The sequence below is a fragment of the Chromatiaceae bacterium genome, from assembly GCA_024235395.1.
In the GTDB taxonomy this organism is placed as follows: domain Bacteria; phylum Pseudomonadota; class Gammaproteobacteria; order Chromatiales; family Chromatiaceae; genus Thiosocius.
Genome location: JACKMK010000003.1, coordinates 461,372 through 519,042, shown reverse-complemented (window position 1 = coordinate 519,042; position 57,671 = coordinate 461,372). Strand labels below are relative to the sequence as shown.

Genomic DNA, 57,671 nt, shown 5'->3' with positions numbered 1-57,671 from the left:
GGCTTCAAATACCGGACCGTCGGCCTGGCCGCAGACCTGTTGCAGAAAATGGGTATGAGTGTCGCGCAGCTGCCCGGCGGCGAGATCGTGCCGGCGATGGAGCGCGGTGTTATCGATGCGTTCGAGTTCAACAACCCATCGTCCGACATGCGATTCGGCGCCCAGGACGTCGCGAAGTACTATTATCTCTCGTCGTATCATCAGGCGAGTGAGAGCTTCGAGTTCCTGTTCAACAAGGATTCCTTCGACGACCTCGATGACGACCTGAAGGCGATCCTGCAGTACGGCGTCGAGTCTGCCAGTACTGCGAACACCGCAATGGCAATGGACAACTACTCCAAAGACCTGAAAGCACTTCAGGAAAAGCACGGCGTCAATGTAGAACGCACCTCGAAGGACATCTTGGACGCTCAGCTCAAAGCCTGGGACCAGTTGATTCCCGACCTGGAAAAAGATCCGTTCATCAAGAAGGTGCTCGACAGTCAGCGCGCCTGGGTCGAACGCGTCGTGTTCTACGAGTTGATGAACGCGCCGGACTATGCACTGGCCTACAACCACTACTTCCCCGGCAAGCTGAAGCTCTGACCCTACCGGGCATCCCGAAACGCTGCGGCGGCATCGCACAGGTGTCGCCGCGGTTTCCCGGGTTAAGATCACCCGACGCAAACGGGGGAGATGCAGATGCTCGGCTACATCGCGTTCGCCGATCGATTGTCCGCTTGGTTCGGCAAGGCCTTCGCATGGCTGATCCTGGTGATGACTTTCGGGGTGAGTTACGAGGTGCTGGTGCGCTACGGATTCAATGCACCGACCAGCTGGGCGTTCGATCTCTCGTACATCACCTATGGCACGCTGTTCATGATGGGCGGTGCCTACACCCTGTCGCGCGGTGGTCATGTGCGCGGCGATTTTCTGTACCGCCTTTGGAAGCCACGCACCCAGGCACGCGTGGAACTGACGCTGTATTTCCTGTTTTTCTTTCCCGGCATCATCGCGCTGATCATCGCGGGCTGGAAATACGCCGAACGCTCGTGGCGCTACATGGAGGTGAGCGTCAATAGCCCGGCCGGCATCCCGATCTTCCCGTTCAAGACGGTGATCGTCGCTGCCGGAGCACTGCTGTTTGTACAGGGCATAGCCCAGGTGTTCCGCTGCATCCTCTGCATCCGCACCGGCGAATGGTTGATCGCGGCCGAGGACGTCGAAGAGACCGAGATCCAGCTGGCACGCGAGTCCGGCGTCCAACCGGGCCATTTCGCGTCCTCGGCGGCCCGCGAGGATGGCGTCGGACTGCGCGAAGAGTACAAGAACGAAATCGACGACCAGGAGCGCAGCTGAACCATGTCTGACCCAATCGTTGCGCTGGCGATGCTCGGGATCTTCCTGTTCATCATCCTGCTAGGTTTCCCGATTGCGTTCACGCTGATGGCGATGGGCATCGGGTTCGGTTACTACGCCTATTTCGATCCCGACCGGATGTGGCGCGCCTACAACCGGGCGATCGATCAGGGCGACCCCGGCCAGTGGGACCGTATTCAGCTCTGGATCGATGGCCTGTTCAACAATCGCATCTTCGACCTGTTCGTCAACCAGACGTATTCGGTCATGTCCAACGACGTGCTCACGGCGGTGCCGTTGTTCCTGTTCATGGGTTACATCGTCGAACGCGCCAACATCGTCGCAAGGCTGTTCCACACCCTGAACATCGCTGCACGCCGTATTCCCGGATCCATGGCGGTGGCCGCACTGATCACGTGCACCCTTTTCGCCACTGCGACCGGCATCGTCGGCGCAGTCGTCACGCTGATGGGCCTGCTGGCGTTCCCGGCGATGCTCAAGGCACGCTACGACACCAGCCTTGCGGCCGGTGTCATCTGCGCGGGAGGCACCCTCGGGATCCTGATCCCGCCGTCGATCATGTTGATCGTGTACGCGGCGGCATCCGGCGTCTCGATCGTAAAACTGTATGCCGGCGCGCTGTTTCCCGGGCTGCTGCTGGCTGGTCTGTACATGATCTACGTCGTCACGCGATCAATGATGCAGCCGAGCCTGGCTCCGAAGCCGACCCGGGAAGAGATCGGCGACATCACCACCGCGCAGATCGTCGTTCAGCTGCTGACGTCATTCTTCCCCCTCGCGTTCCTGATCCTGGCGGTTCTTGGCGCCATCCTGTTCGGCCTCGCCACGCCGTCCGAAGCGGCCGCGGTCGGCGCCCTTGGCGGCCTGCTTCTGACCTTCATCTACCGCGCCTTTACCTGGCAGCGCCTCCGCGAATCCGTGTACCTGACCGTACGCACGACCGCGATGGTGTGCTGGTTGTTCGTCGGCTCCTGGACCTTTTCGTCGGTATTCTCCTATCTCGGCGGCGAGCAGATCATCTCGGAGTTCGTGACCGGGTTGGATATCTCGCCGGTAATGTTCCTGATCATGGCGCAGATCATCATCTTCCTGCTCGGCTGGCCGCTGGAATGGTCGGAGATCATCATCATCTTCGTGCCGATCTTCCTGCCCCTGCTGCCGCACTTCGGTATCGATCCGCTGTTCTTCGGTATCCTCGTCGCGCTCAACCTGCAGACCTCGTTCCTGACGCCGCCGATGGCGATGTCGGCCTACTACCTGAAAGGCATCGCGCCGCCGCACGTGCAGCTCAACCAGATCTTCAAGGGCAACTATCCCTACCTGGCAATGGTGCTGTTCGCGATGGTGATCCTTTACAACTTCCCAGCGATCACCTTCTGGCTGCCGGACCAGGTCTATGGCCGTTGAACCCTACATCACCGGGAACATGTCACGCGATGCCGCCGACCTGAGTGCATTGGAGGCGCGCGAGCACATCGCTGCAGGCACCCTCAGCGCAGTCGACCTGACCACCGCCTGCCTGCAGCGGATTGCCGCACAGGAAGAGCGCATCGGTGCCTGGTCCTCGCTCGACCGACAGTTTGCACTGGCACAGGCGCGTGCGCTGGACGCCCACCGGCAGTCCGGACGTCCGCTGGGTCCGTTGCACGGCCTGCCGATCGGCATCAAGGACATTGTCGATACGCGCGACCTGCCCACCGAGAACGGCAATGCTCTCGACAGCGGGCGGCGGCCGGAGACCGATGCGGCGGTGGTCGCACGCCTGCGGGCCGCCGGTGCGGTGATCCTCGGCAAGACCGCCACCACCGAGTGCGCCTACCTGGCGCCCACGAAGACACGCAACCCACACAACCCCGACCATACGCCGGGCGGCTCGTCTTCGGGCTCGGCCGCGGCGGTCGCAGCCGGCATGGTGCCCCTCGCTCTGGGCACCCAGACCGGCGGGTCGGTGATCCGCCCGGCCTCGTTCTGCGGTGTCGTCGGCTTCAAGCCGACGTTCGGCCTGATCCCGCGCACCGGCGTGCTGCGGACCTCACGCCGGCTCGACACGCTGGGGACCTTCGGTCGAACGATCGAGGACGCGACCCTGCTCGCCGACGTGTTGACCGGCCACGACGCCGGCGACCCCGATACCCGACCTGCGGCGGCGCCGCGGCTCCTCGACACGGCGCTCAGCAAACCGCCGGTCACGCCGCAGCTCGCGTTCTTGAAGACGCCGGCCTGGCCGTCCATCGATGCCGACTGTGCCGAGGGTTTTGGCGAACTGGTCGCCGCCCTGGGCGACCGCTGCGACGAGGTCGAACTACCACGCATCTTCGCCGAGGGCGCCAGCGCGCACCGGCGTGTGATGCTCGCCGAGATGGCACACAACCTGCGGCCCTACTACGATCGGGGCCACGACCGGCTGGCCGAGCAGACGCGCAGCGCCATCGAGGAAGGACGCGCGATCAGCGCCACCGACTACCTGGCCGCGCTGGATTGGCGCGATACGCTGTACGCCGGCCTCGGGGAGATCTTCGAACGCTACGACGCGATCGTCACACCGGCGGCCCGCGGCGAGGCGCCGGCCGGGCTGCACAGTACCGGAGACGCGGCATTCAACGTGCTCTGGTCCTTCACCGGCGTCCCGGCCGTGACGCTGCCGTTGCTGACCGGCGCAAACGGGCTGCCAATCGGCGTGCAACTGGTCGGCCCGCGCCACGACGATGGGCGCCTGCTGCGCACCGCGCGTTGGCTGGTAGAGACGATTGCCGCCGGCGACTGACGCGATAAGACAAGCGAGGACGAACGATGACCGACAAGATCATGGCGATAGCGGCGCTGGCGACGATGATCGCGTTCCTCGGCGTGGTCGCGTGGTTCGTGCCCGAACCCGATCTGATCGGGGTGATCGTGTTCGTTTCGCTGCTCGCGGTGTACGATTTCTGGCACACACTGCGTGACCCGGGCCGCAAGGGCCGCCCGAACGCCTGACTGCCGGCGGTCAGTTCAGGCGGTCGCGTGGTTCGCGACCGGCCATGATCGCATCGAGATTGTCCAACGCCCGAAATCCCATTGCATCACGCGTCTCGCGGGTCGCGCTGCCGATGTGCGGCAACAGAAAGGCGTTGTCGAGGGTACGGTAACGCGGATCGATATGCGGCTCGTCGTTGAACACGTCGAGGCCGGCCGCGAACAGCTTGCCTGACTGCAATGCAGCGATCAGCGCGTCGTCATCGACGACAGCACCGCGGGCGGTGTTGACCACGACGGCATCATCCGGCAGCAGCGCGATCGTCTGTGCATTCAGCAGATGGCGTGTCTCGGGTGTCGCGGGACAGTGGATCGAAAGAACCTCGCTGTTTGCCAGCAGGTCTTTCAACTCGGCGTGAAACAGCGCACCCTGCTCGAGATCGGGACTGATCCGGTGCCGGTTGTAATAGTGGATCTGCATGTCGAAACCGCGCGCGCGCCGCGCCACGACCTGGCCCACTCTGCCCATGCCGATGATGCCCAGGCGTTTGCCGCTGATCTCGATACCGAGCTGGCCGATCGCGCTCCAGTCGCGCCAGGTGTCGTCACGCAGCATGCGTGCGCCTTCGTGGGCACGACGGGCGGCCGCAAGCATCAGAAGGACAGCGATCTCGGCAGTGGCGCTGCTCAACACATCGGGCGTATTGGTGACCACGATGCCGCGAGCACGCGCCGCCGCCAGATCGATGTGGTCATAGCCGACCGAGAAGCTGCATATCGCCCGCACGCTGGGCGGCAGCTCCGCAATCAGCCGCGCGTCCAGTCTTTCGGTGTGGCACGGAATGATCGCGTCCATCCCGCCTGCCAGTTCGAGCAGGCGCGCCCCTGAATAGACCTCATCGTCGATATTCAACAGGGCGTCGTAGTCGCGCCGCAGCCTGTCTTCTACGGCCTGTGGCAGGCGGCGGGTCACCAGGACCCTTGGCTTGTCTGACATCGTTGCGTTCCAGTCTGTCACAGACCCTTGGCCGGCCCGACGCTAGGGCCGTGAACCGACCTCGCGCTGAACCAGGGCCTGCATCGATTCGATCTCGTCGAGCGCCACATACACGGTGAACTTGCCGCCGTGTACGCTCTGTTCCACCTCTGCCGAACCCTCGGTGATGCGCTTCAACACGCCCTCGCGCTCCGGTTGGCCGCGCGGCTTGATCACCACAGGGTAGTTGACATAACGCGCAATGTCCCCCGGAGGTACCGGTTCGAACTCGCGTCGGACGATGATCCGCTGCGGTCGCGCGGTGGTCTCGGTCTCGCCCTCCGCAGGCCCGGCGCCGAAGAGCGCCGCCAGGCCCGCTGCATCCGGACGCTGCCAGGTGAAGCGGGTGTCGGTGATCAGTTCGCCGTTGACGGTCAGGCGCATCCCGAGTGCGTCGACCCACTGGTCGGGTGGCAGGAACAGCAGACTGAGCATGCCGACCGGCTCACTGGGCGCGGCGACCAGTTCGAACTCGCCCCAGTCGCGATAGAAGCGTCGCAGCGCGGCCTCCAGCCCGGAGCCGAGTTCTACGCCGAATAGCTCGAATTCACGCAACGCCCGGTCGGCGAGGCGCTCACTCCACGCCTCGATGGTGGCATCGGTGCCGATCGCACAGGTTTTCAACAGCTGACGACCGAACTCCGGTGCCACCCGCATGGCCATGTTCAGCCGGGCGAAGCTTGGCGGCGGCCCGTTCGGACTGCCGAGGTACTCGGCATCGACATCGGCCAGGGTCGCACCGAGTCGCACTGACTCGATGTCGTGGATGTCGAAGTTCATCGCCACGTCCAGCGAACGGTCGGCCTCGTTCAACCTGTAACTGCCGTCGAAATCCATGCTCAGTTGGCTGAACCCGATCTGGCGCAACAACTGCGGGTCCACCTGCAGGCCGTTTTCACAGGGCTGGGCACCCGTCGGAGCGGCAGCCGCAAACAGGTCGGCATCCAGCGGGACACTCAATCCAAAGACCGCGAACGACATGCTCGGCGGCGGTGCGTTCTCGCCGGGCTGCCAACGGGCGCCCTGCACGAAAAACATCGGGTCGTCGCTCGAAACACGCACCGCTTCGACGGCGATCCGGTCCTCGTAGCCCACGGGCTGCACGGTGATGCCGCTCACCGTCACGATTCCCCGTAGATCCGTACTGATGTCCGTGTAGTGAATCTCGGCCTGATCGGCGGCCGCAACGATGGCGTCGTCGACCGTGGTCTTGGCCTTGTAGTAGACGAATCCCTTCAGCGCGGCGTAGATCAGCGCAGGGACAATGACAATCCAAATCAGTCTGGTTGGGCGCATCGACATGGGTGACTATCCTCCGGGTCGCATCAGCGGCTCTTCGACCTGTTGTCGTTTAGCGGCACCCAGCAGGTGTTCTATAAGGGTCAGGGCAAAATCCATCGCCGTGCCCGGTCCGCGCGAGGTCACGACCTTGCCGTCGGTGACCACCGAATCGGCCAGCAAGCGGGAGCTTGGCGCCAGCCTGCCGTCGATCGCGCCGGGATAGGCGGTCGCACGCCGGCCGTCGAGCAGTCCGGCGCTCAGCAACACCTTGGGAGCGGCGCAGATCGCGGCCGTGTAGCGGTCCTGCTCGGCCATCCGCTGCAGCAGGGCATGGATGCGCGGGTCGGCATCGAGGTGGTCCGCGCCGGGCTGGCCACCAGGCAAGACCACCATGTCGAATTCCTGGTCTAGCACCTCGTCGAGGCTGCAATCGGGGAGCAGTACCACGCCGCGGCTCGCGGTCACCACACCGTCGCCGAGGCCGGCGGTAACCACCTCGATACCGGCGCGGCGCAACAGGTCGATGACGGTTACTGCCTCGAGTTCTTCGCAACCGTTGGCAAGGGGGACGAGGACGCGTGCCATAGCTTTGGGCTCCTGTTGAGTTCGACCAGCTGCGAAGCGGGCACCAGTTCAACGCCTTGGGCGGCCAGCGTCGGCAACTCCTCGGCGAGCGCCGCCAGGGTCTCGGGGTAGGGGTGACCGATGCCGATCGCGCTGCCGCGCTGTTTCGCCAGCGACAGCAACCGTCGGAACTGGCCCCGCACGTACTCGGTATCGGGCTCGTTGTCGAGAAACACGTCGCGCTGCGCGTGCGCCAGGCCGGCCTCCCGTGCGCTGTGCCGCGCGACGGTGCGCACGTCGGTACGGCTGTCGACGAAATACAGCCGGTTGTAACAGCTGAGGTCTTCCATCAACCAGTGCATCGCCGCCGGGTGCCGGGTCAGCAGGCTGCCCATATGATTGTTGACCCCGGCGGCATATGGCACCGTGGCCAACGCCGCGCGTACCGTGTAGCCGAAATCCTCGCGCGTCATTCCCAGCCTGAGCGCTCCCGGACCCAGCGGTCGGCCGTCGGAAGACTGCATCGGCAGGTGCAGCATCACCTCTTTGCCGGCCGCGTGCGCCGCGTGTGCCAGACGCTCGCTGTAGGGGAGCTGCGGCAGAATCGAGTAGGTCAAGGCGCCGGGCAATGCCACCGCCTGCAGACCCAGCATCCGGTTGTTGCCAAGGTCGTCGATGATGATCGCGATGCGCGCCGGCGGTTGCGCGAACACCGGCATCGCGAACAGGACGAACAGCGCCGCGATCAGGCGGCGCAGCCTGGCCGACGTGGCGTCAGGCACTGCCATCCGGGCGCAGAATCACCAGGCCCTTCAGCAGGTTGAGGGCCTCGGTCAGCGCATAGTCGGTAGCATCCTCGCCGTCCTTGTCGGCAGCGGCCTTCTTGTCGGACTTGCCGTTGTCCTGCCCATTGCCGTTCTCGCCCGGATTCACGAGGTGCCGCGCCAGATCGGCCTCCTTGATCATCGTCCGCTCTTCGCCCTTGGTCAGGCGCACGTTCTCCAGGGTGATGTCGGGGACTATCCCCTCCGCCTGGATCGAGCGCCCGTTGGGTGTGAAATAGCGCGCCGTGGTCAGCTTCACCGCGGTGCGTTCATTCACGGGGACTATGGTCTGCACCGAGCCCTTGCCAAACGTCTGCTGGCCCATGATCACCGCCCGTTTATGATCCTGCAGCGCACCCGCGACGATCTCCGATGCGGATGCGGAGCCGCCGTTGACCAGTACCACGATCGGCGCGCCGTCGAGCACGTCATCGGGTGCGGCGCGGAACTTCAGTTGCGAATCACGCACACGTCCCTCGGTGTAGACGATGGTCCCTGCGGGCAGGAACGCGTCGCTGATCGCAACCGCGGCATTCAGAATGCCGCCCGGGTTGTTACGCAAGTCGAGGACCAGGCCTTTCAGGTTCCCGCCGGCATTGCGCTTCAAGGCGCCGATCGCGGTCAGCATGTCTTCAGGCGTGCGCGCCTGGAACTGCGAGATGCGTACGTAACCGAAACCCGGCTCGAGCATCCGGTTCTTCACGCTGACCGTCTTGATCACGTCGCGCACCACGGTGATCTCGATCGGCTTGTCCTCGCCTTCTCGCACGATGGTCAGGCGGATCTTGGTGCCGGCCTTGCCGCGCATGCGCTTGACGGCGTCGTCCAGGGTCATGCCTTTGACCGGTTGATCGTCGAGCCGGATGATCAAGTCGCCGGACCGCACGCCCGCGCGCTGCGCCGGCGTATCGTCGATCGGCGCGATCACCTTGACGAAACCGTTTTCCATACCGACCTCGATGCCCAGACCACCGAACTCGCCACTGGTGCCGACCCGGATGTCCCTGTAGTCCTCTTCGTCCAGGTAGGCCGAATGCGGATCCAGGCCGCTCAGCATGCCCTCGATCGCGTACTTGAGCAGCTTGCGGTCATCGACCGGTTCCACGTAGTCGTTCTTGATGCGACCGAACACTTCGGCGAACACCCGCAGTTCGTCGAGCGGCAGGCCCGAACTGGCCTCCTTTTCCGCGGCTTCCGCCGCCTCCGCACGCAGCTGCGCACTGCAGACCACCAGACAGATCGCCGCCGAAACCGCGGCCAGGCTGTGCTTCATACTCACCTCGAGATGCGTCTCTGCCAGTGCACGACGCGTTCATCCCACCTTGCCGCCAGAGGCCCGTCGGCACCATTTCGCCGGATCGATCGGGCGCCCCTGATAGCGGATACCGAAATACACACCGGCCTGTTCACGACCACCACTGCTGCCAACCAGCGCGATCGGCTCGTTGACCTCCACCCAGTCGCCGGCCTCTTTGAACAGACTCTGGTTGTGGCCGTACAGGGTCATGTACCCGTCGCCGTGATCGACGATCAACAGCAATCCGAATCCGCGCAACCAATCCGCGAACGCGACCCGTCCGTGATGCACGGCGCGCACCTCACGCCCTTCGGGCGCAGAGATCATAACACCGTCCCATACCAGGGCCCCGAGCTTCGGTGCACCGAAGCGTTTGACGATCCGGCCGCTCGACGGCCACGGCAGCGAACCCCGCAGACCGGCGAAATCGACCTGTTCCGGATTCTCCACCGGGATGTCGACCAACGCCTGTTCAATCCCGCTGAGCAGTGTCTCCAGTTCGCGTTCGTCGGACTGCAGACGGTCGAGCTGACGGCTCTGATCGTTCAACTCCCGGGTCAGCACCGCGACCACGTCCTGGCGCTGTGCCTGGCTCTGCCGCATCGCGGCCAATTCAGAGACCTGCTCGGCGTGCAGCCGGGCGAGCTTGCGCTCTTCGTCGCCGATCGCGGCCTCGGTGGCTGCGAGCTGGGCAATCTGATCGCGGATGGCGCGCATCTTCGCCGCCCGCGCCCTGCTCAGATAATCGTAGTAGACCATGACCCGGCTTACCGTGGCCGGGTCCTGCTGATTGAGAAGAATCTTCAGCCGTTCCTGGCGCCCCATCACGTAGGCGGCCCGCACCTGACGAGCCAGCGCGGTGCGCTGTTGCTCGAGCGACCGCACCTGCTGCTGGCGTTCGGCCCGCAACTCGTCGAGGCGCCCGCGTTGGCGTTCGAGCCGGCCGTCGAGGACGCGCAGCCGGCGGGCGAGCCGCCCGATCTGCTCTTCGGTCTCCTGCAGTTGCACGGACAGCTTGGTCTTCTCGCCGCTCTTTTCCTGCATCTGCTCGCGCAGGCCGGCGATCCGTGAACGCAGCGCCTCGAGCTGCTGGCGTTGGTGCTCGCCTTCCTCGGCGGGGGCGGCCTGCGCGGATGGGGCGAGCAGTACCCATATCGAGAGCAGGGCCAGGACCGGGCGCTGGAATGATTTCGATCGGCGTTGCATCGACCGAGGATATCAGCAGCGGCGCGCGGCCTGCCTCAGGCCGCGTCGGCGTCAGCGTCGGCGACCAGCAACAGCGATCGACCGGTCATCTCGGCGGGCTGCGGCAGCCCCATGATCTGCAGCAAAGAAGGTGCGATGTCGCACAGCGCACCATTCTCCATCAGCGCCGAGGCACCACGCCCGACATAGATCAACGGTACCGGGTTCGTGGTGTGCGCGGTGTGCGGCTGCTCCGCCTTCGGATCGACCATCTGCTCGGCATTACCATGATCGGCGGTGATCAGCATCTCGCCACCGACCTCGAGCACCGCATCGGTGACCCGGCCGAGGCACTCGTCCAGCACCTCGATCGCCTTGACCGCGGCCTCGTAATTTCCGGTATGACCGACCATGTCGCCGTTGGCGTAGTTGCAGATGATGGCGTCGAACCGCTGGCTGCGGATCGCCTCGACGAGCCTGTCGGTGACCTCGAACGCGCTCATCTCCGGCTCCAGGTCGTAGGTCGCCACCTTTGGCGACGGAATCAGGATGCGCTCCTCGCCTTCGTTCGGCGCCTCCACGCCACCGTTGAAGAAGAAGGTCACGTGCGCGTATTTCTCCGTTTCGGCGATACGTAGCTGGTGCAGACCCAGGTTGGCGATATATTCGCCAAAGGTGTTGGCCAGACGCTCGGGGGGATAGGCGACCGGGATATCGAAGTCCTTGTTGTACTCGGTCAACGAGACGAACGTCGCGATCTTCGGCACGACCTCGCGGTCGAAACAGTCGAAGTCCGGCTCGATGAACGGCCGGGTGATCTGCCGCGCACGATCCGAGCGGTAATTCATGTTGATGATCACGTCGCCGTCCTCGACCCTGACCGCCGGGCCGATGCAGGACGCCTTGACGAACTCGTCGGTCTCACCGCGCGCATAGGCATCGTTCAGCGCCTGGACCGCCGACGGCGCGCAGTGCACGGCACGGCCCTCGGTGATCAGGTCATAGGCCTGTTTGATCCGGTCCCAGCGATGGTCGCGGTCCATCGCGTAGTAGCGGCCAATGATGGTCGCGATGCGCCCCCGTCCGAGCTCCGCGAACACCTCGTCCATCGCCTTCAGCGAAGGTTCGGCGCTCTTGGGCGGCATGTCGCGGCCATCGAGGAAGGCATGGACATAGACCTTCTCGGCGCCGCGCCACACGGCCAGCTTGACCATCGCGTGGATCTGCTCTTCGTGGCTGTGCACCCCGCCCGGAGACAACAGTCCGAGAATGTGCACCGCGCTGCCGTTGCTGACCGCGAGATCGACCGCATCGGTCAGGGTGCGGTTGCTGAAGAACGACCCGGTGCGGATCGAGCGCCCGATACGGGTGAACTCCTGGTACACCACCCGTCCGGCACCCAGGTTCAGGTGGCCGACCTCCGAGTTGCCCATCTGGCCGCCCGGGAGCCCCACCGCTGAACCCGACGTACGGATGGCGGTATGCGGATAAGTGGCCCAGAGACGGTCCCAGACCGGGGTGTCGGCGGCGAGGATCGCGTTGTGGTCGGTATTGTCGCTCAATCCCCATCCGTCGAAGATAAGGAGAACTGCCGGACGTACCTTGATATTCATTTTCTTCCTAACGGCGAGGCGAGGATCCCGCCCACCGATCACAAATTAACCACATGATTAAGCAGTAAAATTTTCGACGCGCGCCAGGCCGCAAGCGGCCTGCGTATTGAACCATGTTAGACAGTTGCACGCCATCTGCAGCGCGCGCCGGGTACCCGCCATAAAAGAAAATTTGTCAGGAATTGAAGAAAAATGCTCGCTGGAGCCGACGGATTGCTGTTCCAATAGCGGTCTATTATTAGATTAGAGGCTAGTAAATAGCCCACCGGAGGAGTATTAAGCTTGTGAATCTTCCTGATAAATCATTTGTATCCATGGCAGACGAATTTGAAAGCGAGCTCTCCCTGCTGGAGGGCGACGAAGACATCGACCGGGCCTCACGTTCGCTGAAGGCCATGTCCCACCCTCTCCGCCTGAAGATTCTCTGCACCCTGGGCGACGAAGAGGTCAGCGTTCAGGATATCGTCGACCAGGTCGGGACATCGCAGAGCAACATCTCACAGCACCTTGCGATCCTGCGCGATAAGGGTATCCTCACGTCGCGAAAAGACGCCAACCGGGTGTTCTACCGGGTCAGCGACAATCGCACCCTGCGCCTGATCTGCATGATGCGCGAAGTGTTCTGTTCGCACGAACACTGACCCGGGCGCACCGCACGACGTGTTTCCGATGGCGGGATGGCCCATGTGCCTCCCGTTTCTTCGTTTGCGACGCCGGTATCCCAGCCCGGCGCGGGGCAGGTGACGATGGAACAACTGATCGAATTCGCCGGTAACCATGCGCTGCTCGTCGGTGCCTTTCTGGTCGTGTTGACCGCGCTGATGTGGCATGTCGCCACGGATCCGGGCGGCAAGGACGCAATCGACCCGCTCGGCGCCACCGCGCTGATCAACCACGAGAATGCGGTGGTGCTGGACGTTCGGTCGATGGCCGAGTTCAAGGACGGGCATATCGTCAACGCGGTCAATGTGCCGCTGAACGGACTCGGCAACAACCTCAAACAGCTCGAAAAGCATCGCGCCAAACCCATCGTCGCCGTGTGCCGTTCGGGCTCCCGTTCAGGCGCCGCGTGCCGCATGCTGCGTAAGCAGGGATTCGAGCACGTCAAGAATCTGCGCGGCGGCATGCTGGCGTGGGAGAACGCCAATCTACCCGTCAAGCGCAGATAGTCCCCCCTCAGGAGAACACAGTGAGCGAAGAACAAAAGGCGCAACAACGACAGTTTCTGGTTCAGCGCATCTACACCAAGGATATCTCGTTCGAGGCGCCCAACAGCCCGCAGATCTTCCAGGAAAACTGGACACCCGAGATCAAGGTGGGACTGAGCAGCGAATCGCAGAAACTCGGTGATGATTCGGTGGAGCTGGTGTTGAGCGTCAGCGTCGATGCCAAACACCAGGGCAAGACGGTGTTTCTGGTCGAGGTGAAGCAGGCCGGGGTGTTCCTGGTGCAGGGGTTCAGCGACGAAGAGCTGGAGGCACTGATGGGCATCGCCGCGCCCAACGTGCTGTTTCCGTATGCACGCGAGGCGGTCTCCGACCTGGTGACGCGCGGCAGCTTCCCGCAGTTCGTGCTGCAACCGGTGAACTTCGAAGCGCTGTTTGCACAGCAGCGGCAGGCCCGTGCCCAGTCGGCGGAGGCCACCGCCGGCAATCCGCACTGATTTGGCCGAGCCCCCGATCAGGCTGGCGGTTCTCGGTGCCGGTTCCTGGGGGACCGCGCTGGCAATCCATCTGGCCCGCAACGGCTCGCCGGTCACGCTGTGGGGGCACCTCCCGGACGAAATCGCGGCGCTTCGCCGTGAACGCGAGAACCGCCACTACCTACCCGGTGTCACGCTGCCGGACTCGCTTGAACCGAGCGACGACCTGGCCGCCAGCGTGTGCGAAGCGGACGAAATCCTGGTCGTGGTGCCGAGCCATGCCTTTGCCCAGGTGTGTGCCGATGTTGCCGCACTACGCCCTCAACTCAGCACCCTGAGCTGGGCGACCAAGGGATTCGATCCGCACGACCACATACTGCTCAGCGAAGTCGTGGCGCGCCACCTGCCGCTCGCCGACATGGCGGTGGTCTCGGGACCGACCTTCGCCGGCGAGGTCGCCCGCGGTCTGCCGACCGCGATCACTGTCGCCGCGGACAAGCCGGCACATGCGGAGCGGGTCGCCGGCTTTCTGCACGGTGAGAATTTCCGCGCCTACACCAGCGACGACCTGGTCGGCGTCCAGGTCGGCGGCGCCACCAAGAACGTCATGGCCATCGCCGCGGGTATCTCCGATGGCCTCGGCTTCGGGGCCAATGCGCGCGCCGCGTTGATCACCCGTGGTTTGCACGAGATCACCCGACTGGGCCTGGCGATGGGTGGCAAGACGGAGACCTTCATGGGCCTCGCAGGACTCGGTGACCTCGCGCTCACCTGCACCGACGACCAGTCACGCAACCGCCGAATGGGCCTCGCGCTGGCCCGCGGCCTCGACATCGACGCTGCGAAGCGGCAGATCGGGCAGGAGGTCGAAGGTGTCGCGACCGCGCGCGAGGTGCGCACCCTCGCCCAGCGACTGGGTGTCGAGATGCCCATCACCGAACAGGCCTACCGGGTCCTCTACGAGGGGCTGGACCCGGCCCGGGCGGTCAAGAACCTGCTCAGTCGCGAGGCCAAGTCCGAGTAGGTCCCGGCTGGGGTCAGCGCTGGCTTCGCTTGGTCAGGATGAACCCCGCCAGCTGCCGGTCCGTGTCCATGATGTGGTGAGCAATCCAGTCGTACAGGAAGTTGATCAGCTGGTCGAAATCGATGTGCTCACGGTTCTGCAATGCCTGCTGCATGGTGGCGATCTTGTCTGCAAAGGCGCGGTGTCGCGCGATGTGATTCGTCGCGTCCGCGGCCGCTTCCACATCGTAGGCGTACTCCTTCATCAACGCCTCTTCGGTGCGGAAATGGTAGATGGCATACGCCAGCAGTTCGCGGACCAGGTGCCGCAACTGCGTGGGCGTCACCCCTTGGCGCAGTGCCGCCGCCGCTTCATTCGCCAGGTTGATCAGGTTGCGATGTTGGCTGTCGATCTCGTCGACACCGGTCGCCAGGGTTTCGTCGAACAACATTTCCCGGTAACTGCCCATCAGCACATGCCTCCGTTCAGGGTGCGGTCCAGGCGGGATCGGCACGGAACGCCTCCAGCCACTCCATGAATGCGTCTGCCGGCAGCGGTGGCGCGATGCAGAACCCCTGCATCAGGTCGCAACCTGCCGCCAGCAACCACCGCACCTGCTCCACGCGTTCGACGCCGACCGCGACAACGTCGCGCCGGAACGATCGGCCCAAGGCGATGATCGCCTCGACCAGCGCCCGGTCTTCGGTGTCGTCGAGCATGTCTCGAATGAATGTGCGGTCGATCTTCAGCGTGCGCGCCGGCACCCGCCGCAGGTGGTCCAGGGTCGAATAGCCGGTGCCAAAGTCATCCAGAGAGAACCCCACGCCGTTCTCCCGGCAACGCGCGACCTGATCGGCAATGTTGGTCACCGCGTCGAGTGCCGCCTTTTCGGCGATCTCGAGGTCCAGGCGCAGTGCCTCCGGCTTCCCGGACGCGACCAGCGCAGCGCGTAGCCGATCCACGAAATCCGGTTGCTGGAGCTGGCGGGCGAACAGGTCGACCGCGACCGACAGGGGGTGCCCTGCGGCGTGCCAGATCCCGGCCTGACGCAGGGCTTCAGCCATTACGAAGTCGCCGATCTCGAGCGCGAGGTCGTTGTCCTCGACCAGCGGCAGGAACTGGATCGGCGGCAAGATCCCCAGGATCGGGTGGCGCCAGCGCAGCAACGCCTCGGCACCGACCACCCGACCGGCCCGGCAGTCCACGATGGGCTGGAAGAACAACACCAGCTCCCGGTCCCGCACCGCACGCCGCACTTCGCGTAGCGTTTCGCGTTGTGCCGCCAGGCGCTCCTCGCCGCCGGGGTTGAACCACCGGAAGGTGTTTTTGCCGGCGCGCTTCGCGAGATACATCGCCTTGTCGGCATGCCGTAACAGCGTATCGGGATCGCTGTCGTCGAGCGGATACACGGTCACCCCGATGCTCGCCGATACGCCGTCGACGTGGGCGCCACCGATCTGGTAGGGCGCCGCGAGCGACCGCAGGATTCGCTCGATCACCGGAACGCAGTCCCCACGCTCCTGCAGATCGCCGAGCAGCACCACGAACTCGTCACCGCCGAGCCGCGCAACCGTATCGCCTCCGCGCACCTCATCCGCGAGCCGCCCGGCGGCCTGTTTCAACAGCTCGTCGCCGGCTTCGTGTCCGAGTGCGTCGTTGACCGACTTGAAACCGTCGAGGTCGAGGTAACAGACCGCCAGCTGCCTGCCTCTGCGGCTCTCCTGCGGCAGCAATTGACGCATGCGATCGTGTAGCAGACGACGGTTGGGAGCACCCGTGAGGGTGTCGTAGTTCGCCAGTTGAGCCATCAACTGCGACTGCAGCTTGAGTTCGGTGATGTCGGTGACCGACGACACCATCCCCTGCTTGGCCTGAGGTTCGTCGGTCAACAGCGGTACCGCGGTGAAACTGAGCCAGCGTCGCATGCCGTGACGCCCGGTCACCTGGACCACGACCGGCCGGGCCAGACGTCCGGCGCGTACCGCTTTGACCGCCGTCGGCTCACTGAACACCAGCCGGTTACCGCTGCTGTCGGCGAGTCGGTTCACGAACTGGTCGAATCCGGTCGCACCCAGCGGCAACTGTTCGTCACCGAACAGCTCGCGCATCGCCGGGTTGGCATAGCGCAGCGTGCCGCCGCCGTCCCAGAGCGCGACGCCTTCGGTCAGGTGTCTGAGCACCGTGATGAGCTGGTGCCCACTGCCGACCAGCGGCGCTATCGCTTCGGCACCCGGCACGGGGGGGCTGTCGCGAGAATCCGTATTGTTCGTCAAGCGACACTCCGTGTGCCGATGTGGATGGGATAAGACCCTGATCGTCTGCACGATCATACACAGCGCGCCGCCGCGTGTGATCCAGCGGACGACGCCCGAACAGCGTCTGAAGACGACCGGCGAGACCTGGCCGTCCGACTCCCCACACGCCACGGGGAAATCACCGCTTGACCTGGAGTTAACTCCAGGTATTACTCTCCGCAATCACTGGACGAGGGAGAGTGGCGGTGGTCACCACGTTGAGCATTCGGGATGCAGGTGCCGAGACCGGCCTGAGCGCCGATACCCTGCGGTATTACGAAAAGATCGGGCTACTCGGTCCGGTGCGGCGAAACGCCGGCGGCCAGCGCCGTTACGTGGCGGCCGATATCGCGCGGTTGCATTTCGTGCGCCGCGCCCAGGCCATGGATTTCAGCCTCGAGGAGATCGCGCAACTGCTGGACCTGCGCGAGCGAGGGGGCGATGTACGTGCCGACGTCAGGGCGATGACCGAAACCAAGCTGGCCGCGATCGAGCAGCGTATCCAGGCGCTCAGCCTGCTGCGAGACGAATTGAGCGAGCTGGTCAGCGCCTGCCGGGCGAGCCAACACCACTGTCCGATCATTGAGCGGATGGACAAACCTACGGAGTGCGGAGATGAGCTACACGATTGCGGTTGAGAACGTCAAATGCGGCGGTTGTGCGAATACGATTCGCAACAAGCTGCTGGAGTCGGCGTTGGCGCAGACGGTCGAGGTCGACATCGAACGCGGCGAGGTGCATGTCGAAGGCAATCCGGAATGGCGGGACCAGGTCGCACTGACCCTGGGCAAGCTGGGCTATCCCGAGGTGGGTTCGGTCGAGGGAATCCGTGCCGCAGGCGCGAAGGCCAAGTCGTTCGTCAGTTGCGCGATCGGCCGGATTGACAATTCCACCGGCTCGGGCAGTTGAAATAACGGCGCGCCGGGTCGGGTCTGAACCAGGAGGCGGCAACAGGGTGGTGATGCGGATGATCAGCAGATTCGCCGGCAGAACCTCTGCCCGGTCCCTCGTGGGCCGCCTGCTGCTCGCCCTGCTGCTCGCCGGCAACCTGCCGTTTGGCAGCGCATCCGCGGCACCGGCCGCGACCGTCGAACCTGACGGCATGCCCTGTCATACGCAGTCCGATCCCGCTATGACCGACGGTGCGACGCCCCCGGCTGAACCCTGCCCACACTGCGCCTCCGGCGAACCGGGGGCGGCCTGTCCGTGCTGCGGTCACGGCATGCCGCCCGGCCTGGGCTCACCAGGCCCCGGCGTCACACCGGCGATCATGGCGCTGACTGCAGCGCACCGCCGGCCCTCCGACAATCCGCTCGACGTGCCGCGCACGCCACCGTTCCGCCCGCCGATCTGACCGCCACTCATCGACACGCGCGATCGAGGTGCCGCGGGCGCCGGGGTCCCACCCGGCAGACAGTCATGACGGCGACGATGAACATCGTCAATAAGGTGGTTTGATGAAAGTGGGTATTTACTATTTTCCTGGCTTTTCGGTCATGCTGATCGCGGCCACGCTGCTCCTCGCCGCTTGTTCCCGGCCAGAGGCGGTCCCCAGCGAACCCCTCGCCGCGGCGACCGACGACACGGCGCTGCAGCACGCAGCCAAACACCTCGATCCCAAATACGTCTGCCCGATGCACCCGCAGATCGTGCGCGACGAGCCGGGCAACTGCCCGATCTGCGGCATGGATCTGGTGGCGAAGATGATCGACGCGCAGGCCGGCAGGCACCCGACCGTCGAGATCAGCAACGCCGTGATCAACAACATGGGGGTGCGATACGCGCCGGCGCAACACGCGACGCTGTGGAAATATATCCAGACGGTCGGCCGCATCGACTACGACGAGACCCGTTTGGCGCACGTGCACCCGCGCGCGGCCGGCTGGATCGAGCAACTCGAACTGAAGGCCGAGGGCGACCCGGTTCGCCGCGGGCAGCTGATCGGCCGACTGTACTCCGAGGAGATCCTGTCCGCTCAGGTCGACTTCCTGATCGCGCTCGGTCAGTCGGGCGGCAAGGCGCGTCTCGAGAAGGCACGCAACCGCCTGCGCCTGCTCGGTGTGCCCGAGGGTACGATCACCGCGATCCAGAACAAGGGCGAGTCGGTCAACACCGTCCCGGTGCTGGCGAATGCCGACGGCGTGGTGACGATGCTCGGCGCGCGCAAGGGGATGTACGTGACGCCCGACAAGGAGATCGTCACCATCGCTGATCTCGGCCGGATCTGGGTTCTGGTCGACGTCTACGAACACCAGATCGATTGGCTCGCCGAAGGGCTGACCGCCGAGATCAAGGTGCCCGCCTACCCCGGCAGGACCTGGGAGGGCAAGGTGGAATACATCTACCCGCAGCTCGATCCCAAGTCGCGCACCCTGAAGGTGCGTCTGGCGTTCGACAATCCGGACGGCCTGCTCAAGGCCAATATGTTCGCCGACGTCGTGATCTATGGTGGCCCGAAACGCGACGTGCTGGCGGTGCCCGCGGAGGCGGTCATCGAAACCGGCCGGCGTACCAGCGTGGTGTTGGCACTGGGCGGGGGACGCTTCCGGCCGGTCGACGTCGTGACCGGAATGAACAGCGGTGGCAAGGTTGAGATCCTCAGCGGACTCAAGGCCGGCGACCAGGTGGTCGTGTCGGGGCAGTTCCTGATCGACTCCGAATCCAGCCTGCAGGCGAGCTTCCTGCGGATGGACGAGACCGCCGCCCCCGCCACTCCAGCCTCCGACGATCGATGAGGGCCGACCGATGTTGAACAAACTGATCGTCTGGTCGGTGCGCAACCGGTTCCTGGTCGTGCTCGCCTCGCTGGTGATCACCGGCTGGGGGTGGGTGGCATTGCACAAGACGCCGCTGGACGCGATCCCTGATCTGTCCGACGTGCAGGTGATCATCCGCACCAGCTTCCCCGGGCAGGCACCGCGCGTGGTCGAGGACCAGATCACCTACCCGATCACCACGACGATGCTGTCGGTGCCCGGCGCCCAGGTGGTGCGCGGATACTCCTTCTTCGGCGATTCGTACGTCTACGTGATCTTCGAGGACGGGACCGACCTCTATTGGGCGCGTGCCCGGGTACTCGAGTACCTGAACCAGGCGGCAGCGGAACTGCCCGAGGGCGTGGAACCGCGGATAGGCCCGGACGCGACCGGCGTCGGCTGGGTCTACAACTACGTGCTGGTCGACCGCAGCGGACGACACGACCTCGCGGAGTTGCGCAGCCTGCAGGACTGGTTCCTGAAGTATGAGTTGCAGACCGTCCCCGGAGTGTCCGAGGTCGCGACCGTGGGTGGCATGGTGCGCCAGTACCAGGTGGTGGTCGACCCGGAGAAGCTGCGCGCCTTCGGTCTCACCCTTGCCCGGGTCTCGGCGGCGATCCGCGCGGCCAACCGGGAGGTTGGTGGCTCGGTGGTCGAGTTGGCCGAGGCCGAATACATGGTACGCACGCGCGGTTACCTGCGCGGCATCGACGACCTCGAGCAGGTCCCGATCAGCGTGACCGAGATGGGCACACCGGTGTTGTTGCGCGATATCTCGCGGGTGCAGATCGGGCCCGAGATGCGCCGCGTGGTCGCCGATCTCGATGGCGCAGGCGAGGTGACCGGCGGCATCGTCGTGATGCGCTACGGTGAAAACGCATTGGCGACCATCGAGCGGGTCAAGACCAAACTGGATCAGCTGCGCCAGGGCCTCCCGCCGGGTGTCGAGATCGTCGAGACCTACGACCGTTCGGCGCTGATCAAGCGCGCGGTCAGCAACCTCGAGGACAAGCTGGTCGAGGAGTTCATCGTGGTCGCGCTGGTGTGCCTGGTGTTCCTGTTTCACCTGCGCTCGGCGTTCGTCGCGATCGTCACGCTGCCGCTCGGCATCCTGGCATCGTTCATCGTGATGCAGCACCAGGGCATCAACGCGAACATCATGTCGCTCGGCGGCATCGCGATCGCGATCGGCGCCATGGTCGACGCGGCGATCGTGATGATCGAGAACGCGCACAAGCACCTTGAACGCTACCGACACGAACACGGCCAGGCCCCGGTCGGCGCCGAGCATTGGAAAGTGATTACTCACGCTGCAGCAGAAGTCGGCCCGGCGCTGTTTTTTTCGCTGCTGATCATCACGCTGAGCTTTCTGCCGGTATTCACACTGGAGGCCCAGGAGGGGCGCCTGTTCGCGCCGCTGGCGTACACCAAGACCTACGCGATGGCGGCCTCCGCCGGACTGGCGGTCACCCTGGTGCCGGTGCTGATGGGGTACTTCATCCGGGGGCGGATTCCCGACGAGCGGCGGAACCCGCTGAATGTCTTTCTGATATGGATCTATCGCCCGCTGTTGAACGCGGTCATGCGTTGGCCCCGCTTCACCTTGTTCAACGCCCTGCTGGTCGTGCTGAGCCTGGTGATCCCCATCGCCGGGATCGGTGGCTATCTGGCTCCGCTGAAATGGCCGTTTCAGATCGCTGAATCGCTGGGCGGCGCACCGCGGGCGGAAATCCAGGAGATCGAAGCGATGCAGCAGGCGCTGCGCCGCCACTGGCGGCAGACGTTCGGCGACACGCCCTGGCTGGCGCGTTTTGCCGACGGCCTCGGCTCGGAGTTCATGCCCGAACTGGACGAGGGCGACCTGATGTATATGCCGACCACGCTGCCCGGTCTGTCGATCGGCAAGGCGCAGGAGTTGTTGCAGCAGACCGATCGCCTGATCAGCAAGGTGCCGGAGGTGGCACGGGTGTTCGGCAAGATCGGTCGTGCCGACACGGCGACCGACCCGGCACCGCTGACGATGATCGAGACGGTCATCCAGCTCAAGCCGCGGGACCAGTGGCGGCCGGGCATGACCACCCGCGGGATCATCGACGAACTCGACCGCACAGTGAACTACCCGGGTGTGACCAATGCCTGGGTGATGCCGATCAAGACGCGCATCGACATGCTCGCGACCGGGATCAAGACACCGGTCGGCATCAAGGTGGCGGGGCCCGATCTGGCCGAGATCGAGCGCATCGGTCGCGAGATCGAGCGCGTGGTTCTGGGCGTGCCGGGCACCACGTCTGCGTACTCGGAACGGGTTGCCGGCGGACGCTACATCGACATCGTGCCCGACCGGGTCGCAGCGGCGCGCTATGGACTGAACATCGAGGACCTGAACCAGGTGATCGCGGCCGCGGTCGGCGGGATCAACATCGCACAGACGGTCGAGGGCTTGGAGCGCTACCCGGTCAATCTGCGCTTCCCGCGCGAGCGTCGCGACGACATCGAAAAGTTGCGTGCGCTGCCGCTGGTCACCCCCACCGGGGCGCAGATCCCGCTGGCGCAGGTCGCCGAGGTCAAGATCATCGACGGCCCTCCGATGCTGAAGAGCGAGAACGCCCGCCTCAACGGCTGGACCTTCGTCGATATCCGCGACGTCGACCTCGGCAGCTACGTGGCCGCTGCGCAGCAGGCGGTGCGTACACAGGTGGCCCTGCCGGCCGGCTACTCGATCACCTGGTCCGGGCAATACGAGTACATGCTGCGTGCCCAGGCCCGCCTGTCGCAGGTCGTACCGCTGACCCTGGTGATCATCTTCGTGTTGCTCTACCTGACGTTCCGGCACGCCGGCCAGGCGGCCATCGTGATGGGCTCACTGCCGTTCGCGCTGGTCGGCGGATTCTGGCTGATCTTCCTGCTCGGTTACAACCTGTCGGTCGCGGTCGGCGTCGGCTTCATCGCGTTGGCCGGCGTGGCCGCGGAGTTCGGTGTCGTGATGCTGGTCTACCTGGACAATGCACTGCGCGACCACGCGCGCCGCGGACCCTTGACCCCCGAGGCGCTGCGCGACGCGATCATGGAGGGCGCTGTGTTGCGCGTACGCCCCAAGGCGATGACGGTTGCAGTGATCGTTGCCGGGTTGCTGCCGATCTTCCTCGGCACGGGCACCGGTTCAGAGGTGATGAGCCGTATCGCCGCACCCATGATCGGGGGCATGATCACCGCACCGCTGCTGTCGCTGTTCGTCATCCCGGTGATCTATCTGATCTGGAAAGGGTACACGATCGGGCAGACCGCCGCCGGGCCACAACCGGTCCCGGAGGGCGAGGCCGCCGCCGTCGCGAGCCATGACTGAGCCCGCACAGATACTGGATTTCTGGTTTGCCGACGGCATGCATAAACAGTGGTTTCGGGCCCCTCCGGCACTCGATGCGCGCATCCGCGCACGCTTCGAGTCGACCTGGAAGGCCGCCGCGCGCGGCGAGTTCAGCGAGTGGCTGCAGTCACCCGACGGTGCACTGGCGCTGGCCATCGTGCTCGACCAGTTTCCGCTGAACATGTACCGCGGTCAGCCACAGGCGTTTGCGACCGAGCGTCAGGCGATCGCGATCAGCCACGACGCGATCGATCGCGGACACGACCGTCGCTTACCGCACGAGCGCGTCGCTTTTCTGTACATGCCATTGATGCACAGCGAAGAGATCGACGACCAGACGCTCGCGGTACGGTTGTTCGAACGCGCGGGACTTTCGTCCAACCTGCGCTTCGCCCGGCACCATCGCGACCTGATCCGGCGCTTCGGGCGGTTCCCGCACCGCAATGCGATCCTTGGCCGGCCGAGCACCCCGGAGGAGCTGGCCTATCTGGCATCCGACGAGGCGTTTCGCGGCTGATCGACGTGCGGGCGGCGTTCAGTCTTTGAGGACGAACGTGACCTTCAGGTGCACCCGGTACTCCTGGATCTTGCCGTCCGCGACATTCACCGACTGATCCTGGACCCAGGCGGAGGTGACGTTCTGCAGGGTCTTGGAGGCGCGCTTGACGCCCTTCCGCACGGCATCATCGAAACTCTCTTTGGACGACGAAATGATTTCGGTCACTTTGGCGACGGCCATTGGCGCTCTCCTGAGGCGGCAGTTGGAACCTTAAAAGCTAGCACATGCCGGCAGGGATCCCCGGCGCCGGCGCATTGGCGACGTACGGGGGACGATGTCCGGATTCGATTCGGATGTCCGGCCAGGCGCGTGCCGACCCGGGGGGTTCACGTGATGGAGTGCGGGTCCGGTCGGCCGCCGCGACAGTCCGGCAATGCCGGAGCCGCCTAGCCGATGCTGCCGCGTTGTCGACCGCCCGATCGATAGTTGGCGGCCAACGCGAGCGGAAAGCCGCTCTGCGCGAGCGCGAGAAAATCCGCCTGTGGGACCGCCTCGCTGAAAAGAAAACCTTGTACGCAACGGCAGCCGTGGGCCACCAGCCACGCCAGCTGCGGGTCGGTCTCCACACCTTCGGCCACGATCTTGGTGCCGAGCTGATCGCCGAGGGTCAGGATCGCATCGACCAGCGCGGCGTCACGTTCACCGGTCGGCAGGTCATCGATGAAAGACTTGTCGATCTTGATCGCATCGACCGGGAGGTTCTTCAGGTAGGCGAGCGAAGAGAAGCCGGTACCGAAGTCATCGAGCGCAATCTTCACTCCGATCGTGTTCAACTCGGCAAGCAAGGTCGCGGTCCGTATGCTGTCTTCGATCAGCGCGCTCTCGGTCATCTCGAGCTCGAGCAGTTGCGGTGGCAACTCGGCCTTGTCCAGTGAGGCCTGCACCTGCTTGACGAAATCCGGTTGTTTGAGTTGGTGAGCGGATACGTTGACGTGCACGATCACGTCCAGACCGTGACGCAGACGCCATTGTTTGGCCGCCTCCAGTGCCTGGTCCAGCACCCAGTTGCCGATGCTGTTGATCAGCCCGCTCTGTTCAGCGACCGTGATGAACGCCGATGGCGACAACACGCCACGCTCCGGGTGGTGCCAGCGCAGCAATGCCTCGGCGGCACGCACCTCGCCGCTGAGCGCGTCGACGATCGGCTGATACCGGACCTCCAGCTGGTCGCGTTCCAGCGCCAGGCGCAGTTCGTCGCGCAGCGCGAGCTGTTCTGTCACCTCGGCCGACATCGCCGCGTCGTAGAATGCGAAATTGTTCGGACCGAGCGACTTCGCGGCATACATCGCGGTATCGGCGTGCTTCAGCAGCGTATGGATGTCGCCGCCGTCGCGCGGGTAGGTCACCACGCCGCAACTCCAGGTCACATAGGTTTCGTATTCCCCGATCGTGTAGTAACGACCGACACAGGAAAACAACCGCTCGATCACCCGTCCGATGCGCGCACCGTCATCCGAGTCCTCGATCACGACGACGAACTCGTCGCCGCCGAGACGCGCGACGGTGTCGCCGGCGCGCAGTACGCCACGCATCGCGTCGGCGACCTGGCAGAGCAGGAAATCCCCGTACTCATGACCAAAACTGTCGTTGATGGATTTGAATGAATCGAGGTCGATGAACGCGATCGCGACCTGGTGGCCGGTACGTCGCGACACCGCCAGCGTCTGTTCCATGCGCGTGTGCAGATAGGCCCGGTTGGGCAGCCCGGTCAGCACATCGTGTGTCGCCATGTACTCCGCCTGTTCCTTCTGCACCAGGAGTTCGCTGTTGGCGATCGCCAGGCGGTCGATCATCACCAGGAAGAACTTCGGCATCAGCACCAGGCCGAACATCAAACCGATGTACGTGCCCGGCTGCAGCCACAGGAATCCGCTGACGGCCACCGCCGTGGTGAACGTCAGCAGACCGAACAGCGTGGCGAACTGCATGAATCGCTCGCCATAGCGTATCCCGTTGCCGATCATCACCCACAGGAACAGCGGATAGAACGCGATTCCGGCGCCGGAAAAATGCGCCGTAAGGAACCCGGCCACGCCAAGGTCGAGCAGGATCACGACGTAGCGGCGCCACAGGTAGCGGTCGGGGTTGCGGGCGACGAACGAGAGGTAGAAGAAGCTCGCCAACATGTAGGCCAAGGCGAGCAGGAAAGGGGCATCGTTGTGGGCGTATAGCCCCCGGCTGGCATACATCACCAGGGTGCCGATCGCCGCGAGCACGATCCGCGAGACGGCCTGTCCCTGTTCCGGAGTGGCACCACCGCCCGGGCGGAAGAACAAGGCCTGCAGGACGCCGCTGCGGTCCGACGCCCTCCGGCGGGGGTGGGAGCGCGCCGCACGCCCAGCGCCTTCGGCGGCATGCCGAGCGACCACGCCGCCCGATTCACTGGCGCTGTGATTCATTTGGTCTCCCCATCGCGGCCACGGGCCACGCGCAGATGCAAGCCCCTGCCGTGATGAGATCGGCCAGCCGGACGATTACTTGACCCCGGTGGCAGACCCCGCGCAGGCCCCGGTCCGGGGTCAGGCACCTCCGGCGAAGTCGTGCTGGCGCCACGCCTCGAACAGCACGACCGCGACGCTGTTCGACAGATTCAGGCTGCGCTGTCCGGGACGCATCGGGATCCGTATCCGTCGGTGTTCAGGCAGTGCGTCGAGCATCGCCTGCGGCAGGCCTCGGCTCTCCGAACCGAACACGAATGCATCGCCGGGTAGATAGGTGACACGGTCGAGGCGTGTCGTCGCGCGCTTCGAGACCGCGAACCAGCGTGGCGGCGCCACGGCCTGTTCGAAGGCATCGAAATCGCCGTACCGGGTGACTTCGGCATATTCGTGATAGTCGAGGCCGGCGCGGCGCAGGCGCTTATCGTCGAAAGCGAAGCCGAGGGGTTCGATCAGATGCAGGCGGCTGCCGGTGTTGGCGCACAGGCGTATGATGTTGCCCGTGTTCGGCGGTATCTCCGGCTGAAACAGGACAACGTGAAACACTGGGGGACTCTCGATTTCGATGGCTGACAACGACCCACGCCTGGCTTTGGATTTCTGCGGCATGCAGTTCGCGACACCCTTGGTGCTGTTGTCGGGATGTGTCGGCTTCGGCGAAGAGTACACGCGCGTCGAAGGCTTCTCCAATCGTGATGCCGGCGCGGTGTGCCTGAAAGGCACCACGGGCACTCAGCGCTTGGGCAATGCACCGCACCGGGTCTATGAGACGCCTGCCGGTATGCTGAATGCGATCGGCCTGCAGAACCCCGGGGTGGACAAGGTGGTCGACGAGATTCTGCCGAGCCTCGATTTCAGCGAGACACGCTTCATCGCCAATGTCTCCGGCTCGACGGTCGAGGAATACATCGCGGTCACGCAACGCTTCGACGATTCCCCGATCGACGCCATCGAGATCAACATCTCTTGCCCGAACGTCAAGGAAGGCGGCGTGGCGTTCGGCAATGATCCGGACATGTCGGCGCGCGTCGTCGAGGCGTGCCGCGGGGTGACGCGCAAGCCGCTGATCACCAAGTTGTCACCGAACCAGACCGATATCGCGGAGAACGCGCGGCGCTGCATCGAGGCCGGCAGCGACGCCTTCGCGGTGATCAACACCCTGATGGGCATGGCGATCGACGTCGAGTCGCGCACACCTTATATCGGCAACAATCAGGGCGGCCTGTCCGGACCGGCGATCAAACCGATCGCGCTGCTCAAGGTGCACCAGGTGTATCAGGTGACCAGGCCGCACGGGATCCCGATCATCGGCCAGGGTGGCGTCACCACGCCGCAGGATGCCATCGAGTTCCTGCTCGCCGGCGCGACCGCGGTGGGGGTGGGGACCGCGCTGTTCTACGACCCGCTGATCCTGCCGAAGATCAACGCCGGCATTCTCGATTACCTGGAGCGACATCGGCTGGACCACGTCGCGCAGATCAGCGGGGCCTTGCAGCTGAACACGGCGCGGCCGACGGCACCGGCCTGCGGCTGTTGAGCCGCACAACCGCCGATTGACCGCTTACATTAGCAATAGGTTATACTCGGCGTACGCGTCCCTGGCGGACGCAGACAACTCCCAAACGCTCTTGGAGAGAAACATGACTGACAACGTCGACGCCCTGAAGGCGGAAAAGGCCACATTGATCGCCGAAATGCTCGAAATGCAGAAGCAATTCATCGATATCGAGCACAAGAACGGGATCTCCGGCAAAGACTACTACTACTCCCAGGAAGGCCTGCTCAAGGACTACCGCGAGGTCTACATGCAAAAGGCCATGCGAGTGGTAGAACTGTCGCACAAGATCGTCGGGTCAAGCGCCCTCTGATCGCGGCATTCCGCCTGCAAGGCCCGCTTTATGCGGGCCTTTTCATTTGTCCGCCGCTCAAGACTCGCGCGGTTCCGCCGATGCCAAGGGAACGAGAAGCATCACCGGATCGCGACCGCCATGAGCGAAACCCCAGACCACCCCTCCCCCGCGATATTGAGGCGGCTCAGTACGCTGCGCGACCTCGGCACCGACGAACTCAACACCCTCAGCGAACGCCTGTCGGTCCACGAGGCACGCAAGGGCACCGAGCTGCTGCGCCTCGGTGCGACCGATGACACCACGCTGTATCTGTTGGACGGCAGCTGCCGTCTGACCGCGGAGGACGGCGGCGGCAAGGTGATCCATCACACGGACCCGTCCGCGCTCGCGCCCCTGGCGCGACTGCGCCCAAGCCGGTACCGGGTGGTCGCCGAGTCCGCGGTGCGTTACCTGGAGATCGACAACGCCCTGGTCGTGCAGTCGCTCGGGAAGCTCGAGGACAGCTCCTCGCTGACACTCGAAACCTACGCGGTCGACGAAGACCCGGACATCAGCGACCTCGAGGCGGAGAACCGTCTCACGCTGCAGATCTACGAGGATCTGAATGCCAACCGCCTCCTGTTGCCGAGCCTGCCGCTTGTGGCGGTGCGGATTGGTGAGGCGGTCAATGACGAAAACTCGGATGCGCGCAAGGTCGCGGCGGTCATCGAGTCCGATCCGGCGATCGCACTGAAGATCGTCAAGGCGGCGAACAGCGCGCGCTACGGGGGGGTGTCCCAGACGGTGAGCGTGGCCGAGGCGGTCGCGCGGCTGGGGATGCAGAACACGCGCGTCCTGGTGATCACGTTCGCGCTGCGCGAACTGTTCCGTACGGCGTCGAAAAAGCTCGAACAGCGCATGCTCGAGCTTTGGGAACACTGTCGCCGGGTCGCCGCGCTGACCCGCGTGCTCAGCGACAAGGTCGGGGGATTCAACGCCCACGAGGCGCTGCTCGCCGGGCTGGTGCACGACATCGGCTCCGTGGCGGTGATCGGTTACGCACGCGATTTCCCGGAGGTGGCCGAAAACCGGGTCGCACTGGAATCGAGCATCCAGACGCTGCGCACCCAGTTGAGCGGCATGATCCTGTCGAAGTGGAAACTGCCGGACGAACTCGTGTCGGCCGCGAAAGAGGCCGAGAACTGGTACCGGCAACGCGCCGGCAAAGCCGACTATGCCGACCTGGTGATCGTCGCCCAGCTGCACGAGGGGGTCGGCGGCGATATCGACCCGGCCAAGGTTTCCGCGTTCACACGGCTCGGGCTGGCCCCGGACGAGATCGACCGCGGTCTGCAGCTGCTGCACGATGCCGACGACGAGGTCGCAGCCGTGCGCAGTCTGCTCTCCGGCTGACGGTTCGTAGGGGCACACCGACGTGGCGATGATAGGAATGAAACGCTACCATGCAGGTCCTTTCAGCGGGCGCCGGCCACGCCAATACGGGGATCTGCAGCATGTCGTCGGGCGACCAAGAAACGATCCATTCTGCGCTGCGACGGTACGATCACCTCGCCGGTGCTGCGCCGGCATTGCTGCGCGAACTGGCCGAAGGTTCCCAGGTACGGCGTGCGGAGCGCGGTGCCTGCCTGCTGGAACTGGGCAGCGAGAAACCGCAGCAGCTGTTTCTGATCGAGGGCGAACTCGAGCTCTCGGCGGACGACGGACAGGTCCACAGGGTCCGGCATACCGACCCCGCGGCGCACTCGCCGGTGTCGCGCCTGCGACCGTCCCGATACCGTGTCACCGCGTGCAGCGACGTCCTCTACCTATTGGTCGAGCAGCGGCTGTTGGACGGCTGCTCCCACTCCGCGACGACCGCCCAGGTGCTGGTCGAAGAGGCATCTCCGGTGTTCACCCCGGGTGAGCTGCTCGACGACAGTGCGTCGCACCCGATGATGTTCGACGTGTTCGACGACCTCAACCGGGGGCGGGTCGTCGTACTCTCGGAGGCCGATGCCGCTGCCCGCATAGCACGCGCGCTGAGTGCACCCTTTGCGGCGGATCCGGAGCGGCTCGCCGAACTGCTGTCCGCATGCCCCGCGATCGCCGTCAAGGTCTTGCGCGCAGCCAAGGCGGAGGTCCGCAGCTCGATACCGCTACGCAGTGTCCGGGCGGCGGTCGATCGCTTCGGTGCCGAACGCACCTTCAACCTGGCGGTGAGCTGCGTGCTGCGCGAGTCGCTGCGCTCGGCGTCCGAGGTGGTCCAACGACGCATGCACGGCTGGTGGCAACGGACGCTGCGGGTCGCGGCCTTCAGTGTCGTGCTGGCACGCATGACCACGCACCTGGATTGCGAGTACGCCCGGCTGATAGGCCTCCTGCACAGCATCGCGGAGCCGGTGCTGCTGGGCTACGCGGATCGCCATGCGGATCTCGCCGATGGTGTCGCGCTGGACAATGTGGTGCATGCCAACCGCGCCGAACTGGGCCGCATACTGCACACACTATGGGACCTGCCGCGCGAGGTGATCGATGCGGCCGCCCAGTGCGACCACTGGGGTTACGAACATGCGGGTGAGGCCGACTACACCGACATCCTGCTGGTCGCACAATGGCATGCGTTGATCGGTAACACACGCAGCTGGCAGATGCCCGGCGTCACGGAGATCCCGGCCTTCGAGCGACTCGGCCTGGCGAGTCCGTCACCCACGTTGAGCCTCAAGATCGTCGAAGCCGCCGACCATGTGCTCGGTCAGTCGAAACAGGCGTTGAACAGCTGAGCAACGCGGCGGCCCCGAGGGCCGAGGCGCGCTAGGGCCTGAGGTGCTCGATGTACCGCGGGACCTCGTCCATCTCGAGGCGCACCGCCGCACCCTGCACACGTATCGACCCATCGCCCACCCGCAGAGCGCAGTGCGCATGGCCGCGGCTGGCGAGCGGTACCGGCAGCATGTCACGGTAGGTGAAGACATTCTCGCCGACGTCGCCACCGGTGCATTCGCCGGGCAATGCGGGCAGACGCTCGTCGAGTTCCGCCCCTTCGAACACCAGGGTGCCATTTTGCTGCCAGCGGGTACGTTCCGCGGAACCGGTCATCGTCTTGATCAGGTAGGCGGGTTCGAAACGGATGCGCACGGTTTCGCCATCGACCGCGACGCCGGCGATCACCGATCCCTGCAGCTCGATGCTGGTACTGTCCATTGCAAGATTCTCTGCACTCGTTCGGAGCGCGGATTATACGGGCATTGCCTCACGACTATCGCACGCCAAGCCGATGGTTGCCGAACAACGCTCATCCGGCCTCGCGGTGTTCCTCCTCGAGGCCGAGTTCCTTGATCTTGCGGGTCAGCGTGTTGCGTCCCCAGCCGAGCAGCCGGGCCGCATCCTGCTTGCGTCCACCGGTGAACTCCAACGCGGTCTCGATCATGATGGTCTCGAACTCGGGCATCGCCTGGTCGAGCAGGCCGACCTTTCCGGAATTCAGGCTGCTGCGAATCCAGCCGCGCAACGTAGCATGCCAGTCGCCGTCACTGGAGGCGCCCTCCTGACTGCGGTTCAACAGTTCCGGCGGCAGGTCCTCGCGGTGGATCTCGCGGCCTGAAGCCATCACCGTCAGCCAGCGCGCCGTGTTCTCCAATTGCCGCACGTTGCCCCGCCAGTCGAGGGCCTGGAGTTCGGCGATGGTCGCCGGCAGCAGGGTCTTGGCCTCGACACCGAGTTCACTGGCCGCGCGCTTGAGGAAATGATCCATCAGCAACGGGATGTCCTCGCGGCGTTCCCGCAATGCCGGCAGGTGGATGCGGATGACATTCAGTCGATGGAACAGGTCCTCGCGGAAGCGGTTTTCCATCACCAGCTGTTCCAGGTTCTGGTGCGTGGCGGCAATGATCCGCACGTCGGCACGCACCGCCTCGTGGCCCCCGACCCGGTAGAACTCGCCGTCCGCCAGCACGCGCAGCAGACGGGTCTGCAGATCGGCGGGCATGTCACCGATCTCGTCGAGAAACAGGGTGCCGTGATTGGCCTGTTCGAAACGCCCGATACGGCGCTGCTGGGCACCGGTGAAGGCTCCCTTCTCATGACCGAACAACTCGGATTCGAGCAGGTCGTGCGGGATCGCCGCCATGTTCAACGCGACGAAAGGCCCGTTGGCACGCGGACTGTGCTTGTGCAGCGCATGAGCGACCAACTCTTTGCCGGTACCGGATTCGCCGTTGATCAACACGGTGATGTTCGAACGGGCGAGGCGTCCTATCGCGCGAAACACTTCCTGCATCGCCGGTGCGGCACCGATGATCTCGGCGGCGGCCACGGTCTCGTGAGCGGCACTGGCGCGCGCCTCGCGGCGCAGCTTGCACGCACGTTGCACCTGATCGACCGCCTCTTCGATATCGAATGGCTTCGGCAGGTATTCGAACGCACCACTGTGGTACGCGGACACCGCACTGTCGAGATCCGAGTGTGCGGTCATGATGATCACCGGCACGTCCGGGTAGGCCTGCTTGATCCTCTCCAGCAATACGAAGCCGTCCATCCCCGGCATGCGTACGTCCGAGACGATGACCTCCGGCTGGCCGCGCTCGAGGGCTTCCATGACGCCGTTGGCATTCGAGAAACACGTGACCTGCATGCCTGCCTTGGTCAGTGCCTTTTCCAGCACCCAACGAATCGATCGATCATCGTCGATCACCCAAACCTGGTTCATATCACTCACGGGGACCAGACTCCTTATCCCATTCTGTGTTCAGGTCTTCGCCGATCGGTAAAAAGATCGTGAACACCGTTTCGCCGATGCGGCTGCTGCATTCGATCAGTCCCTTGTGTTGGCCGATCAGCGATTGCGCGATCGACAAACCGAGACCCATGCCTCCAGTACCTGCAGTGACCATCGGCAGAAACAGCGTGTCGGCGATCTCCGGCGGTATGCCCGGGCCGTCGTCGATGATGTCGATCTGCGCCGCCAGGCGGTAGCGTTCGTTACCGATCGTGAACTGACGCTGGATGCGTGTGCGGAGCGTTACGCTGCCTTGCTCGCCAAGCGCACGGGTCGCGTTGCGCACGATGTTCAGAACCGCCTGGATCAGCTGGTCGCTGTCGGCATGCAGGTCCGGAATGCTGGGATCGTAGTCGCGCACGAACCGGATACGTTCACCGGTCTCGGCAAGCACTAGGGTGCGCACCCGCTCGAGCACGTGGTGGATGTTCACCGGGGCGAACTGTGGCTTGCGACTCGGGCCGAGCATCCGGTTGACCAGTTCCTGCAGGCGGTCGGCCTCCTGGATGATGATGTGCGTGTATTCCTTGAGGTCGTCGCTCTGGAGCTCGCTCTCCAACAGCTGCGCGGCACCGCGCAGGCCGCCCAGCGGGTTCTTGATCTCGTGGGCCAGGCCGCGGACCACATCACGGGTGAGCGCCTGCTGGGTGATCAGTCGCTCTTCGCGGGTGATACGCAGATGGCGGTCGATCTGTTGCAGTTCAACGATCGTCATGTGTCGCCCGTCTTCATCGAGTACCGGCGTCACCGTGCAGTCGACGGTCACCTCACTGCGCTCGTTGTGCAGTACGACCCCACGCTTCGTGATCGGCGATCCGACCGACGCCGCGCGCACCAGATCGACGATCGCGTCGCCATGACAGGTCATCCAGCTGAACGGCAAGGCGCCGATGACGTGCTTGGCGCTGACCGCCAGCAGCATCTCGGCCATCTGGTTCATGTAGCAGACGCGCAATTCGTCATCGAACGCGACGACCGCCGAAGCCAGATTGTCGAGAATGCTGATGCTGAGCAACGGCATGGTTTTCATCGGGACCTGCATGCAAGCCATGTAGCAAGGTTCGGGCCAGTGCCGGTTGCCGCAAGGTTCCGCTGTGGATGCGCTATGCGCCGCGAAATCAATCGCTTACAAACATATCCCGGACGCGTGCGCACCCCGGGCGGGCACTGTGTGCACTATTTTAGTGCAAAGCACCCCTGGGCCGTCGATGGAAGTGGGTCTGCCCGGCGTCAGGCGGGCGGAGGGGCGGGCATCAGCGCCCGTATTTGGGCGTGAACGCCGGATTCGTCTGACCCGGGGTCGTCGATATCGGCCCGGAACTGCTGCCCGGGGCATAGCTACCTCCCGCTGGGGCCCGATAATCGGGCGTGCCCGGTGGCTGGTAAGGCGGCTTGCCGGGCTCGATCGGCTGTTCGGGTTTGCTGCCGGGATCGTTGAGCCCGAGTTTGCGCAGGGTGAAGCGTACCGACGAAGACGCAATCAGCGTCGCGCCACGCGCGTCCACGACCTGGGCGCGCAGCATATGCGATCCGCGTTCCACACCACTCAACTGGATGTTCAGGCTCCCGAATTCACCATCCACCTTCCTGCCATCCAGCAGGAGGACGACCTTGTGCCCCGCCTGGAGGTCAGGTTGCAGATCGACTGCCACCGCGATCTGGCCGTCATTGCTGCGTACCGTGCCGTTTTGTTCGGGTTCCACGATGGACATCGTCTGATAGCGCTCAAACCGCATTTCGCTCCCGGTGGCCTCGGCACTGCCGGGAGACCGGCGCTGGATAGGGCGCGGCGCATAGCGCGAATAGTCCGGCAGTTTGACCTCCTGTCCGCACTCGCCGGCTGGCACATCGGTATAGCTGACGACGCCTTCCGCATCCACCGACTTACAGATGACCGCCTGGGCCAGAGCGGGAACCAACAACAACGCGAGCAGCAGGGATTTGATCATGCCGTTAGCATAGTGCAGCGCAACGCCGCTGGCGACTCCTAACCCGGTGACCCGCCGGCCGCAGTTGTCGCGCAAACAAAAACCCCGCCTTACGGCGGGGTCGAATGACAACGAAGTGCGAATCTACTCAGAGACTGAAGTAGATATCGAACTCGACCGGATGCGTGGTCATGCGCAGCTGGGTGACTTCGTCCATCTTCAGCGCGATATAGCCATCGATCAGGTCGTCACTGAACACGCCGCCGGCCTTGAGGAACTCGCGGTCTGCGTCCAGCGCCTCGAGCGCCATGTCCAGGCTGTGGCACACGGTCGGGATGTTGGCTGCCTCTTCCGGCTCCAGGTCATACAGATCCTTGTCCGCCGCATCGCCCGGATGAATCTTGTTCGTGATGCCGTCGAGGCCTGCCATCATCATCGCGGTGAAGGCCAGGTAGGGGTTGGCCATCGGATCCGGGAAACGCACCTCGATACGGCGTCCCTTCGGGCTCGACACCCACGGAATGCGGATCGACGCCGAACGGTTGCGGGCCGAGTACGCCAGCATGACCGGCGCCTCGAAACCCGGTACCAGGCGCTTGTACGAGTTGGTCGACGGGTTGGTGATCGCGTTCAGCGCACGCGCATGCTTGATGATGCCGCCGATGTAGTACAGCGCGGTCTCCGACAACCCGGCGTACTGGTCGCCGGCGAAGATGTTGACGCCGTCTTTGGCGAGCGACTGGTGGACGTGCATACCGGAGCCGTTGTCGCCGACGATCGGTTTCGGCATGAAGGTCGCCGTCTTGCCGTAGGCATGTGCGACGTTCCAGGTGCAGTATTTCTGGATCTGCACCCAGTCGGCGCGCTGCACCAGGGTCGAGAACCGGGTGCCGATCTCGCACTGGCCGGCGGTCGCCACTTCGTGGTGATGCACCTCTACCGGCACGCCCATCTCTTCCATCGCATCGCACATGGCGCCGCGGAGGTCATGCAGCGAGTCGACCGGCGGAACCGGGAAGTAGCCGCCCTTTACGCCGGGACGGTGACCGATGTTGCCGTCCTGGTAGACCCGTTCGGAGTTCCACTCGGCTTCCTGCGAATCGATCTTGACCATGCAACCCGACATGTCCACGCTCCAGCGCACGTCGTCGAGCACGAAGAACTCGGGCTCCGGGCCGAAGTAGGCCACGTCGGCGATGCCGGTCGACTTCAGATAGGCCTCGGCGCGCTTGGCGACCGAACGCGGATCGCGCTCGTAGCCTTCCATCGTCGACGGTTCAAGGATGTCGCAGCGCAGGTTCAGCGTGGTCTCGTCGGTGAAGGGGTCGAGCACCGCGGTGTCGGCCTCCGGCATCAGGATCATGTCGGACTCGTTGATCCCTTTCCAACCGGCGATCGACGAGCCATCGAACATCTTGCCATCGGTGAACAGGTCGTCTTCGACGGTCGACGCGGGCACGGTGACATGCTGCTCCTTGCCGCGGGTGTCGGTGAAACGGAAGTCGACGTACTTGACGTCGTTGTCCTTGATGATTTTCAGGACGTCTTTAGCGGCCATTCTCGATCTCTCCAGAAATTAGCGGTGAGTGCGGCTGTCGGCACGACAGCGGTTGCATTGGGATGCCGGGCCGGCCGATTCCTGGCGGGCGTAGCGGCGCGTCATAGAGGAGGCAGAATCCATGCCACCCTTTGTCTATCCCGGCCGGCCCGGCGACTGGGCATCGCCGCGCGGCCGGTTATTAACTCCTTATTGCATTGAAATCATGCATTTAACGGGCGGCCCGCGCTATGTTGGGGCACTCGCGACAGGAGCTGTCGCGGAGCTGCCTGGTCGGCTGCGCGTCCCGTTGCACCAAACAAATGCATGATATCTCTTCGATGCACTAATGTGGTGCTATTCGTAGAGCACCCGCAGGCGCCGAAACCAACTCAGCCTTGCGGCCGCGGTCTGCAAACGCTCGCGCAGGGCCTCGCTGGTCGTCGTCCCGGAAAGCCGTTCGAGTGGCAGCACCAGCTCCACGTCGATCTTGCCGGCGAGGTAGTGCAGACGGACCTCGAGCGGCTCCGCGAGCGGCGACTCATCTTTCCACACCGAGCGCAAGGCCTCCAGCACCTGAGCGCGCATGGGCAGGCCGCGGCAGGTCGGTGCATTCTCGTCGTCTTCGGGGTCGATGTGTACCGTCACGTCGGTGATCGATTCGACCCTTTCGATCATGCGGTCCTCGACCGCCTGACTGATCATATGCCCTTCCGACACCGATAACCGTGGCGCAACCTGCACATGCACGTCTGCGCTCGCCTCGGCGCCGTGTCGCCGGGTGCGCAGCATGTGCACCGAACGCACGCCGTCTATACCCATGATGACCCGCGCCGCCTCGTCGACCTCGGCATCGTCCAGGGCGGTGTCGACCAACTCGGTCAGCGCCCCCCAACCAAGGTCCCAGCCGATTTTGGCGACCATGCTGCCGACCACGACGGCGGCGACCGCATCCATGTAACTGAAGCCCGCGACCGCCGCGGCGACACCGATCAACACGACCACAGAGGAGATCGCATCCGAGCGGTGATGCCAGGCGTTGGCGCGTAACATCTCCGACTTCAGGCGCCGCGCGACCGAGATCGTGTACCAGTAAAGGGACTCTTTCGCGACGATTCCGACCGCTGCGACCCAGACGGCAATACCACCGGGTACCGGCCGTTCACTGTCGAGCAGACGTTCGACCCCTCCCCAGATGATCCCCAGAGCGACGAGCACCAACAGGATGCCGAGACCGAGGGTAGCGGCGGTCTCGAACCGTCCGTGGCCATACGGATGGTCTTTGTCCGGGGCCATGGACGCATGCCGTGCGGCGAACCATACCAATACATCGGAGAACAGGTCGGAAAGGGAGTGGATACCATCGGCCACCAGGGCCGCTGAATTGGCGAGCAGTCCGATCAGGACCTGGGCGAAAGAAAGGCCCAGATTGACCACGCCGCTGACCAGGGTGACCCGGCGCGTCTCCCGTCCACGGCGATCGCGTTGCTCGGCGGCGGCATCCTGCGGATGAGCCTGTAGCGGAGAGACCGACATCAACCTGCCGCGTCGCCGACGCGCAGCGTCACGCGATACTCGCCGTCCACGGTTTCGGTTGCGATGACCTCGTGACCGTTGATGCGGCACCAGGCCGGGATGTCCTGCAACGCACCCGGATCCGTACACAGGGCGGTCAGCGTTTCACCCGGTGCCATGCTGGCGACCCGGTCCTGTACCCGTATCACGGGCAAGGGACACAGCAGGCGATGGCAGTCCAACGTGGCATGGCGCGCGGTCATAGGCGCCGCATGATAACCGAGAAAATGCGCGACGCGGGCCCGTCACAGTATCCAGTCACGTGGTAGCTCGTCGGCAGACAGCGGCACCACGCGCAGGCGCCGGACGTCGCCACCCGCGGGAGCATAGTCCAGTTCCACCTCGGCCGCGGCGCGTCCCTGGCCGTAACGCGCGACGATGCGCGCGGCCAACGCGATGTCGGCCTCGGTGGCTTCCCCGTCGATCAGCGCGAGCGGCCCGGAGTGGCTGACGGTCACGAGGCTGGGGAACTGCCTGCGATAGCCCGCCAGATAGTTCGACTCCCCCTCTTCGCGCGCGATGATCACCTTGTAGTGCGGCGCGGGCCGGATGTGGCGCCCGACCTTGAGCAGCATGATGTCGTCCAACTCGTAGCGGCGACCGCCCCGCGATGCCCACAGATCACGTAGCTTCACCGTGTAGTTGCCGTCGGTCAGAAAGCAACAGCCGCCGGCGGGCTGGGCATAGTCGGAAAAGCCGTACTGGGCGGCGAGGGCCATCTGGGGCTTGCGACTGCGACCGGAGAAACCGTGCAGACGTTCCCGGTCGACCCAGCCTTCGCGCTCCGGCAGCGTCGGCGGCAGGTTGCGCGCGCACAGCGGTCGAAGCAGGCGGTCGCCGATGCCGGCATCGCGTTGTACCAACGGCATGGTGTCCTTGCGTTGCGATTTCGGGCGTTGTCCGACGACCTCGCCGGTGATCACGAAGTCGAACCCGTGCTGTTCTATCCACTCGCGGGCCTTGCGGACCATGAAGATCTTGCAATCGAGACAGGGGTTCAGATTGGCGCCGTAGCCGTATTGCGGGTTCAGCACGACATCTTTGTACTCGTCGACGATGTCGATGATGTGCAGGCGCATGCCGAGTTGCTCCGCGACCCACAGCGCGTTGTTGCGTTGCGGTCGGGCGCGGTTGTTCCTGCGGATCGCGTGGGTGTGGCCCTCGACGCAGAATCCGGTAAAGAAGTTCACGCCTTCGACGTGCACACCCTGCTCCAGAACCACCTTTGCGGCGAGCAGTGAATCGAGTCCTCCGGAGATCAGCGCCAAGGCCTTGGGTTGCCTGTTCATCTTGGGATTCAGCATCGGGTCGACGCGACATTATAAAGATACGCTGCGGCGCGGGCTGTATAATCAGCGCGCTTCAACCGCGCGGTACGAACAAGAACTGGGTATCCGATGAGCACAGCGACCGATGTTTCCACCTTTCAGGGCCTGATATTTGCGCTGCAGCAATACTGGGCAGAACAGGGTTGCGCGATTCTGCAACCGTACGACATGGAGATGGGTGCGGGTACCTTCCACACCGCGACCTTCCTGCGGTCCATCGGGCCGGAGCCGTGGAACGCGGCCTATGTCCAGCCGTCCCGCCGTCCGACGGACGGGCGCTACGGCGAGAATCCCAACCGGCTGCAGCACTACTACCAGTTCCAGGTCGCGATGAAGCCCTCGCCCAAGGACATACAGGATCTTTACCTGGGCTCACTGAAGATGATGGGGATAGATCCGCTGGTACACGACATCCGGTTCGTCGAGGACAACTGGGAATCGCCGACGCTCGGTGCCTGGGGGCTCGGCTGGGAGGTCTGGCTGAATGGTATGGAGGTCACCCAGTTCACCTATTTCCAACAGGTCGGCGGCCTCGACTGCCGTCCGGTGACCGGCGAGATCACGTACGGGCTGGAACGGATCGCGATGTACCTGCAGGGTGTCGAATCGGTGTTCGACCTGGTCTGGACGCAGGGACCACAGGGTCCGGTGACCTATCGCGATGTGTTTCACCAGAACGAGGTCGAGCAGTCGGCATACAACTTCGAACATGCCGATGTCGAGTTCCTGTTCCGTCTGTTCGACCAGTGCGAGCGGGATTCGACACGCCTGATCGAGGCCGGGCTCTCGCTGCCGGCCTACGAACAGGTGCTCAAGGCCTCGCATGCATTCAACCTGCTGGATGCCCGACATGCGATCTCGGTGACCGAGCGGCAGCGGTATATCCTGCGGGTGCGCCGCCTGGCCCAGGCGGTCGCGCAAGCCTTTTACGAATCACGCGAGGCGCTCGGTTTCCCGATGGTCGCCGCGGCCAGGGAGGTCGCCCATGGCTGACACCGCGAACATGCTGTTCGAACTCGGCACCGAAGAACTGCCTCCGGTGGCCCTGAAACGGCTTTCCGAGGCTCTCGCCGAGGGATTTACCAAGGGTCTGGACGAAGTCGAGCTGCACTACGGCGAAGTGATTACTTACTGCACGCCGCGCCGCCTGGCTGTTCTGGTCATGGACCTCGCGATTGCGCAGCCGGACCGGGATATCGAGCGACGGGGTCCGGCGATCGCCGCGGCGTTCGACGAGGATGGCCGCGCGACCAAGGCGGCCGAGGGATTCGCGCGCTCGTGCGGCGTCGAGGTCGATCAGCTGCAACGTCAGGAGACCGACAAGGGCAGCTGGTTGGTGTACAACATGCATCGCGCAGGTCAATCCGCGGCCGAACTGCTGCCGGGAATCGCCGAAAACGCGCTCAACAGACTGCCGATACCCAAGCGCATGCGCTGGGGCGATTCCGAGGCGCAATTCGTCCGCCCGGTGCACTGGCTGGTGTTTCTGCACGGCGACAGCGTGGTCCCGTGCACGCTGCTCGACGCGGAGGCCGGCCGCCAGACCTTCGGTCACCGGTTTCATCACCCGCAGGCGATCACACTCTACAACCCGGAAGACTATGCCAGCGTATTGGACTCGCTGGGCAAAGTGATCGCTCACTTCGATACACGTCGGGCGCGCATCAAAGGACAGGTCGAAGAGACCGCGCGGCAGCTGGGGGGCGTTCCGGATCTCGACGAGGCTCTGCTGGACGAAGTGACCGCACTCAACGAATGGCCGGTACCGGTCAGCGGCACCTTCGAGGAACGATTCCTCGCGGTACCCCAGGAAGCCCTGGTCGCGACGATGAAAGGCAACCAGAAGTATTTCCCGGTGTTCGACGACCGGCACCGTCTGCGCAACCATTTCATCACGATTGCAAACCTCGAGAGCCGTGAGCCGCAACGCATTCGCGAAGGCAACGAACGGGTGATCCGTCCGCGTCTGGCGGACGCGATGTTCTTCTGGGAGCAGGACGGCAAGCGGCGTCTGGCCGACCACATGGAGAGACTCGAACATGTGGTGTTCCAGAAGCAGCTCGGCAGCATGCTCGACAAATCGCTGCGGGTCGCCGCGCTCTCCGAGTACATCGCCGATCGGATCGGCGGCGACCGGGTGCTGGCGCGCCGCGCCGGCGAACTGAGCCGCTGCGACCTGCTCACCGAGATGGTGTTCGAGTTTCCCGAGATGCAGGGGATCATGGGCCGCTATCAGGCCGAACGGGACGGCGAGCCGGCAGAACTTGCAGAGGCCATGGACGAGTTCTACATGCCGCGGTTCTCCGGCGATCGCCTGCCACAGACGCGCACTGGCATCGCGATCTCGCTCGCCGAGAAGATCGACTCGCTGGTGGGCATCTTCGGCATCGGGTTGCGGCCCACCGGCGACAAGGACCCGTTCGCGTTGCGCCGGGCCGCGCTGGGCGCGTTGCGGATCCTGCGCGAGCACGCGTTGCCGTTGGACCTCAAGGCACTGCTGAACGAGGCCCAGGCACAACTGGACGACCGGCTCAGCGAGACCGATGCCGCATCCGCTGTCTACGATTTCATGCTCGAGCGTCTGAAAGGCCTGTATGCCGAACTGGGCACGGCGCACGATGTTTTCGAGGCGGTCGCCGCGTGCCGACCCGATTCGATCGCCGACTTCGAGCACCGGGTGCGCGCGGTCACCGATTTCCGGGGACTGCCGGAGGCCGAGGCACTGGCCGCGGCCAACAAGCGCATCGGCAACATCCTGCGCAAGGCCGATGCCACGATCCCGTCCCAGGTGGACCCGGAGTTGTTCGAGCTGACCGCGGAGAAAGAGCTGCACGACCAGATCAACGCGCTTGCCGAGCAGACCGGACCGATGATGAAGGAGAACGACTACGGCGGCACACTACAGGTACTGGCGCGGCTGCGCGCACCGGTCGATCGGTTCTTCGACGACGTGATGGTGATGGCCGAGAAGGACAACGTGCGCGCGAACCGTCTGGCGTTGCTGGAGTCGCTCGCACGGGAATTCGGCCAGGTTGCCGACCTCTCCTTGCTGCAGGTCTGACGCGTGGCGACCGATCACGACTCGTGGGTCGAGATGATGGCGGCCGTGCAGGCGTTCCACGACAAACACGATTTCCGCAATACCGGCGGCGAGGAGCTCAGCTACCGGGTCGCGCTGATGGCCGAAGAACTCGGTGAGATATCCTCGTGCGTGACCAAGGGCAAGTCGAACCGGCAACTTGCGGAAGAACTGGCGGATCTGCTGATCCTGGTGATGGGCACCGATATCGCGGCCGGTCTCGACCTGAACCGGGCCTTCTGGGAAAAGATGGACAAGTTGATGCGACGTGAGTCGCGCATGATCGGCGGACGTATCCGGGTCTCGGAGTTTCGCGACGTCGACTGAAGGTTACGGGCGCCGACTAGGATCACCGAATGAACAATATTCCCTGGCTGGTCGTGCTCGACCGCGATGGCGTGATCAATGAGGATTCCGACGAATTCATCAAATCGGCGGACGAGTGGGTGCCGATTACCGGCAGTCTCGAGGCCATCGCGCGTCTCAATCATGCGGGAGTGGTGGTGACCGTGGCGACCAATCAGTCCGGTGTCGGACGCGGTCTGCTCACCCTGGATGATCTGAACCTCATCCATGCGAAGCTGCAGAGCGAACTGGCCAGGGTTGGGGGCCACATCGACGGGATCTTTTTCTGTCCACATGCACCGCAAGCGCATTGCGGTTGCCGCAAACCGGCGCCTGGACTGCTACAGGCGATCGGCGGTCGCTTTGGACGGCGATTGGACGGGATACCGTGTATCGGCGACAGCAAACGCGACCTCGACGCGGCACTCGCGGTTGGCGCCCGGCCGATGCTGGTACGTACCGGGAAGGGAGCGCGCATGCTCGCTAGCCATCCCGAACTCGAGACCTTTCCCGTCTACGACGATCTGGCGGCGGCAGTCGACGATCTGCTGACCCGGGATCTGCACGCATGATCCTGTTGCGCTCGCTGATCTATTTCGCGGTGATGGCGCTGTCGGTGCTGATCTTTGGACTGGTGTTGACACTGTTTGGGTGGTTCCTGCCGCAGGGTTTTTCCGACCAGGTCGCGACCGCTTGGGGAAAGGTCAATCTTTGGCTGCAGAAGGTCCTCTGCGATCTGGGCTACCGCCTGCACGGCGCGGAAAATCTGCCGCAGGGTCCCTGCATCGTGATGTCCAAGCATCAGTCGACCTGGGAGACGATTGCGCTGCGCGGTCTGCTGAGGCCTCAGCAGTCCTGGGTACTGAAGATCGAACTGACCCGCATACCGGTCTTTGGCTGGGGTCTGCGGTTCGCGCGGTCCATCGCGATCGACCGCTCGGCGGGCCGACGTGCGGTATTCATGGTCACCGAACAGGGCATAGAGCGGCTTGCCGAAGGACGTTGCGTGATCATCTTTCCGGAAGGTACACGCACAGCGCCCGGCGAGCGCCGCAAGTACGGTCTGGGCGGAGGTGTGCTGGCCGAACGCTCCGGTTTCGATGTGGTGCCGATCGCGCATAACGCCGGGGTCTTCTGGCGGCGGCGGGGTGTGAAGAAATACCCGGGGACCATCCAGGTCGTGGTTGGGAAACCTATTCCTGTCAACGGTCGAAAAGCGGCCGAGATCATGCGCGACGTCGAAGATTGGATCGAAACGACGCAGGCGAGCTTACCGATGACTAGGGACGAAATGTAAGTGATTATTCACTTACCATTGGCCGTCGCAATTTTCTGAACAAAGCGGGGACCCTGGCCCGCCGATCCGTCAGCGCGATCCGGCTGTGGTTCGTTCTGTGGATAACCCGGTGGATGAATTGCTCACGAGGCCGTGCCCGGCACGGTCCCGTCAGACATCCAGGTTTTCAACGGTCAGCGCGTTTCGTTCAATAAATTCGCGACGCGGTTCGACCTGGTCTCCCATCAGTGTGGTGAAGATCTGGTCGGAACCGACAACGTCTTCGATGTTGACGCGCAACAATCGGCGGGTAGCGGGATCCATTGTGGTCTCCCAGAGCTGTTCAGGGTTCATCTCGCCGAGGCCCTTGTAGCGCTGGATGTGTTGGCCTCGCTTGGCCTCTTCCATCAACCACTGCAGCGCCTCTTCGAAAGTCGCGATCGGACGGCTCTTGTCACCGCGCCGAATCTCGGCATCGGCTGACAGAAGGCCGTCAAGGTGCTGCGCCAGTTCGGCGATCTTCTGGTAATCGGCGCTGTGGAAGAACTCCAGTGGCAAAGTGCGTTGCGCCGCAATGCCGTGGATCCAGTGCTCGATCAGAAGGGCCGCCGTTTCGCTGCCTTCCACCGGTTCCTGCATGTCGATCCGGTAGCGATCCGAGACGCGCAGGTCGGCGTTCAACATCCCCTGGAGGTCTTCTATCCATCGCTGCCAAGCCACCTGGTCGGCGAGTAACTCATCGGTGACCGTAGGCAGATAGAGCAGGCTGTGGAGTACACCCGGATCGTAGCGTTTGCCCAGTCGTTGCAGGATACCGTTGACCAAGACCATCTTCTGCGCGAGATCTTCGAGCGCTACGCCCGTGATCGGCGGTGCCTCGGGATTGACGATCAGGCTGGCACCATCCAGCGCGGTCCGCAGCAGGTAGGCGTTCAACTCGGCATCGTCTTTCAGGTAGTTTTCCTGCTTCCCCTTTTTCACCTTGTACAGCGGCGGTTGCGCGATGTAGATGTGACCGCGTTCGATCAGTTCCGGCATCTGCCGGTAGAAAAACGTCAGCAGCAGGGTGCGGATATGCGCGCCGTCGACATCGGCATCCGTCATGATGATGATTCGGTGATAGCGCAGTTTGTCCGGATCGAATTCCTCGCGACCGATGCCGCAGCCGAGCGCCGTGATCAGGGTACCCACCTCCGCGGATGACAGCATCTTGTCGAAGCGTGCCTTTTCGACGTTCAGGATCTTGCCCTTCAACGGCAGTATGGCCTGAGTGCGCCGGTCCCTGCCCTGTTTCGCCGAACCGCCGGCGGAGTCGCCCTCTACCAGGTAGAGTTCCGAGAGCCCGGGGTCCTTTTCCTGACAGTCCGCGAGTTTTCCAGGCAGACCGGCTACGTCCAGCACCCCTTTGCGACGTGTCATCTCGCGCGCCTTGCGCGCGGCTTCCCTGGCCCGGGCCGCCTCGATCATCTTCCCGGCGATGGTCTTCGCCTCGGTCGGGTTCTCGATCAGATATTCGGAGAGTTTTTCCGCGAGCAGGTTTTCGACCACCCCTTTCACCTCGGACGAGACCAGCTTGTCCTTGGTCTGAGACGAGAACTTGGGATCGTGTACCTTCACAGAAAGCACCGCCGTCAACCCTTCGCGGGCATCGTCCCCGGAGGTGCTGATCTTCTGCTTCTTCGCCAACCCCTCGTTTTCGATGTATCCGTTCAATGTACGGGTCAGCGCGGCACGCATGCCCGCCAGATGTGTACCCCCGTCGCGCTGCGGGATGTTGTTCGTGAAGCAGAAGATGCTCTCCTGGTACGACTCGTTCCACTGCAGTGCCACCTCGACGCCGATACCGTTCCGTTCGGCCGAGAAATGGAACACGTTCGGATGCAGCGGCGTCTTGTTGCGATTCAGATGCTCGACGAATGCACGGATGCCGCCCTCGTATTCGAAGACGTCTTCTTTATCGTTGTTGCGTTCGTCGCGCAGATGAATGCGCACACCGGAGTTCAGGAACGACAGCTCGCGTAGCCGCTTGGCCAGGATGTCGTAGTGGAACTCGGTGTCGGTGAAGATCTGCGGACTCGGGTGAAAGCGGACCTGGGTGCCTGTCTTGTCGCTCTCACCTACAACGGCGAGCGGTGCCTCTGGGACGCCCAGCTTGAACACCTGGCTATGCTGGTGCCCGTCGCGCCAAACCGTCAGTTCCAGACGATCCGACAGTGCATTGACCACCGAGACCCCGACGCCGTGCAGACCACCTGAAACCTTGTACGAGTTGTCATCGAATTTGCCGCCTGCGTGCAACACCGTCATGATCACTTCGGCGGCGGATACGCCCTCCTCTTCGTGGATCCCGACGGGAATGCCGCGTCCGTCATCGCGCACGCTGACGGAATTGTCGGCATGGATGATCACGCGGATTTCCTTGCAATACCCGGCCAACGCCTCGTCAATGGCATTGTCGACGACTTCAAAAACCATGTGATGAAGGCCAGTGCCATCATCGGTGTCACCGATGTACATGCCGGGTCGCTTGCGTACGGCGTCCAGGCCTTTGAGTACCTTGATGGACGAGGTGTCGTAACTGCTCTTCGGGGCGTCGTCTGACATGCGCTGATATCGTCGCGAGGTGCGGTGGAGAAGCGGCCATTATACATCGGCTTGGGTCGCCGCCGCACACGGGATGGTGTCGGCTGGAGCAGATTAGATGCCGGCGGACAGGAGGGGTCTAGTCATCGCTCGTGCAGCGTCCATGTTCCACGTGGAACAAACGCGTCCCGGGCGGTAGGCGACCAACGTCGATCGGCAATTCGATCGCAGCGATGAACGTCTGTCCGCCACGCGCTACGATCGCAGCGAGTAGCTTCTCCCGGTTGAGCTGATCCAACTCGGCGTTCAGATCATCCACCAACAAGATGGGCGCAGTACCTTTGCGCGACTTTATGAGATCCTGCATCGCGAGATTGAGCGCAAAGACCAGGACCTTCTGTTGTCCACGCGACAGCCTTTTCTCTGCGACCCCCCCTTCAACGGAGATCTCCAGTTCTGCGCGTTGGGGTCCGATCGTCGTAAAACCCATCTTCAGGTCCAGATCGACCTTGCGTCTGAGTTCTTCCTCGAGGTGGACTGTTGAAGACCACCCCCTTCGAAATCGGTAGTCGATGGTGAAATCCGTGTGCCATTCGCCAAGCAACTCGAGCGTGCGGCGAACAAGACGTTCACTGAACGATTCGCGATATTCGTTGAGTGCCTCGGAGGCCGCAGCAAAGGGGGTGGACCACAAACTCACCTGTTCCCGCGACCCCTGGCGGATCGCAGCGTTTCGCTGCTGGAGTGTCCGTTGAAACTCCGCATAGGCACGGAGATAAGGAGGTTCCACGTGGAACAACCCCATGTCGACAAACCGGCGACGTACCTCCGGGCCCATCGAGATCAACAGCTGAGGCTGCGAACCAATCCACTGTACCGGCAACGCCTCGGCCAGTTCGGACCGTTTGCGGACATCGCTACCGTTCAAACGGCACAGCAGCGACTGTTTCCCGCGCCTTACACCCAGGATGGCCCCCGACTCATCGGCACTACCGTCGACCCGATCCGGCGCCAGATGCGCAACGACGGTGGTCTGCTCGGCGCCGAACCGGATCATCGGCCCCGCCTCCGCATGACGGAAGGTCCGCCCGCGGGAAGCCAGGTAGATCCCCTCGAGCAAAGATGTCTTGCCCGATCCGTTTTCTCCCACAATGAAATTGAGACCCGCGGCCGGCTCAATCCGGATCCGCTCGATCACACGCAGATCGGTAATCTCCAGCACTCGGATGTACAAGCTATCGCCTTCCTTCCCATCCGGTGCGAGGCCAAAGGCAACGGAGTCACACGTCAGTCGACGTCAACCGCCTTCCGATCCCGACCCTACCCCGGATGACAAAACGACCCTGTAGCCAACAACCAGGGGCGGCGCACTAGAGCCGCATCGGCATGACCACGTAACGACAGTCACTGGAATCCTTTTCGCTCAGCAGACTGCTGGAATTCGAATCGACGACCGCGATCTGCACGACATCACCGTCGAGTACGCCCAACACATCCAGCAGATAACCGACATTGAATCCGATGCTCATCTCCGTGCCCTGGTAATCGACCTCGATTTCTTCCTCGGCCTCGTCCTGCTCCGGATTGTGTGCCTGGAGATGCATCAGTCCTTTGCTCAGCCGGACTCGGATTCCCCGATACTTTTCGTTCGACAGGATCGCCGTTCGTGCCAGGGCCTGCCTCAGTATCTCCCGATCCGCGATCACGACCCCGGTTTGACCCGCCGGCATCACGCGTTCGTAATCAGGGAAACGTCCGTCGATCAGCTTGGTCGTGAATACCCGATGGCCGAGTTGTACGCGCAGATGGCTGTTGCTGATCTCGAGCTGTGCGATATCGTCGGAGTCGTCCAGCAACCTGCCCAATTCCACCACCGCCTTGCGCGGCAGTATCACCTGGACATCGGCACCCGTCTCACCTTCGAACGCTGCATCGCACAATGCGAGCCGGTGGCCGTCGGTCGCGACCGCGCGTACACGGCCCGGTCGAAGTTCAAGGAGAAGCCCATTCAGGTAGTACCGCACATCCTGTTGGGCCATCGCAAACTGTGTCTTGTCGATCAATCGCTTCAGCAACTTCACCGGAAGCGAGAAGGCATCACTCGGCTGCGCAGGTTCGATGCTCGGGTAGTCCTGCGCCGGCAGCATACCCAGCGTGTAACGTCCGCGACCTGACCGGAGCACTGCCTTTTCTCCATCGAGTTCGATCGTTACCGAGGCACCATCCGGCAATGCCTTGCAGATATCCAGCAGTTTGCGTGCAGGCAATGTGAACTCTGATTCTCCCGTCGCGTCGACGGGTGCCGTCGTCCGCAATTCGACCTCAAGATCGGTCGCGGTCAGTGACAGCTCTTTGTTCTTCAATCCAATCAGCACGTTGGCAAGGATGGGTAGCGTCTGTCTGCGTTCGACTACCCCGACGATCTGCTGCAATGGCCTGAGCAGGTCGTCGCGGTTGGCGCTGATCTTCATGCGTCATCTTCTCCCTGGGTACTAATTATCAATTGAACTTATTTTAATACTGACTGTTATTATTAAGCCGGTGCCGTTCTGTTAGTCGAATTGTAAATCTTAATAAATATAGTCACTTAACTCGCAGATTTCTGCCTCGAAAGCGGTCATCAAAAGGGCTGGATCTCTGTTTGCGGATTGTGGATATCTGCTCGCCTCCGATCGCCGTCCGAAACGATGCAACCCCTGCCAACATCAATTGCTCAGGGTTCTCAACAGGTTGTTGTAGTCCTCTGAAACACGCTGATCACTGTCTCGCAACTCGGCGATCCTGCGCGTCGCATACAGCACAGTCGTATGGTCACGGCCGCCAAAGGCCTCACCGATCTCCGGCAGGCTGTGGTTGGTCAACTCCTTGGCAAGTGTCATCGCAACCTGACGTGGCCTGGCAATGGTTCGGCTGCGCTTCCCAGATAATAGGTCAGACGTCCTAATCTTGTAATACTCCGCGACCGTACGTTGGATGTTGTCGATCGTCACGAGTTTGTCCTGCGCGGCGATCATGTCGCGCAGCGCCTCCTTGGCGAAATCCATGGTGATCGGACGACCGGTGAAATGGGCATTGGCGACGATCCGCCGCAATGCCCCTTCGAGTTCACGGATGTTTGAGCGCACCCGTTTGCCAACAAAAAAGGCGACTTCGTTCGGCAGTTCGACGTGAAACAACTGTTGCGCCTTGGACTTCAGAATAGCTACCCGGGTCTCGAGATCCGGAGGTTCGACCGCCACCGTCAGACCCCAACCAAACCGTGACTTGAGCCGGTCTTCCAGTCCATCGACCTCTTTTGGAAACCGATCGCTGGTCAAGATGATCTGCTGCTGCGATTCGAACAGGGCATTGAAGGTATGGAAAAACTCTTCCTGAGAGCGTTCCTTTCCCGCAAAGAACTGCACGTCGTCGATCAGCAAGGCGTTGACCGAACGCATCTTACGTTTGAAATCGTCGATCGTGCCGTGTTGCAGGGCCTTGACCATCTCGGCTACGAATCCCTCGGAATGCATGTATAGCACCCGCGCACCCGGATTGTTCTGCAATATCCGGTTGCCCACGGCGTGCATCAGGTGGGTCTTACCCAAGCCGACGCCCCCGTAGATGAACAGCGGGTTGTAGACCCGGCCGGGATTGTCACCGATCTGCATCCCTGCGGCGCGTGCCAGTTGGTTGGATTTACCCTCGACGAAACTCTCGAACGTGAAATCCGCGTTGGTGTTCGCCTTCACCGGTGGTGCGGGACTCTCTCTGGGCAACAGTTCGGTCTGCACCGGCTCTGCCGGGGCCATCGCTACCGGGTTCACGTTGCGCGGCGCACTGCCGATCTCGAGGCTGATCGACATCTCGGGGGTCTGTCCGACATCTGTCAGGTAACCACGCAGCCGGTCGAGGTAGTGTTTCTTGACCCAATCCAGTACGAACGCGTTCGGTGCCATCAGGCGCAGTCTATGGTCCTCCTGGATACAGTGCAGGGGACGGATCCAGGTGTTGAACTGCTGCATGGGGATGTCGCTTCCAAGGCGGTCGAGACAGTGCTGCCAGAGATCGTTGTTCATTGCTTTCCAGATGCCAACAAAAAGGGTGTGCCGACCATTGGCCGGTTCGTTCATCGCGTCGTCGAATTCGTGAGCAATAGCGGCAGCAACCCCGCGCTGCGGGGCTACAGGCTCCAATGGATGTCCGGTGCGCGAATCCACATTGCGGAGACCCTCCGGAGCTTTTGACACCCGGATCAAATGCCCGCCGCGGGTCTAGTCTAGCCGCTCGACCGCAAGTTATCCACAGCCGCCGCTGGATGCAATCTCCCTTGTTTTAATTGCTCGGTATATAAAGTGATCGCTTACTTACAATGCTTGCACCATCCTATCCCCGGAAGCCCCAGAGGCATCTGCTCGAACGCTGCATTGGCCCGCTAAATCGTTGACACACGGACGAATGTTGCGTAAATTCCGGCCCCCTATTGCAGCACCCGCTCGGATCGTGAGTAGGCCCGCTGCGGGGTGTTCAGCTCATCACAGTTCATCGGGATCACGGTCATGAAACGTACTTTCCAACCCAGCCGTCTGAAGCGCGCCCGCGATCACGGTTTTCGTGCCCGCATGGCGACACGCGGTGGCCGCAAGGTGCTCAACGCGCGCCGTGCAAAGGGTCGTGCGCGCCTGATTCCGTAACGTTGTCGCCGAAGTCCGGCGAGAACGCGCCCTGCCGGTTTCCGAAGACCGCACGGTTAGGTACTGCCGCCGACTTTCGACGGGTCTTTGCCCGACCGGTCCGATCCACGGACGACTATTTCACCGTTCAGGCGTTGTCCGGTCATGCCGGACGCGCGCGTCTGGGTCTGGCGATCGCCAAGCGTCATGTCCGGCGCGCGGTGGACCGCAACCGTCTCAAGCGGATCGCCCGTGAAGTGTTCCGACACGAACAGATGCGGCTTGCCGGTATCGATTTCGTCGTAAGCGCACGTGCGCCGGCCGCAACGGCACAGCGGCAGATCTTGGCAGAATCGTTACGCCAACATTTTGAACGTCTGCATGGACGTATCGACCGAACAGATCCGCAAGCTCGGCGCGGTGCGCGGACGTCGCAACCGCGGTAAACTCCCGCCCTTTCCGCCGTAACCCGGCACGCAATCCAGTTTGGTTCCTATGGATAACGTTCGTCTGCTCCTGTTCATGGCCCTGGCGTTTCTCGGCATGCTGCTCTACCAGGCGTGGCAGCAAGACTACGCGACCCCGGTACCTCAGACGCCGACCGCCGCTGCCACCGGCACCGCGCCGACTGCGCCGACTGATGCACCGGACGCCCCGTTGCAGGCCGATATCGATGGCCCCGGGGGGGTACCCGTGGTACCCGGCGGCACCGGTGCCCCGGCAAGCCAGGCGACGTTGATCCAGGTACGTACCGATCTGTTCGATTTAACAATCGATACCCGCGGCGGCACCATTGTCGACGCACGACTGATCGACTATCCCGTCGCCGTCGATCGTCCCGACGAGCCCTTCAGGCTGTTGAGCCAGCGGCCATCCGATTTCTTCATCCTCCAGTCTGGACTGCTGGGTGCGGACAAGTCGCGTCACCCTACCCACGAGGCGCTGTTCACCAGTGGCGAACAGCGCTACGTGCTCGAACCCGGCCAGGATATCCTCGACGTGGATCTGCATTGGCAATCGCCCGACGGTGTCGAGGTGACCAAACGCTACACGTTCCAGCGCGGCAGCCATGCGATCCGCCTGCAACACCTGCTCAAAAACGGCTCGCAGCAACCGTGGAGCGGTCGAGAATATCGTCAGCTGCAACGCGGCAAACCGACCGAGTCCGGCAATGCGTTCATGTACACCTACACCGGCGGCGCGGTGTACACCCAGGCGGACAAATACCAGAAATACGACTTCGAGGATCTCGGCGCCGGCAAGCTCGACCGCGACACGGTCGACGGCTGGGTGGCGATGATCCAGCACTACTTCCTCGCGGCGGTCGTACCGCCGCGTGCCCAACAGCAGCATTTCTACGGCAAGGGTCTGGACAACGGTCGTGCGGTGATCGGCGCCTACACCCCCGTCCTCAACGTCGCGCCGGGCGAGCAGTCGAGCTTCGGCGGTACCCTGTTCATCGGCCCGAAGCTACAGGCGGAACTTGCCGAGATTGCCGAAGGCCTCGACCTGACGGTCGACTACGGCTGGCTGGTGTTCATCGCCAAGCCGATGTACTGGGTGCTCGAACAGATCCAGGGTTTCGTCCATAACTGGGGCTGGACCATCATCATCTTCACCATCCTGATCAAGCTGGCGTTCTTCAAGCTTTCCGAGACCAGTTACCGCTCGATGGCGAACATGCGCAAGTTGACGCCGCGCATCCAGGCGCTGAAGGATCGTTACGGCGACGACAAGCAGCGCATGCAGCAGGCGATGATGGAGATGTACAAGACGGAGAAGATCAATCCGCTCGGCGGCTGTCTGCCGATGCTGGTGCAGATACCGTTCTTCATCGCGCTTTACTGGGTCCTGCTGGAGAGCGTCGAATTGCGTCAGGCGCCGTGGATCCTGTGGATCGACGACCTGTCGATAAAGGACCCTTTCTTCGTTCTGCCGGTCATCATGGGTATCTCGATGTTTGTCCAGCAGAAGCTGAACCCGCCGCCCCCCGACCCGATGCAGGCGAAGATCATGTTGGCGCTGCCGCTGGTGTTCACGGTGATGTTTGCGTTCTTCCCGTCCGGCTTGGTGCTGTACTGGGTGGTGAACAATCTGCTGTCGATCGCGCAACAATGGGTCATCACCAAGCGTATCGAGGAAGGCGCCAAGGCCTGAACTATCGTGGCCGAACCGGCTACCGACACCATCGCTGCGATTGCGACACCGCCCGGCCGTGGGGCGGTCGGCATCGTGCGTGTATCCGGCCCGAAGGTCGCGGCGATCGCGCACGGGGTTCTGGGGCGGCTGCCGCAACCACGCACCGTGCAGTTCGCGACCTTCCGTGACGCCGCCGGCACGCCGCTCGATCAGGGCATTGCGCTGTATTTTGCGGCGCCGGCGTCTTTTACCGGCGAGGACGTGCTCGAACTTCAGGGACATGGCGGTGCCGTTGTCATGGATCTGTTGCTTCGGCGCGTCGTCGAGCTCGGTGCCAGACTTGCCGACCCCGGCGAATTCAGCCGCCGTGCCTACCTCAACGACAAGCTCGATCTCGCGCAGGCCGAGGCGATAGCCGATCTGATCGACAGCCAGACCGCGGCCGCGGCCCGGTCAGCGCTGCGGTCACTCAGCGGCGAATTTTCGACCCGGGTGAACGCGCTGCGCGAGGCGATCACGCGACTGCGCATGTATGTCGAAGCCGCGATCGACTTTCCCGAAGAGGAGATCGATTTCCTCGCCGATCAGCGCGTCATCATCGATCTGGACGCCCTGGTCCAGCGCGTCGACACGCTGCTCCAGGGCGCACACAACGGTCGCCTGCTTCACGACGGCATCACCCTGGTCATCGCCGGGCCCCCGAATGCCGGCAAGTCCAGCCTGTTGAACGCGCTGACGGGGCAGGACAGCGCCATCGTCACGCCAATCCCGGGCACTACCCGCGACATTCTGCGCGAGCACATCGCGATCGATGGTTTGCCGGTGCACGTGATCGACACCGCGGGCCTGCGCGACACCGGCGACGTCGTCGAACGCGAAGGCGTGCGGCGCGCGCGAGCCGCGTTGGCCCAGGCCGATCATGCGCTGTGGGTGTTCGATGGCCACGATGATCCGCACGCCAGCGGGCTGGCCGACGCCGGTCTGCCGCCGGGCCTCGGCATCACCCGCGTCCGCAACAAGGCCGACCTGACCCGCGTCGCCCCGGGACTGCACGACGTCGAGGGTACGCCCGAGGTCAGCCTTTCTGCCAAGACCGGTGCCGGCGTGGACAGCCTGCGCGCGCATCTGAAACACCTGGTCGGGTTCGACGCGATCGGCGAAGGTGATTTCAGCGCCCGCCGGCGCCACCTCGATGCCCTGCGACGCGCGCACGATCACCTGCTCGACGGCAGACGGGCCCTCCACCAGGGACATGCCGGTGAGCTGCTTGCCGAAGACCTGCGCCTGGCACAAGCAGCGCTCGGAGAGATCACAGGCGAGTTCACGGCGGACGATCTGCTGGGCGAGATCTTCAGCCGTTTCTGTATCGGCAAATGACCGCTCAGGCGGCCATTGGCTTTTTCGACTCCGGCGTCGGTGGCCTCAGCGTGCTGCGACATGCGCTGGACCAGGTCGATGGTGCGCCGCTGCTGTATGTCGCCGATTCGGCATATGCTCCTTACGGTGGGCGCACACCGGATGAGGTGATCGAGCGCTGCCGCGTGATCACGCGCTTCCTGATCGAACAGGGCGCCACGGCGATCGTGGTTGCATGCAACACCGCCACTGCCATTGCGGTCGACATCCTGCGCCGCGACTTCGACATGCCGATCGTCGGTATGGAGCCGGCCCTGAAGCCGGCCGCACAATTGACGAATACCGGTCGGGTGGCGGTACTGGCAACCCAGGGCACGCTGGGGAGCGACCGCTATGCGCGCCTGCTTTCTGTGCATGGTCGTTCTATCCAGGTCTATCAGCGAATCTGTCGGCACTGGGTGGAGGCCGTCGAAGACGGTGATCTGGAAAGTCCGCGGGTATTCGATCTGGTCAACGCCGAACTGCAGCCCTTGCATCGGGAGGGTGTGGACACCTATGTCCTGGGATGTACGCATTTCCCGTTTCTCGCGACGACGATCCGCCGTGTGGTCGGCGATCAGGTGCACCTCGTCGATCCGGGTCCGGCGGTCGTCGCGCAACTGCGCCGCCGGCTCTCGATCACCCGTGAATCACCGAGCCCATCGGGTGTTCGTCTGTTCAGCTCCGGTTCGGACGCCGGACTGCAGCGCCGGGCCGCGCAGCTGATCGGCCTGCAGGCACCGTCCGACCGGCTACCGGTGTGACCCTTCCGCGATGCATCACCGCAACCTGAGCCTGCGGATCCGGCGGCGCAGCGCGCCCAACTGGGCATTGTCCTGCCGCCGCCCATAACGCAGCTGGACATACAGACGACTGATCGCCGTGAACTGTTCGCAGGCACCCGGATAGTGCCGGCAGGCGGTTGCGCAGAGGGTATCCGGACCGTACCAGACCGCGGTCGGCACACCGGCGCGGCGCAGTTTCTCTACATAGCGCTGCCAGACGGCATGCAAGGGGTCGATCTTTCTCGGCCGTGGAATCCTGGCCACCAGGAACACGAACGCCGCTGCGAAAGCACTGCCCGCAATCAGCAGTGCGGCCAGACCCACGCCACGCAGGTGGCTGAGCCCGAACCTGCCGAGCAGACTCTCCTGGCGCTCGGCACTGAACCCGATCACCCAGCGGTGCCAGTTGAGATCCACCGCGTCGGCGAACCACACCGCCTCCCGCATCAACGAGGCCAGCGCACTGAGGTCGCCGGTGCGGAAAACGACCCGGTCGGCGTCGCTGGAAAGCGCCGGATTGATCGGTTGTTCGACGCGTTCGGGCGCGACCGCCGCCGTCGGATCGACGCGCCACCAACCGTGCCCGGGTAGCCAGACCTCGGACCAGGCGTGTGCATCGGACTGGCGGATCACCCAGTGTTCCGCATGCGGGTTGCGTTCGCCGCCCTGATAACCGATCACCACCCGGGACGGGATGCCGGCCAGTCGCATCAGCAGTGCGAAACTGCCGGCGTAGTGCTCGCAGAATCCCCGTCGCGACTCGAACAGGAAGTCCTCGATCGGGTCGCCATGGGCGGTACCGGGCGAAAGGGTGTACACGAACGGCTGCTCGCGAAAATACCGCAGTGCACGTTCCACCAGTTGCAGCGGCTGTTGTGGATCGGTCTGCGCTTGCCAATCGGCCACCAAGGCGCGGACACGCGGCGCGACATGGTCCGGCAGTTGCAGTCCGTGGCGACGCTCAAAGGGGCTGAGCGCGTCCACCACGAGATCGGGATCGGAGCTGGCGCGGTAGCTGAACCGTCGGTTGACGCGCTGTTCGGCGACCAGTGCGTAGTTGCGATCGAGGCGTGCGCCTTGCGGTGCCTGGGTCACGATGTCCAGGCCGAACAGCCAGAATTCGCCGGTGGGTTCGAGGGTCACCTCGTAGTCCAGTGACTGTCGTCGGTCGCCGGTGGCTGGTGCCTGCAGCGGGCGTTTACCCGCGCTCCAGCGCCGGCCGTCGGTGTTCCACAATACCGGTCCGCGCCAGTAACGCTGTTCGGGCCGTGGAACACGATCGAAGAACTGCACCCGGAATGCAGTTGCGTTGGAGCGTGACAACTGTCCGATATTGCCGAGCGTCATCTCGTCGCTGATCCCAGTCACCGCGCTGGATGTGCTGATGGCCCATAACGGGCTCTGCAGGCGCGGAAAAAGGACGAATATCACCAGGGCGACCGGCAATGCTGCGGCCAGCATAGTGCCTGTCGTGCGCACCTGCTGAAGCGGGTCCACGCGCACCCGGTTCAGGCCGATCTGGATGGACACCAAGGTGGCGACACCGGCAAACAGGTAGATCGCCAGCCAGAGCGACTGGTTGTACAGAAACTGGGTCAGCACCAGGAAATAACCCAGAAACACGGTCACGTGAATATCGCGGCGCGTACGCAGTTCGAGCAGTTTCAGGCCGAGCATCACGATCAACACCGCGGTGCCGGTCAGGCGACCGTCATGCAGCCCGGTCGTGAACACGACCAGCGCGAGCACCAACGGCATCAGCAGTATCAGGCCCCAGCGACCGGGCATGACCCCGGGGTACCAGATCGCCAACAGCCGCCAGGCGGTCGCCAGGTAGAACAGCCCGAGGATCGTCGAACCCAGGTTCGAGGCGTGCGGTGCCATCAGTCCGCCGAGCAACAGCAGCAGCGCGCTCACCAGACGCGGCGGGATCGGCAACCTGGCGAGCGCGTCAGCCAAGCGGTCCCCCGTACAAAGCCAGGTGGCGCAGACATTGATGCCGGTGTGCAACCCCCAGAGACGGCTGCAGAATCAGGGTCGGCGTCTGCAGGCCATAGGGCTGTCCGCGGCGCTCGGCGTCCAGGACACCTCGGCTCAACGCCGAAAGCTTCGTCTCGGTGTCCGTACCCGGCGCGTCGTCCCAGCGCAACCACAGGGGTGCGGCCGCCTGGCCACTGAACACGCGGGTGTTGAGACCGCGATCGCGGGCGTAGCTCTTCCAGTCGATCTGTGCCGGCTGGTCACCGACCCGGTAGTTGCGCAGTCCCGCAAAGTCCTCG

General features: G+C 63.6%; 55 protein-coding genes (2 of these 55 running past the window's edge). 29 read left to right on the top strand and 26 right to left on the bottom strand.

What is annotated here, in order from left to right:
• From H6955_15710 to H6955_15690, 5 genes are all read left to right on the top strand, one after another.
• Window positions 1-585 carry the end of a TRAP transporter substrate-binding protein gene (locus tag H6955_15710; protein ID MCP5315004.1) on the top strand. The gene continues 609 nt to the left of window position 1, outside the view, so 585 of the gene's 1,194 nt are visible here — the last part of the coding sequence; its start codon lies off the left edge, out of view; it ends in the stop codon at window positions 583-585.
• Window positions 586-681: 96 nt separating this feature from the next.
• Complete coding sequence (locus H6955_15705; protein MCP5315003.1) at window positions 682-1,338, top strand: TRAP transporter small permease subunit; 657 nt, start codon at window positions 682-684, stop codon at window positions 1,336-1,338.
• 3 nt (window positions 1,339-1,341) lie between these two features.
• Window positions 1,342-2,766 (top strand): TRAP transporter large permease subunit, encoded by a 1,425-nt coding sequence (locus tag H6955_15700; GenBank protein MCP5315002.1) that lies wholly within the window; start codon window positions 1,342-1,344, stop codon window positions 2,764-2,766.
• Window positions 2,767-2,785: 19 nt separating this feature from the next.
• A complete protein-coding gene (locus H6955_15695; GenBank protein ID MCP5315001.1) occupies window positions 2,786-4,123 on the top strand; it encodes an amidase in 1,338 nt (445 codons plus the stop codon).
• Window positions 4,124-4,149: 26 nt separating this feature from the next.
• Window positions 4,150-4,332 (top strand): hypothetical protein, encoded by a 183-nt coding sequence (locus H6955_15690; GenBank protein MCP5315000.1) that lies wholly within the window; start codon window positions 4,150-4,152, stop codon window positions 4,330-4,332.
• A 10-nt stretch (window positions 4,333-4,342) separates the two neighbouring features.
• Here the strand turns inward: H6955_15690 and H6955_15685 are convergent, their stop codons facing one another.
• From H6955_15685 to H6955_15655, 7 genes are read right to left on the bottom strand one after another with little or no spacing between them, the layout of a single operon-like run.
• Window positions 4,343-5,308 carry a D-glycerate dehydrogenase gene (locus H6955_15685; GenBank protein MCP5314999.1) on the bottom strand — a complete coding sequence of 322 codons (966 nt, stop codon included), beginning with the start codon at window positions 5,306-5,308 and terminating at the stop codon, window positions 4,343-4,345.
• A gap of 42 nt (window positions 5,309-5,350) precedes the next feature.
• Complete coding sequence (locus H6955_15680) at window positions 5,351-6,649, bottom strand: hypothetical protein (protein ID MCP5314998.1); 1,299 nt, start codon at window positions 6,647-6,649, stop codon at window positions 5,351-5,353.
• 6 nt (window positions 6,650-6,655) lie between these two features.
• Window positions 6,656-7,213: a DJ-1/PfpI family protein gene (locus H6955_15675; protein MCP5314997.1), complete on the bottom strand. Its 558-nt coding sequence runs from the start codon at window positions 7,211-7,213 to the stop codon at window positions 6,656-6,658.
• Window positions 7,159-7,980, bottom strand: coding sequence for a divergent polysaccharide deacetylase family protein (locus tag H6955_15670; GenBank protein ID MCP5314996.1), 822 nt, complete (start codon window positions 7,978-7,980; stop codon window positions 7,159-7,161). Before H6955_15670 ends, H6955_15675 begins: the two co-directional genes overlap by 55 nt.
• Window positions 7,967-9,289: a S41 family peptidase gene (locus H6955_15665; GenBank protein ID MCP5314995.1), complete on the bottom strand. Its 1,323-nt coding sequence runs from the start codon at window positions 9,287-9,289 to the stop codon at window positions 7,967-7,969. Before H6955_15665 ends, H6955_15670 begins: the two co-directional genes overlap by 14 nt.
• A gap of 39 nt (window positions 9,290-9,328) precedes the next feature.
• Window positions 9,329-10,519 (bottom strand): peptidoglycan DD-metalloendopeptidase family protein, encoded by a 1,191-nt coding sequence (locus H6955_15660; GenBank protein MCP5314994.1) that lies wholly within the window; start codon window positions 10,517-10,519, stop codon window positions 9,329-9,331.
• Between the two features lie 35 nt (window positions 10,520-10,554).
• A complete protein-coding gene (locus H6955_15655; protein MCP5314993.1) occupies window positions 10,555-12,111 on the bottom strand; it encodes a 2,3-bisphosphoglycerate-independent phosphoglycerate mutase in 1,557 nt (518 codons plus the stop codon).
• 314 nt (window positions 12,112-12,425) lie between these two features.
• On the opposite strand from H6955_15655, the gene H6955_15650 reads away from it, so the two are divergent.
• The 4 genes from H6955_15650 (at window position 12,426) to H6955_15635 (ending at window position 14,777) form a co-directional block, all read left to right on the top strand.
• Window positions 12,426-12,752, top strand: a complete 327-nt coding sequence (locus tag H6955_15650) for a winged helix-turn-helix transcriptional regulator (GenBank protein MCP5314992.1) — start codon at window positions 12,426-12,428, stop codon at window positions 12,750-12,752.
• Window positions 12,753-12,857: 105 nt separating this feature from the next.
• Window positions 12,858-13,280, top strand: coding sequence for a rhodanese-like domain-containing protein (locus tag H6955_15645; GenBank protein ID MCP5314991.1), 423 nt, complete (start codon window positions 12,858-12,860; stop codon window positions 13,278-13,280).
• Window positions 13,281-13,300: 20 nt separating this feature from the next.
• Window positions 13,301-13,774, top strand: a complete 474-nt coding sequence (gene secB / locus H6955_15640) for a protein-export chaperone SecB (GenBank protein ID MCP5314990.1) — start codon at window positions 13,301-13,303, stop codon at window positions 13,772-13,774.
• 1 nt (window position 13,775) lies between these two features.
• Complete coding sequence (locus tag H6955_15635; GenBank protein MCP5314989.1) at window positions 13,776-14,777, top strand: NAD(P)-dependent glycerol-3-phosphate dehydrogenase; 1,002 nt, start codon at window positions 13,776-13,778, stop codon at window positions 14,775-14,777.
• A gap of 13 nt (window positions 14,778-14,790) precedes the next feature.
• Here the strand turns inward: H6955_15635 and H6955_15630 are convergent, their stop codons facing one another.
• On the bottom strand, window positions 14,791-15,225 hold the full coding sequence (locus tag H6955_15630; GenBank protein ID MCP5314988.1) for a hemerythrin family protein: 435 nt from the start codon (window positions 15,223-15,225) through the stop codon (window positions 14,791-14,793).
• Window positions 15,226-15,241: 16 nt separating this feature from the next.
• Complete coding sequence (locus H6955_15625; protein ID MCP5314987.1) at window positions 15,242-17,029, bottom strand: EAL domain-containing protein; 1,788 nt, start codon at window positions 17,027-17,029, stop codon at window positions 15,242-15,244.
• Between the two features lie 239 nt (window positions 17,030-17,268).
• On the opposite strand from H6955_15625, the gene H6955_15620 reads away from it, so the two are divergent.
• The 6 genes from H6955_15620 to H6955_15595 all read left to right on the top strand — a co-directional run bounded on the left by H6955_15620 (window position 17,269) and on the right by H6955_15595 (window position 23,687).
• Window positions 17,269-17,688, top strand: coding sequence for a heavy metal-responsive transcriptional regulator (locus tag H6955_15620; protein ID MCP5314986.1), 420 nt, complete (start codon window positions 17,269-17,271; stop codon window positions 17,686-17,688).
• Entirely contained in the window at window positions 17,666-17,959 is a 294-nt protein-coding gene (locus H6955_15615) for a heavy-metal-associated domain-containing protein (GenBank protein MCP5314985.1), read from the top strand. Before H6955_15620 ends, H6955_15615 begins: the two co-directional genes overlap by 23 nt.
• Before the next feature lie 58 nt (window positions 17,960-18,017).
• Window positions 18,018-18,404 carry a hypothetical protein gene (locus tag H6955_15610; protein ID MCP5314984.1) on the top strand — a complete coding sequence of 129 codons (387 nt, stop codon included), beginning with the start codon at window positions 18,018-18,020 and terminating at the stop codon, window positions 18,402-18,404.
• A 103-nt stretch (window positions 18,405-18,507) separates the two neighbouring features.
• Window positions 18,508-19,785, top strand: a complete 1,278-nt coding sequence (locus H6955_15605) for an efflux RND transporter periplasmic adaptor subunit (GenBank protein ID MCP5314983.1) — start codon at window positions 18,508-18,510, stop codon at window positions 19,783-19,785.
• 10 nt (window positions 19,786-19,795) lie between these two features.
• Window positions 19,796-23,149 carry an efflux RND transporter permease subunit gene (locus H6955_15600; GenBank protein ID MCP5314982.1) on the top strand — a complete coding sequence of 1,118 codons (3,354 nt, stop codon included), beginning with the start codon at window positions 19,796-19,798 and terminating at the stop codon, window positions 23,147-23,149.
• Window positions 23,142-23,687, top strand: a complete 546-nt coding sequence (locus tag H6955_15595) for a DUF924 domain-containing protein (GenBank protein ID MCP5314981.1) — start codon at window positions 23,142-23,144, stop codon at window positions 23,685-23,687. Before H6955_15600 ends, H6955_15595 begins: the two co-directional genes overlap by 8 nt.
• Window positions 23,688-23,705: 18 nt before the next feature.
• Here H6955_15595 and H6955_15590 read toward each other — a convergent pair whose 3' ends face one another.
• From H6955_15590 to H6955_15580, 3 genes are all read right to left on the bottom strand, one after another.
• On the bottom strand, window positions 23,706-23,909 hold the full coding sequence (locus H6955_15590) for a dodecin domain-containing protein (GenBank protein MCP5314980.1): 204 nt from the start codon (window positions 23,907-23,909) through the stop codon (window positions 23,706-23,708).
• Window positions 23,910-24,115: 206 nt separating this feature from the next.
• Window positions 24,116-26,128, bottom strand: coding sequence for an EAL domain-containing protein (locus H6955_15585; GenBank protein MCP5314979.1), 2,013 nt, complete (start codon window positions 26,126-26,128; stop codon window positions 24,116-24,118).
• Window positions 26,129-26,248: 120 nt separating this feature from the next.
• Complete coding sequence (locus H6955_15580) at window positions 26,249-26,728, bottom strand: tRNA (cytidine(34)-2'-O)-methyltransferase (protein MCP5314978.1); 480 nt, start codon at window positions 26,726-26,728, stop codon at window positions 26,249-26,251.
• Here H6955_15580 and H6955_15575 point away from each other — a divergent pair.
• From H6955_15575 to H6955_15560, 4 genes are all read left to right on the top strand, one after another.
• On the top strand, window positions 26,727-27,704 hold the full coding sequence (locus H6955_15575) for a dihydroorotate dehydrogenase (GenBank protein MCP5314977.1): 978 nt from the start codon (window positions 26,727-26,729) through the stop codon (window positions 27,702-27,704). The genes H6955_15580 and H6955_15575 overlap by 2 nt on opposite strands.
• Before the next feature lie 103 nt (window positions 27,705-27,807).
• The gene (locus tag H6955_15570; protein ID MCP5314976.1) at window positions 27,808-28,035 is read left to right on the top strand and encodes a hypothetical protein; all 228 of its coding nucleotides are present in this window, start codon (window positions 27,808-27,810) and stop codon (window positions 28,033-28,035) included.
• Between the two features lie 120 nt (window positions 28,036-28,155).
• The gene (locus H6955_15565) at window positions 28,156-29,409 is read left to right on the top strand and encodes an HDOD domain-containing protein (protein ID MCP5314975.1); all 1,254 of its coding nucleotides are present in this window, start codon (window positions 28,156-28,158) and stop codon (window positions 29,407-29,409) included.
• A gap of 50 nt (window positions 29,410-29,459) precedes the next feature.
• Entirely contained in the window at window positions 29,460-30,776 is a 1,317-nt protein-coding gene (locus H6955_15560; protein MCP5314974.1) for an HDOD domain-containing protein, read from the top strand.
• A gap of 31 nt (window positions 30,777-30,807) precedes the next feature.
• Here H6955_15560 and H6955_15555 read toward each other — a convergent pair whose 3' ends face one another.
• From H6955_15555 to H6955_15520, 8 genes are all read right to left on the bottom strand, one after another.
• Complete coding sequence (locus tag H6955_15555; GenBank protein MCP5314973.1) at window positions 30,808-31,197, bottom strand: hypothetical protein; 390 nt, start codon at window positions 31,195-31,197, stop codon at window positions 30,808-30,810.
• Window positions 31,198-31,288: 91 nt separating this feature from the next.
• On the bottom strand, window positions 31,289-32,701 hold the full coding sequence (gene ntrC / locus H6955_15550) for a nitrogen regulation protein NR(I) (protein MCP5314972.1): 1,413 nt from the start codon (window positions 32,699-32,701) through the stop codon (window positions 31,289-31,291).
• 1 nt (window position 32,702) lies between these two features.
• A complete protein-coding gene (glnL, locus tag H6955_15545; protein ID MCP5314971.1) occupies window positions 32,703-33,800 on the bottom strand; it encodes a nitrogen regulation protein NR(II) in 1,098 nt (365 codons plus the stop codon).
• 223 nt (window positions 33,801-34,023) lie between these two features.
• Window positions 34,024-34,719, bottom strand: a complete 696-nt coding sequence (locus H6955_15540) for a DUF4124 domain-containing protein (protein ID MCP5314970.1) — start codon at window positions 34,717-34,719, stop codon at window positions 34,024-34,026.
• A 127-nt stretch (window positions 34,720-34,846) separates the two neighbouring features.
• Window positions 34,847-36,256: a glutamate--ammonia ligase gene (glnA, locus tag H6955_15535; GenBank protein MCP5314969.1), complete on the bottom strand. Its 1,410-nt coding sequence runs from the start codon at window positions 36,254-36,256 to the stop codon at window positions 34,847-34,849.
• 336 nt (window positions 36,257-36,592) lie between these two features.
• A complete protein-coding gene (locus tag H6955_15530) occupies window positions 36,593-37,771 on the bottom strand; it encodes a cation transporter (GenBank protein MCP5314968.1) in 1,179 nt (392 codons plus the stop codon).
• Window positions 37,771-38,013, bottom strand: coding sequence for a sulfurtransferase TusA family protein (locus H6955_15525; protein MCP5314967.1), 243 nt, complete (start codon window positions 38,011-38,013; stop codon window positions 37,771-37,773). Before H6955_15525 ends, H6955_15530 begins: the two co-directional genes overlap by 1 nt.
• A gap of 42 nt (window positions 38,014-38,055) precedes the next feature.
• On the bottom strand, window positions 38,056-39,099 hold the full coding sequence (locus tag H6955_15520) for a tRNA (5-methylaminomethyl-2-thiouridylate)-methyltransferase (GenBank protein MCP5314966.1): 1,044 nt from the start codon (window positions 39,097-39,099) through the stop codon (window positions 38,056-38,058).
• Between the two features lie 108 nt (window positions 39,100-39,207).
• On the opposite strand from H6955_15520, the gene glyQ reads away from it, so the two are divergent.
• From glyQ to H6955_15495, 5 genes are read left to right on the top strand one after another with little or no spacing between them, the layout of a single operon-like run.
• Window positions 39,208-40,131 (top strand): glycine--tRNA ligase subunit alpha, encoded by a 924-nt coding sequence (glyQ, locus tag H6955_15515; GenBank protein MCP5314965.1) that lies wholly within the window; start codon window positions 39,208-39,210, stop codon window positions 40,129-40,131.
• The gene (locus H6955_15510; GenBank protein ID MCP5314964.1) at window positions 40,124-42,199 is read left to right on the top strand and encodes a glycine--tRNA ligase subunit beta; all 2,076 of its coding nucleotides are present in this window, start codon (window positions 40,124-40,126) and stop codon (window positions 42,197-42,199) included. The genes glyQ and H6955_15510 overlap by 8 nt, the downstream gene beginning before the upstream one ends.
• 3 nt (window positions 42,200-42,202) lie before the next feature.
• On the top strand, window positions 42,203-42,544 hold the full coding sequence (locus H6955_15505; GenBank protein MCP5314963.1) for a nucleoside triphosphate pyrophosphohydrolase family protein: 342 nt from the start codon (window positions 42,203-42,205) through the stop codon (window positions 42,542-42,544).
• Window positions 42,545-42,573: 29 nt separating this feature from the next.
• Window positions 42,574-43,134: a D-glycero-beta-D-manno-heptose 1,7-bisphosphate 7-phosphatase gene (gmhB, locus tag H6955_15500; GenBank protein MCP5314962.1), complete on the top strand. Its 561-nt coding sequence runs from the start codon at window positions 42,574-42,576 to the stop codon at window positions 43,132-43,134.
• Window positions 43,131-43,859, top strand: a complete 729-nt coding sequence (locus tag H6955_15495) for a 1-acyl-sn-glycerol-3-phosphate acyltransferase (protein MCP5314961.1) — start codon at window positions 43,131-43,133, stop codon at window positions 43,857-43,859. Before gmhB ends, H6955_15495 begins: the two co-directional genes overlap by 4 nt.
• A 150-nt stretch (window positions 43,860-44,009) precedes the next feature.
• Here H6955_15495 and gyrB read toward each other — a convergent pair whose 3' ends face one another.
• From gyrB to dnaA, 4 genes are all read right to left on the bottom strand, one after another.
• Window positions 44,010-46,442: a DNA topoisomerase (ATP-hydrolyzing) subunit B gene (gyrB, locus tag H6955_15490; GenBank protein ID MCP5314960.1), complete on the bottom strand. Its 2,433-nt coding sequence runs from the start codon at window positions 46,440-46,442 to the stop codon at window positions 44,010-44,012.
• Window positions 46,443-46,560: 118 nt separating this feature from the next.
• A complete protein-coding gene (gene recF, locus H6955_15485) occupies window positions 46,561-47,655 on the bottom strand; it encodes a DNA replication/repair protein RecF (protein MCP5314959.1) in 1,095 nt (364 codons plus the stop codon).
• A gap of 136 nt (window positions 47,656-47,791) precedes the next feature.
• The gene (dnaN, locus tag H6955_15480) at window positions 47,792-48,892 is read right to left on the bottom strand and encodes a DNA polymerase III subunit beta (GenBank protein MCP5314958.1); all 1,101 of its coding nucleotides are present in this window, start codon (window positions 48,890-48,892) and stop codon (window positions 47,792-47,794) included.
• Between the two features lie 234 nt (window positions 48,893-49,126).
• A complete protein-coding gene (gene dnaA, locus H6955_15475) occupies window positions 49,127-50,479 on the bottom strand; it encodes a chromosomal replication initiator protein DnaA (protein MCP5314957.1) in 1,353 nt (450 codons plus the stop codon).
• A gap of 480 nt (window positions 50,480-50,959) precedes the next feature.
• Between dnaA and rpmH the strand changes: the two genes are divergently transcribed.
• The 5 genes from rpmH to murI are packed head-to-tail and all read left to right on the top strand — an operon-like array spanning window position 50,960 to window position 55,371.
• Complete coding sequence (rpmH, locus tag H6955_15470; GenBank protein ID MCP5314956.1) at window positions 50,960-51,094, top strand: 50S ribosomal protein L34; 135 nt, start codon at window positions 50,960-50,962, stop codon at window positions 51,092-51,094.
• Window positions 51,095-51,096: 2 nt separating this feature from the next.
• Window positions 51,097-51,519, top strand: coding sequence for a ribonuclease P protein component (rnpA, locus tag H6955_15465; protein MCP5314955.1), 423 nt, complete (start codon window positions 51,097-51,099; stop codon window positions 51,517-51,519).
• Window positions 51,520-51,568: 49 nt separating this feature from the next.
• The gene (gene yidC, locus H6955_15460; GenBank protein ID MCP5314954.1) at window positions 51,569-53,230 is read left to right on the top strand and encodes a membrane protein insertase YidC; all 1,662 of its coding nucleotides are present in this window, start codon (window positions 51,569-51,571) and stop codon (window positions 53,228-53,230) included.
• A 6-nt stretch (window positions 53,231-53,236) separates the two neighbouring features.
• The gene (mnmE, locus tag H6955_15455; GenBank protein ID MCP5314953.1) at window positions 53,237-54,589 is read left to right on the top strand and encodes a tRNA uridine-5-carboxymethylaminomethyl(34) synthesis GTPase MnmE; all 1,353 of its coding nucleotides are present in this window, start codon (window positions 53,237-53,239) and stop codon (window positions 54,587-54,589) included.
• On the top strand, window positions 54,586-55,371 hold the full coding sequence (gene murI / locus H6955_15450) for a glutamate racemase (protein ID MCP5314952.1): 786 nt from the start codon (window positions 54,586-54,588) through the stop codon (window positions 55,369-55,371). Before mnmE ends, murI begins: the two co-directional genes overlap by 4 nt.
• Before the next feature lie 15 nt (window positions 55,372-55,386).
• On the opposite strand, the gene H6955_15445 is transcribed toward murI, so the two are convergent.
• Window positions 55,387-57,351 (bottom strand): DUF3488 domain-containing protein, encoded by a 1,965-nt coding sequence (locus tag H6955_15445; protein ID MCP5314951.1) that lies wholly within the window; start codon window positions 57,349-57,351, stop codon window positions 55,387-55,389.
• A protein-coding gene (locus H6955_15440) for a DUF58 domain-containing protein (protein ID MCP5314950.1) crosses the window boundary here: on the bottom strand, window positions 57,344-57,671 show its final stretch. 611 nt of this gene lie beyond the right edge of the window; 328 of the gene's 939 nt are visible here — the last part of the coding sequence; its start codon lies beyond the right edge, outside the window; the stop codon is at window positions 57,344-57,346. Before H6955_15440 ends, H6955_15445 begins: the two co-directional genes overlap by 8 nt.

Bases quoted from the DNA above. Each gene is read 5' to 3' on its own strand.
- H6955_15510 (MCP5314964.1), top strand. From the start codon at position 40,124: ATGGCTGACACCGCGAACATGCTGTTCGAACTCGGCACCGAAGAACTG.
- H6955_15630 (MCP5314988.1), bottom strand. From the start codon at position 15,225: ATGGGCAGTTACCGGGAAATGTTGTTCGACGAAACCCTGGCGACCGGT.
- H6955_15565 (MCP5314975.1), top strand. From the start codon at position 28,156: ATGAGCGAAACCCCAGACCACCCCTCCCCCGCGATATTGAGGCGGCTC.
- H6955_15670 (MCP5314996.1), bottom strand. From the start codon at position 7,980: ATGGCAGTGCCTGACGCCACGTCGGCCAGGCTGCGCCGCCTGATCGCG.
- H6955_15615 (MCP5314985.1), top strand. From the start codon at position 17,666: ATGAGCTACACGATTGCGGTTGAGAACGTCAAATGCGGCGGTTGTGCG.
- H6955_15685 (MCP5314999.1), bottom strand. From the start codon at position 5,308: ATGTCAGACAAGCCAAGGGTCCTGGTGACCCGCCGCCTGCCACAGGCC.
- H6955_15605 (MCP5314983.1), top strand. From the start codon at position 18,508: ATGAAAGTGGGTATTTACTATTTTCCTGGCTTTTCGGTCATGCTGATC.
- H6955_15520 (MCP5314966.1), bottom strand. From the start codon at position 39,099: ATGAACAGGCAACCCAAGGCCTTGGCGCTGATCTCCGGAGGACTCGAT.
- H6955_15570 (MCP5314976.1), top strand. From the start codon at position 27,808: ATGACTGACAACGTCGACGCCCTGAAGGCGGAAAAGGCCACATTGATC.
- gmhB (MCP5314962.1), top strand. From the start codon at position 42,574: ATGAACAATATTCCCTGGCTGGTCGTGCTCGACCGCGATGGCGTGATC.
- H6955_15680 (MCP5314998.1), bottom strand. From the start codon at position 6,649: ATGTCGATGCGCCCAACCAGACTGATTTGGATTGTCATTGTCCCTGCG.
- gyrB (MCP5314960.1), bottom strand. From the start codon at position 46,442: ATGTCAGACGACGCCCCGAAGAGCAGTTACGACACCTCGTCCATCAAG.
- H6955_15600 (MCP5314982.1), top strand. From the start codon at position 19,796: ATGTTGAACAAACTGATCGTCTGGTCGGTGCGCAACCGGTTCCTGGTC.
- H6955_15655 (MCP5314993.1), bottom strand. From the start codon at position 12,111: ATGAATATCAAGGTACGTCCGGCAGTTCTCCTTATCTTCGACGGATGG.
- H6955_15585 (MCP5314979.1), bottom strand. From the start codon at position 26,128: ATGAATCACAGCGCCAGTGAATCGGGCGGCGTGGTCGCTCGGCATGCC.
- H6955_15595 (MCP5314981.1), top strand. From the start codon at position 23,142: ATGACTGAGCCCGCACAGATACTGGATTTCTGGTTTGCCGACGGCATG.
- glnA (MCP5314969.1), bottom strand. From the start codon at position 36,256: ATGGCCGCTAAAGACGTCCTGAAAATCATCAAGGACAACGACGTCAAG.
- H6955_15675 (MCP5314997.1), bottom strand. From the start codon at position 7,213: ATGGCACGCGTCCTCGTCCCCCTTGCCAACGGTTGCGAAGAACTCGAG.
- dnaN (MCP5314958.1), bottom strand. From the start codon at position 48,892: ATGAAGATCAGCGCCAACCGCGACGACCTGCTCAGGCCATTGCAGCAG.
- ntrC (MCP5314972.1), bottom strand. From the start codon at position 32,701: ATGAACCAGGTTTGGGTGATCGACGATGATCGATCGATTCGTTGGGTG.
- H6955_15665 (MCP5314995.1), bottom strand. From the start codon at position 9,289: ATGAAGCACAGCCTGGCCGCGGTTTCGGCGGCGATCTGTCTGGTGGTC.
- glyQ (MCP5314965.1), top strand. From the start codon at position 39,208: ATGAGCACAGCGACCGATGTTTCCACCTTTCAGGGCCTGATATTTGCG.
- dnaA (MCP5314957.1), bottom strand. From the start codon at position 50,479: ATGAACAACGATCTCTGGCAGCACTGTCTCGACCGCCTTGGAAGCGAC.
- H6955_15610 (MCP5314984.1), top strand. From the start codon at position 18,018: ATGATCAGCAGATTCGCCGGCAGAACCTCTGCCCGGTCCCTCGTGGGC.
- H6955_15555 (MCP5314973.1), bottom strand. From the start codon at position 31,197: ATGGACAGTACCAGCATCGAGCTGCAGGGATCGGTGATCGCCGGCGTC.
- yidC (MCP5314954.1), top strand. From the start codon at position 51,569: ATGGATAACGTTCGTCTGCTCCTGTTCATGGCCCTGGCGTTTCTCGGC.
- H6955_15695 (MCP5315001.1), top strand. From the start codon at position 2,786: ATGTCACGCGATGCCGCCGACCTGAGTGCATTGGAGGCGCGCGAGCAC.
- H6955_15560 (MCP5314974.1), top strand. From the start codon at position 29,460: ATGCAGGTCCTTTCAGCGGGCGCCGGCCACGCCAATACGGGGATCTGC.
- H6955_15700 (MCP5315002.1), top strand. From the start codon at position 1,342: ATGTCTGACCCAATCGTTGCGCTGGCGATGCTCGGGATCTTCCTGTTC.
- H6955_15590 (MCP5314980.1), bottom strand. From the start codon at position 23,909: ATGGCCGTCGCCAAAGTGACCGAAATCATTTCGTCGTCCAAAGAGAGT.
- H6955_15705 (MCP5315003.1), top strand. From the start codon at position 682: ATGCTCGGCTACATCGCGTTCGCCGATCGATTGTCCGCTTGGTTCGGC.
- H6955_15525 (MCP5314967.1), bottom strand. From the start codon at position 38,013: ATGACCGCGCGCCATGCCACGTTGGACTGCCATCGCCTGCTGTGTCCC.
- H6955_15495 (MCP5314961.1), top strand. From the start codon at position 43,131: ATGATCCTGTTGCGCTCGCTGATCTATTTCGCGGTGATGGCGCTGTCG.
- H6955_15645 (MCP5314991.1), top strand. From the start codon at position 12,858: ATGGAACAACTGATCGAATTCGCCGGTAACCATGCGCTGCTCGTCGGT.
- H6955_15650 (MCP5314992.1), top strand. From the start codon at position 12,426: ATGGCAGACGAATTTGAAAGCGAGCTCTCCCTGCTGGAGGGCGACGAA.
- murI (MCP5314952.1), top strand. From the start codon at position 54,586: ATGACCGCTCAGGCGGCCATTGGCTTTTTCGACTCCGGCGTCGGTGGC.
- H6955_15660 (MCP5314994.1), bottom strand. From the start codon at position 10,519: ATGCAACGCCGATCGAAATCATTCCAGCGCCCGGTCCTGGCCCTGCTC.
- H6955_15540 (MCP5314970.1), bottom strand. From the start codon at position 34,719: ATGATCAAATCCCTGCTGCTCGCGTTGTTGTTGGTTCCCGCTCTGGCC.
- H6955_15530 (MCP5314968.1), bottom strand. From the start codon at position 37,771: ATGTCGGTCTCTCCGCTACAGGCTCATCCGCAGGATGCCGCCGCCGAG.
- H6955_15690 (MCP5315000.1), top strand. From the start codon at position 4,150: ATGACCGACAAGATCATGGCGATAGCGGCGCTGGCGACGATGATCGCG.
- glnL (MCP5314971.1), bottom strand. From the start codon at position 33,800: ATGAAAACCATGCCGTTGCTCAGCATCAGCATTCTCGACAATCTGGCT.
- rpmH (MCP5314956.1), top strand. From the start codon at position 50,960: ATGAAACGTACTTTCCAACCCAGCCGTCTGAAGCGCGCCCGCGATCAC.